The following is a 57,671-nucleotide window of genomic DNA, read 5'->3' as shown; positions in this document are numbered from 1 at the left end:
CTCGCTCAGCACCCGGTCGCCGACCGGATGGCCGAGCAGGTCGTTCACTTCCTTGAACCGGTCAAGGTCGACCCAGATCAGCGCCAGACGGCTGTCTTCATCGACCCCCATCATGGTTTCGACCATGGCGTGGTTGAGGCCTGCGCGATTGGCGAGGCCGGTTACAACGTCAGTGCGCGCAAGCACCTGCATCTTGTCCGCCAGCCTCGCGCTGGTTTCCGCCGAGGCGATGGAGTCGCGCAAGACGGTGAAAATATTGCCCGCAATCGAGATCATCGCCGGGATCAGAAGAATGATCGTAATGCCCAGCACGATAAAGCCCGCGCCGCCCGCCCAGAACGCCGCGAGTGCAATCGGAAGACAGGTCAGCGCCAACTGGCCGATGGCGATCGTCGGTCGCCCGGCATTTCGCGCAGACACACCGATCCCGTAACCCAGCGCATTGGCTACCATCAGCACTTCGACTTGCGTCTGGGTGCCGATCAGAATGGTGAAGGCTGCGGTGCAGCCCAGCGCCAGCGCATAGCTGAACGCGCCGACTTCATAGACCAGTTCGAGCACCGCGGTGGAGGTGTTCTCGCTGTCAGGCGACAGGCCCAACGCGGCGACAACGCGCGCGACACCGATAATCGTCAGGATGACCGCGGCGACATAGAGTTCGGGAAGTTCGGCAATCCATGCCGATACCGAAGCCGCCGCAACCGTGCAGAGCGCGCCGATAGCGAGGCTGGAGGGCTGTGCGTAAAGCGTCGTGACCAGAATACGCCGGACCCGCTCGGACAGCTGGTCCGCGCGTTCACGCTTCGCCGCGCCCGGCGGCGAGCCGGGCTCCGGGCCAGCACCGGAATTCGGCGAAGCGCTCTGCGTAGAGCCTCCGCGAATCCGCGTGCGAAGCGGTTTGAGTAGGTTGATCACTCCCATGGTCAGCCTGCACTAGCTGAAAGTGGTCAATCTGAGGTTAACGGCATACTTACCGCTAATGCTCGGGAGAATTGCGTAGGTTACGGACGGGCGCGCGGGCTTCGCTAACGTGTGGCCCATGGAGCTTTACCTAGGGGTTGAAGCCTAGGCCGAGCGCCCGCGTTAACCATGTGATTCGCAGCCTAAAGGCGGTCTAATCGGGCCGCTCAATCAGGCCCTTCAATCAGGCCCCGCGATCAGGCCCTTAAATCAGGCGGGCGAAGTGCCGTTGGCATTATCGGGTAAAAGCTGGGCTGCCTGAGCCGCCATACGCCGGTCGAGTGTGCGGGTGATGCCCAGCCACCAATTATAGGCCTGCCGGTCGCCGGTGAAGAATGCATTTTCCGCCTGCGCCCGTGCCTCGCGTGCCGCGCCAAGGCCGTGCTCGGCAAAGTGGCGCAGGGCCGCGCGCAGCATCTGGTCATTGGCTACGCTGTCGCGGGTGAACTCTGCATTGTCATTGGCCGCTTTTTCAGCCGCGCGCGATGCCAGCGCTTTGGCAATCGGCGCGCAGACGGGGTTGCCGGTGAAGAAGCCGCCCCGGTAGGCGGGAACACCATTGGAGTGTGCCCGAGTATCAGCGGCGCCATCAGTGGGTGCAGAATGCTGCGGCATAAAGATGTGCATTTCCGTTCTTGCTGCGCAGCTTTGCGGGAGGTTTGGGCCGGGCGGGTTTGCCGGCTTTCCCGTCAAGGTTTGCGCATGTTCAGCGATTGGGATGCGCTGTTAGAACGGTGCTCGCTAAGGCTTGGTGTGAAGCTAAGGTTTAGAGCGCGTTAACCTGTGCGATTTTGCGCGAAGAACTCAGGGCTGAGGAGCGGGTGGCGGCGGTGCGGGTGCGGCTTGCGCGCGCTCTTCAGCCATGGCGCGCTCTTCGGCTTCCATTGCTGCGCGCGCTTCATCGCTGCGCCATTGTCCGGCGCGGGCATAGTCTTCGCGCACTTGTCCTGCTCCGGTCAGAGCCGGGTCGGCGAGAACGGGCGCGGGGACCGGATTTGCCGAGGGTGCAGCGCTCCGATTGGCATTGCCGCCGCGCTGGCCAAACGGTGCCGCGCGGGCTGGTGCGGATTGCGCATCGGGCAGAGCCGGCATGGTGAAATCCGACACGCTATCAATCGGGGCAGCGGTGCTGCGTCCGCTCACACCGGGCTCGAAACCGGCATAGGAACGGCCAAAGGCGCTGGCATCACCCGCCGCGCCGCGCGTGCGGTAGAAACGGTGCGCGCCGATGGTCCCGACATGGTCGAGGCTCGAAGCCCAATACGGGTTTACCCAGAGCGTGTGGTAGTGGGTCGCATGGCCGATCGGCTGGTAGACGCTGCCTGCCAAAGCCTCGCTCGCAATCCGCTGAGCGCGCGCCCATGTCGCGCCGCCCGCGCGCCGCGCAAGGCTGCCATCGCAGGTGAAGCTGAACTGGCAGCCGGTCGAGCGGTTCGAGCCTTGATAGACCACCCCGCACACGCTGCCCGGCCAGCTCGAATGCGACACGCGGTTGAGCACGACTTGCGCAACCGCGCGCTGGCCCGCTTCGCTTTCGCTCGCCGCCTCGTACCAGATCGCCTGCGCCAGACAGTCCTGCGCGCGGGTGTGATTGATACCGGTCCCGCTGAAGAAGGGACGCGCGGCAGGGCCTGCGTCGATCAGTTGACCCAGCTCGCGTCCGGACTCCGCACCAGTATCCGTGGCGTCAAAGGTCGGCAGTGCGACCAGCGCCTCGTCAGATGGCGGATCGGCGAGGAAGAAGAAGGCGGAACCGGGAAAGCTCATCCCCGGCCGTTCAAACGGCATGGCCGGATTCTCGGCAAGCTGCTGCGCCAGTCTGGCGCTGACCAGTTCAGCCTCGGTCGGAGCGCTGCCGGGTAGCGCGCCGAAATCGCCGGGAGCCGCCATCGCAGGCACAGCGATGGCCGCGAGCAGCACCGCGATCCGTTTGCGCATCGTGCGCTTGCCGATTGGCGCGGGTTTGGCCTCGTCCCAGCGGCCATTGCCCCAACGCGCTTCCTGCGCAGGCGCATTGGCGTCGGGCAGGTGGATCACCTGCGGCGGCTCACGCCTGCCAATTGCCGTGCCATTTGCCATTGCGGCGAAGAGAGATTTGATCGGGTTCATAATCGCGCTCCAGCGCGTAGCTTCAGGAAGGCGGTCGGGCGAGGGCGTCGATGCCCCGTGTCCCGAAAACAAACAGGCTGCGCAAATTCGTTAACAGCGCCTCCTTCGCACCGCAGCGCTTGCCCGATTGTGCGCGCAAAGCTACGCGCTTTGGCGGATATGGGCAGAGCTTCGAACAGTGCGGTTGTGATGGGCCTGGCGGCAATGCTTGCTTCATGCGGCACGCCTGATGCCGAGGCACCTGCGGGCGATGCGCCGACCTTTGTCAGCCTCAACCCCTGCCTCGACGCGATCATCGCCGAAGTTGCCGCGCCCGAACTGGTGCTAGCACTGTCGCATTACAGCCGCGATCCGGCGGCCTCTTCGATGGATGTGGAGCTAGCCGCGCGCTTTGGCGTGACCGGCGGCACGGCCGAAGAAGTGATCGCGCTCCAGCCCGACATAGTGCTCGCGGGGAGCTTCATCGCGCCCGCCACCCGCGCCGCTCTTGAAGCGGCAGGACTGCGGGTTGAGACTTTCGGCAGTCCCAACAATGCCGCCGAGAGCATCGAACAGATCGAGCGTCTTGCTGCACTTACCGGCGAGCCGCAGCGCGCCACGCATCTTATCGCGATGATCGCGCAAGACCCGCCGCAGTCCGAGCACGCGTTTGCGGCGCTCCTGTGGCAGCCGGGCGAGATCGTCGCAGGCGCAAACTCGCTGGTCCATGAACATATGCAGTGGGCCGGATTGTCGAGCCAGTCGGAGGCGCTGGGGCTGGGGCAAGCGGACCGCGTGTCTATCGAGCGGATCCTCAGCAATCCACCCGAAATCCTGCTGATCGCAGGCGACGGGCCGGGACAGCGTCATCCCGCTTTGCAGGAGCTGGAGGGGACCTATGTAGCGAGCTTCGAGCCTTCGCTGTTCTATTGCGCGGGGCCGTCAATTCCGGCGGCGCGCGCGCGGTTGACCTCGATAGTTGAGGAAGCCGCGCGGGAGCTTGGGCAATGATCCGCGCCAGCCTGTTCTTCGCTGCCATTCTGGCGGTTCTCTTGCCGCTGTCGCTGCTCGCCGGGCGCGTGTGGATCGATCCTGCGACCACACCCAACGCCGCGCTGATCCTGATGGAGCTGCGCCTGCCGCGCGCCGTGCTGGCGATTGTCATCGGCGCAGGGCTGGGGGCAGCGGGTGCGGCGATGCAGGGCTATCTGCGCAACCCGCTTGCCGACCCCGGCCTGTTCGGCATCGCGCCGATGGCGGCGCTTGGAGCAGTGGCGAGTTTCTGGGTTGGCGCAGCTGCGTGGGGAGTATGGGGCGTCCCCGTCTTCGCGCTTGCCGGAGCGGCTTTGGGCATGACGCTCCTCGCCTTGATCGCCGGTCGCACGCCGTCAGGCGCGGGCGGAGGGATCGCGCTGTTCACGCTCGCCGGTCTGATGATCGCCAGCCTTGCCGGCGCGCTCACCGCCCTTGCGATCACCATGGCCCCCAGCGCCTTTGCGATGAGCCAGATTGTGATGTGGCTCAATGGCGCGCTGACCGACCGCAGCTGGACCGAAGTGTGGATCGCCGCGCCGCTGACGATAGCAGGCATCGCGGTGCTGGCCTTGGCCGCACGCAGCCTCGACGCGTTGACGCTCGGAGAGGACGCCGCGCGCTCGCTTGGCATCAATCCGTCGCGGCTCTTGTGGCTGCTGGTGGTCGGCGTTGGGCTGACCGTGGGATCGGGCGTCGCGGTGGCGGGGATCATCGGCTTTGTCGGGCTGATCGTCCCGCATCTGGTGCGCCCGCTGACCAACCGCCTGCCAAGCTCGCTGCTGCTGCCCAGCGCGCTTGCGGGAGCCTGCCTCGTACTCGCCGCAGACAGTGCGGTGCGCGTGCTGCCCTTTGTCACCGAACTGCGCCTCGGCATTGCGCTGTCGCTGATCGGCGCGCCGTTCTTCCTGCATTTGCTGCTCAGGATGCGGGGAGGACGGTTATGAGCCTTGCTTGCACCGACCTTTCGATCACACGCGGCAGCAGGCTCGCGCTGGAGAGCGTTTCGACTTCGCTCGAAGCGGGCCAGATCACCGCGATTGTCGGCCCCAATGGCGCGGGCAAAAGCACGCTGCTGATGGGCCTTGCGGGATTGCTCGCACCGGCTGCGGGCAGTGTTTCGCTGGGGGGTGAGAGCCTTGCTGCGATCGCTCCGCGTGAGCGCGCAATGCAAATCGGCTACCTCCCGCAAGCGGCAGAGGTGGCATGGGATGTCGCAGTGGAAAATCTCGTCGCGCTGGGCCGGATGCCGCATCGTGATCGGGGAACCGAGCCGGTCGAAGCGGCCATCGACATCATGGATCTGGGCAATTTGCGCAAGCGCCCCGCCAGCCGCTTGTCCGGCGGCGAGAAGTCGCGCGCTCTGCTCGCCAGAGTGCTGGCCGGAGAGCCCGACTGGATACTCGCCGACGAGCCGCTTGCCGCGCTCGATCTGGGCCATCAGATCACTTTGATCGACCACCTCAAATCCTGCGCCGCGGCGGGGACCGGCGTGGTCATCGTGCTCCACGATCTTGCCATGGCGATGAACCATGCAGACCGAGTTCTGGTGCTGAGAGAAGGGCGGCTGGTCGCCGATGCACCGCCAGCCACTGCGCTGTCACATGAGGTGATAGCGAATGGCTGGGGCGTCGATGCAGTCTGGCTTGGGGAACCGGGTCGGCAGGCGCTTGTCGCAAACGGTCGCGATTGACAGGTGCATTGCCCACCGTGCCCCCGCACAACCCGCTCCCACCGACCCGACGCGACGGGTTAGGGTGCGCCGCGCATCTCCTCGAGACATCGGGTCGAGTCCCAAGGTGCGACCCGAAGGGAACAAAGCCGAAGACTTGCAAAGAGAAGCTTCGTCTCGCCGATTTTGCGTAGTTCTACGACTTCATATTTTCTGTAGGGCGGTTGATTGAGGTATTAATGTCAAAAATCAATAGGTTAGAGTGGTTGACGCGCGCTAGGTTAGCCGCGTTTTGCTGACAAGGGCGATGGTTTTAATGGCGAAATGGGCGCGGAATGAGGGTGAATTGGCCTCCGAGCCAATGCGGATAGCGCGATCCGAGAGGGCTTGCGCTGGTCGAACGGGGCGGGGATAGTCTGGGTTATGGCAGTTGAGATTACATCCGCAAATGACCTTGAGGAGTGGCTTCAAGACAAGCCCACTGAATGGGCACAGGTTTTAGCGGCGCGATGTGCCTTACGGGTATTACCAATCGCTACTGACCCACTTCAATGGGTGGACGAACTACCCGATCAAGGATTGACGAAAAATATCTTTAGGGCAATCGCTCTATCAGCAGGTGCCTTCAATGTTGCCCCCCATTTCTCGGTTGCGGACGCAGCCTACTCTGCTGATTATTATGTCTCCGCATCTACCGCCTACCCTCTTTACCCGGCTTACCCGGGGCATGCCGCCGATGCTGCTTTTGCCTCAGTTGCTTCTGCTGCGTCTGCCATTAAACAGCATTCTGATGTTGCCTTTGACGCCACTGATGCAGCTCACAACGCAGCCGAATCTGCCTTCACCTCAGCTTATACTGCCAACGCTGCCGCCGCCTCCGTTTCCGCCTACGCTACCGCTTCTAGCTACTCTTGGTCGGTGGTATCCAAGGAGTGTGAACTCTTAGAAAAGGGCAAGCCTGCGCAGAGCCTTCTGGGTGAGCCACTTTGGCCTCAGCGGCCCGATTGGTTCAATAGACGTTGGCCAAAAGCTGCCGCTTGGCTCTCTCGAACAGAGCACGGTTTCGAGATTTGGCGTGAATGGTACTACGGGCGCCTTGAAGGCCTACCTCACGCCTTCAAGGGTTTCACCGATAAGGCGGACGTCGCTTTCTACCAATGGCTGATCGAACGCGACAACGAGTGGTGGGGCCGCGAAGACATAGCCGCGATCAACGCCGAAATCGCCGCCAAGGTCGATGAGCTGCGCGAACTCCCCGAGCAGACTGATCCCAAGGTCGATTTCTTCATCAGCTATGCCAGCGAAGACGAAGCGGCGGCGCGCGAAGTGGCCGACGTGCTCGACGATCTCGGCAAGTCCTACATCGTCCAGTATCGCGATTTTCCGCAGCAGAACTGGGTCAATGCGATGGATGATGCAATGGCGCGCTCGGACCGGTTGATCCCGCTCTATTCGCGCCACTACATTTCCTCCGATCATTGCAAGACCGAGTGGAACCACTTCTACAAGATGGACCCATCTGCGGCGCAGAGGCGGATCGTCGCTTTCCGGCTGGATGGCGCCGATCTGATGCCGATCATGGATCAGGTGGTTTACAAAGACATGGTGGCGATCCCGCGCGCTGAACGCGCCAGGGTGATCCGCGACTGGATCGGATGGGAACCGCCCGCGCTGACGCAAGAGAATGTCGCCAAGACCGTCACCACCCATCTCGACCCCGGCGTGGTGGAAGGCGGCGATGGCAAGCTCGACATCACTCCCGACCCGGTCATCAACGACCCCGAAGTGCCAGCCGAACTGGCGCGGGCGATGGATGAGGTGCGCATGATGCTCGATCTGGTGCGCCGCTCGCAGCGCAACCTGTCGAGCATGATGCAGGGCACGCTCATTCTCTATGACGACCATTTTACCGAGCGCGGCAAGGATTCAAGCTGGGGCGGGCTGGACCGCTATATGGCGATCATCATCGACGGCTTGCCCGCCATGTCGAGCGCCGAATTGGGCGACGAGAAAGCCGCGCTCGGGCAGCTGATTGCCGCGCACAAGGCGTGCATGGCGGCGCTCCGGAATGTCGATGAGCAGATGCGCGAGCTGGCCAATGTGCCGCTCCCCCATGCCGACCAGACGGCGATTGCCGACCTTGTCGAGAAGCTCAAGAACATGGCGGCGCTGGCCAAAGATCTGGAAGTGACGAGCGGGCAGTACGATGCTGCGGCTCAGGAGCTGGTTGATCTTGGGCGCGATTTCGCATTTGAAGCGGGCGCGCCGGATGCTGATGAAAAACCGTCCACCGCCCGGCATCGCTTTCTGCGTTATGTCGGCGGGTTCGGCATTGCGACGCTCACAGTGCTCGGGTCGATCGCCTCGATCAGGATGGCACCCGAAGCGCAGCCTTTGCTGTTGGCGGGCCGGGAGCTGGTTGAAGCGTTCTTCCGCATGGTCGGCGTCTAGGCGCGCAGGTAAATCCACCTTTACCCATTGCAATTGCCCCACCGCGCCAACCATATCGTGGACATACAGCGCCGCGCCCATCTGCGCCCCTTGACCAACCCGAACATTTCCGGAACAAACCCGCTCCTATGTTGACCAAAATCTCAGTTCGTGGTGCGCGTGAGCACAATCTCAAGGGCATCGACATTGATCTGCCGCGCGATGCTTTGATTGTCGTTACGGGGCTGTCGGGGAGCGGCAAGTCGAGCCTTGCCTTCGACACCATTTATGCCGAGGGGCAGCGGCGTTATGTCGAGAGCCTGAGCGCCTATGCGCGCCAGTTCCTCGAGATGATGCAGAAGCCCGATGTCGAGCATATTGACGGGCTCTCGCCTGCTATCTCGATCGAGCAGAAGACCACCAGCCGCAATCCGCGCTCGACCGTGGCGACCGTCACCGAGATTTACGACTATATGCGCCTGCTCTGGGCGAGGGTGGGCGTGCCGTACTCGCCTGCCACCGGAGAGCCGATCACCGCGCAGAGCGTCAGCCAGATGGTCGACCGCGTGATGGAACTGCCCGAGGGGACGCGCGCCTATCTGCTCGCTCCCGTAGTGCGCGGCCGGAAGGGTGAATACCGCAAGGAGCTGGCTGAGTGGCAGAAGGCCGGCTTCACCCGCGTGCGGATCGACGGCGAGCTTTACGGCATCGAAGACGCGCCCGCACTCGACAAGAAGTACAAGCACGACATCGAAGTGGTGGTGGACCGGCTCGCGGTGAAGACAGGGTTGGAGACGCGGCTTGCGGACTCGTTCGAGACGGCGCTGAAGCTCGCAGACGGCCTCGCCTATGTCGATCTCGCCGATGGCGTGGTCCCCGGGCGTGAAGACGAGGCTGAGGGCGGCGGCGCGATGAAAGGCGCAGGCCTGCCCGCCAACCGCATCGTCTTCTCCGAGAAGTTCGCCTGCCCCGTCAGCGGCTTCACCATCGAGGAAATCGAACCGCGGCTCTTCTCCTTCAACTCACCCCAAGGCGCGTGTCCGACCTGCGACGGGATTGGCGAAAAGCAGCTCTTTGACGAGCAGCTGGTGGTGCCCAATGAAGCGCTCACTCTCAAACAGGGTGCCATCGCGCCATGGGCCAAGTCCAACCCTCCTTCGCCCTATTACATGCAGGTTCTGACCAGCCTCGCGCGGGCCTATGATTTCGACATCACCACGCCGTGGAAGGATCTGGAGCCGGATCAGCGCATGATCATCCTGCACGGCACAGGCGGGATGCCGGTGCAGCTGACCTTCAAGGACGGGCGCAAGGAATACACGGTCAATAAGCCGTTCGAGGGCGTGATCGGGAACCTCAACCGCCGCATGATGCAGACCGAAAGCGCGTGGATGCAGGAGGAGCTGGGCAAGTTCCAGACCGCGCAGCCGTGCGAGACCTGCGGGGGCAAGCGCCTCAATGAAAAGTCGCTCGCGGTGAAGGTCGCGGGGACCGACATTGCCGTGCCGGTGACGATGAGCGTGTCGGATGCGAAGGAGTGGTTCCTGGCGCTCGACGACAAGCTGACCGACCAGCAATCGCAGATCGCCCGCGCGATCCTGAAAGAGATCAATGAGCGGCTGGGCTTCCTCGACAATGTCGGGCTGGACTACCTCAATCTGGATCGGACTTCGGGCACGTTGAGCGGAGGCGAGAGCCAGCGCATCCGGCTCGCCTCGCAGATCGGGAGCGGCCTTTCGGGCGTGCTCTATGTGCTCGACGAGCCCAGCATCGGCCTGCACCAGCGCGATAATGACCGGCTGCTGGAGACGCTCAAGCGGCTGCGAGATCTCGGCAATACGGTGATCGTGGTCGAGCATGACGAGGACGCGATCCGGCAGGCCGACCATATCGTCGATCTCGGCCCCGGCGCAGGTGTGCGCGGGGGCGAAGTGGTCGCGCAGGGCACGCTAAAGCAGATCATGAAGGCGAAGAGGTCGCTCACCGCCGACTACCTAACCGGGCGGCGCGAGATCGCTGTCCCGGCAGAGCGGCGCAAGGGCAACGGGCACCAGCTCACCGTCCACGGAGCGCAGGCGAACAATCTGCGCGATGTGACCGCGAGCATCCCCTTGGGCACCTTCACCTGCATCACCGGCGTCAGCGGGTCGGGCAAGTCGAGCTTCACCATCGACACGCTCTACGCCGCCGCCGCACGCACGCTCAACGGAGCGCGGGTGATCGCGGGCAAGCACGACAAGGTCACCGGCCTCGAATTCTGCGACAAGGTGATCGAGATCGACCAGTCGCCCATCGGCCGCACGCCGCGCTCCAACCCCGCGACCTATACCGGCGCCTTCACCAATATCCGCGACTGGTTCGCGGGCCTCCCCGAAAGCCAGGCGCGCGGATACAAGCCGGGCCGCTTCTCCTTCAACGTCAAAGGCGGGCGCTGCGAGCAATGCACCGGCGACGGCCTGATCAAGATCGAGATGCACTTCCTCCCCGACGTCTATGTCACCTGCGAGGAATGCGGCGGCAAACGCTACAACCGTGAGACGCTGGAGGTGAAGTTCAAGGGGCTGTCGATCGCTGACGTGCTCGACATGACGATCGAGGATGCGGAGGGCTTCTTCAAAGCGGTCCCCCCGATCCGCGACAAGATGCGAATGCTGAACGAAGTGGGGCTGGGCTACGTCAAGGTCGGCCAGCAGGCGACGACCCTGTCAGGCGGCGAAGCGCAGCGGGTAAAGCTGGCGAAGGAGCTGTCCAAACGCTCGACCGGCCAGACGCTCTACATCCTCGACGAGCCGACAACCGGCCTGCATTTCGAGGATGTGCGCAAGCTCTTGGAGGTGCTCCACCGCCTGGTCGAGCAAGGCAATTCGGTGGTGGTGATCGAGCACAATCTCGACGTGATCAAAACCGCCGACTGGATCCTGGACCTCGGGCCCGAAGGCGGCGTGCGCGGGGGCGAGGTCGTCGCGGCAGGCACGCCGGAGGATGTTGCGCAGGAACCGCGCTCATTCACGGGGCACTATCTGGAGCCTATGCTCAAGCGCCGGCAGGACGCTGCAGAATGAGGCGAGCGCAACGCTAAGCGCGGCTCTGCGCGGGAGGCAGGGAACAACGGCCACCGCGCAGAGCGCTATCCTTCTAGGCTGGCAGGATCACCGTCGAGGCGTAGGATTTCAGCAGATCGGTCACATTGCACATATGCCGGCCCACGCGCGACTTTGTGATATAGCCCGCAACGCCGAAATCATAGGCGCGGCTCAGATCTTCCTCAGCCTCTGAGGTGGAGAAGATAAACACGACATTCCGGCGCAATTCCGGGTCCTCGCGCATCTCTTCGAGAAATTCGAACCCGTTCATTCGCGGCATGTTGAGATCGAGAAAGATCATCAGCGGCTTGGTGCATGGTTGAGGGCCTCTTCCGCGCAGAACTTCGAGGCCCGCCATGCCGTCTTCGGCGGCTAGAACCTGCAAATCGGGCAAGTCCTTGCGCAGCGCGCGCGCAACCATTTCGGCTGAGATATCATCATCGTCGATGATCAGGATCTTGGGGCTGGGTTCATGCATCGAGATTTGTCCTTGTGAAACGAGGCCATGAAACACGGAAACAGGCGCCTCTTTCGGCGCTGTGGGGTACGAGTTCGAGGTGCCCGCCGTGCCCGGTCGCCAGGCGCTGTGCGACCGCCAGACCGAGGCCCTCTCCCTTGCGCTCGGAAGATTTGAGTGTCTGGAACAACCTGAAGACGCGCTCTCTGGCATTGTCGGGAATGCCCGGCCCGTCATCGCTCACCTCGATCAGGCAGGTATTGCCCGAATAGCTGGCATTGACGCTGATCGTCCCGACCTCCTTGTCATGATGTTTGACCGCGTTTGAAATGAGGTTGCGAATGACCGTGGTGAGTGGGGTGCGCGCGCCTACAAAGCTTTCGTCAGGCACCTCGAAATTAACGGAAAAACCCACCGGAAGGTCTTCAAGACTGACGATTTCGGAAATCAGATCCTTGAGGTTGATCTCCTCGACCTCCACCGCGCGGCGGCCTGCGCGCGCATAGGTCAGCAGGTCGTCGATCATCCGCTCGACCGCGTGCACCCGCTTGTCCATCCGGTCGAGGTTCTTTTGCATCGCATCGTGCTGCCCCTCGGCCATATCCTCGCGCACAAATTCGATCAGGTTCGATATGCCGCGGATCGGCGAGCGCAGATCGTGGCTGGCGACATAGGTGAATTCTTCGAGCTGCGAATTGGCCTCGCGCAGGCGCAGTTCAAAGCGCTGGCGTTCAGTGATGTCGATAATCGCCGCGCAGGTCATCTGGCCGTGGCTTGTCTCGACCCGGCTCAGCCCGATCTCCAGCGGAAACTCGACCCCGTCGCGGCGCAATCCGGTGAGATCGCGTCCGCGGCCCATCGCGCGGGCCGAAGGATCACTCGCATAGCCTTCGCGCTTTTGCACATGGTCGGTGCGGTAACGGGCGGGCAGAAGCTTTTCGATTTTCTCGCCGATGAGTTCTTCGCGTGGATAGCCGAACAACGATGAAAGGTGGTCGTTCGCCGCCGCAATCACCCCCTGATCATCGACCATCAGCATGCCATAGGGCGCATTTTCAAACACTGAGTGGAATGCATCCTCGCCAGCGGCGGATTGCATGATCCCGGCCGGTTTTCCTGCTGCCGGAGTGATAGGTGACTGCTTCATATCCGCCCTGCTTCCCGCCATTGGAGAAGAACAGGCCCTGCGCCTGTCCGCAGCCAAACATTTGACCGGCGACAACCAATTTGTCTGAAAGACGACCCTAGGGATTACTACTTTCACCCGTGGTTTCTGGCGCAAAGCCGCGTGACCACCAGCCCCCCTAGGCAGCCTCTTCCTCACCGCAACCCAGCAACTCCACAAACTTCTCCGCGTTGATCGCGACGTCGTCGGGGCCGATCTGGTCGAAGGGGTCTTCGAGGTGGTTCTGGATGTTGTCGAGGCCCGTCAGGATCACCGCGAAGAGCACCGGCATCACATAGGTCAGCACGGGCGCTTCATATTCGATTGCGCAAAAGGCAAAGAACGGCCCGTAGATCAGCGGGAGCAGGATGATGAACACGTCGCTGAACGCGCGCAGAGTGCGCGGGGTTCGGTATTGGTAGATGTGTTTGACGCTCTCGAACGCCACGATCATCTTCGACACATACTGGTTGCAGCGCGAGCATTCCCCGCTCGCCAGACCTTCTGCGCGCATCCGTTTCACAAAGCCGGAAATCTCCGAGAAGGCGGCGTAAACCGCGCGCTCGGTCTGCGGCATTTCGCTGCGGTCGCCCTTGAACATCGCGCGGCAGGCGGCGAGCAGATGTTCGAGCGCGCCCTCAATATGGCGCAGGCGTTGCTCTTTGGCGGCTTTGGCGTCATCATCCTCGCCATCGGGCAGCCAGTCGCGCGCGGCGAAATAGAGCGCGCGGCCATGCGCCTTGATCGTTCCGTAATCGTCCAGCGCAGCCTCGCGGCGTTTATAGGCGTGGCCGATGGAGAACACGATCGGGAAGATCACCGCGGTCGAGATGATCGTCAGCGGATAGTCGGCGATCAGGTTGAGCTTAAGGCTCGCCCAGGTCGAGATAATCGCCAGAATGACGATCAGCAGCGACTTTGTGTTGATGACCAGCCCGATGCGGCTGACGCGTTCCCAGAACATTCCGGTCCCCTGTGTGGTGGTGTTTGGGTGCGGATAGGGGAGGGGGTTTGATTTATGGTTAAGAGGGGGTGTTGTTGGGAGGATTGGTTTGACGGGGAATTGGATTGAAGGAGCCGGACCAAGGTTCCGCGCGGAGTTTTTGTTTTGCGCTCCCACCTCCGTGGGAGCGTCCTCGCTAGACGTCCTCCGCTTCGCTACGCACCCGCTGCGGACGGGCAGTCGCCCTTGCGGCGCTGCGCGCCGTGCTCCGCGACCAAGCCGATAGCTGGCACCAAGTACTAGGCGCGAGTTAGATGGCTTGGAATGGCTCGACGCCGCAGGCGTCGCTAGGCCGACCGGCCGCCCGGAGGGGTGGCCCCGCAGGGGTCGGGCCCCCGGAGGATAGCCAAGTGAGCGGACGCGAACGCCGGCGCTTGAGGCGCAACAAACAACTCCCCCATTTTCCTACACCGCCAGTTTCCTATAACTGACCCGGCTCCAAAGATTTACCCCGGAGCCCCCCATGAACTCACCCGCACACCCTGATCGCTCGGGCCAGAAGCCTGTCCAGTACATTCCCGCCGCCGAGGCTTTGCCGGCGCTGCTCGACCGCTTGCCGCCGGATGAGGCGCATGCGGCGCAGTTTCAGTTCACCCGCGAGCGGCAGCGGGCGTTTCTTGCGCGGCTTTCGGAATGCGGGGAGATGCGCGCGGCGGCCAAGCATTGCGCTGTCTCGCACCAGACCGCCTACCGGCTGCGCCGCGCCTGTCCGGTGTTTCGGCGCGCCTGTGAGGCGGCTCTGGTGGTTGCACGCCAGCACGCCGAGGATGCACTGGCCACCCGCGCGATGCATGGGGTTGAGGAAGAGGTCTATTACCACGGCGAGGTGATCGCAACGCGGCGGAGGTTCGACTCGCGCCTCTTGCTGGCTCATCTGGCGCGGCTCGACCGGCTAGCGGAGCGCGGCGACGTGGCGGCGCTGGCGGAGGATTTCGACGCGCTGCTGGATGCGATGGCCAAGGAGGATGAAGGGGCCGTGCAGGTGCTGACCGACCGGGCGGCTATGCAGGTTGACGGGGCGGCCGAAAGCCAGCCGGAACCGGCGCAGAAAACTTCCTCAGGACCGTGTAACATGCGGTCCATGTCGCCTGCCGAAGACGGTGTGGAAGAGCCGGATCAGAAGGGCGAGGGGGGTGATGGCGAAGCGCTGCCCGAGCTAGAGCGGCGGCTTCAGGCGATGGAGGCCGCGCGGCCTGTCAGTGCGACCCCGCTGAGGGACTTTGCCAGCCCTGACGACGCGGAAATGCTGCAACTCTTCGCCTTCGAGAACGGCGCGGAGCAATGGTGGGAGATCGGCGAGCTTGCCGACCTGCCCGAGGCCCTGATCGAGCGCATTGGGCCGGAGTGGCGCTGAATGGCGCTAGGGGCTCACCACTTCCAGCTCGACGCGGGCATGGCCGCGGCTGATCATGCCGATGGCTTCGGCGGCGCCGCGCGACAGGTCGATCTCGCGGCCACGAATGAAGGGGCCGCGATCGTTGATGCGCACGGTGACAGAGCGGCCATTGCGCGGGTTGGTGACGCGCACCATCGTGCCGAAGGGCAGCGTCTTGTGAGCCGCCGTCATGGCGCGCATGTTGAACCGCTCTCCATTGGCGGTGAGGCGGCCATGGAAGCGGCGGCCGTAGAAGGAGGCGATGCCGGTGCCCATGCTTCGGATCACGCGGGTCTGCTCGACCGGAGGCTCGAACGTAGAGATGTCCACTGCGTCAGGGGGCACTGCCAGATCGATGTCCTGAAGGTCGGGGCCGAGCGGCTCGATCACACCGGCGAAGTGCGCGGCGAAGGGCACGCTGCCCTCACTCTCGTCGTAGTCGGCTGAGCTGTCCTGCGCTTTGGCTTGAGCGTGGGCAAATGAGAGCGGTGTGCAGACCAGAGCCAGTGCCGCCAGGCCAAGCGTGCTGCGTGTCGAGCTGCGGGTGCACCCGCGCGAAGGCTGAGAAGCGTTGCCCATCTTGAGCAGCGGTATAGCGTTGCGGCTCAGCCAAGCGCAAATCGGGTCGGGATAAGCCGGGTTGGAAGGCAGGTGGGACGAGGCACGAGAGGCAGCGCAGTCGAGGTGGCGCAGGCGGGGCGCAGGCAAGGCGCACCCCAAAGCAAATGGGGCCGGCATTGCTGCCGACCCCACTCTCACCAGCGCGTGGTCATTGTCTTTGTTGCATTCGTTCCGGCGAACCTTCCCGTCTGCTTCCAGTGTCAACGCGCTTGGCGCTCGATGTCTAACCCGCGTCCGGTTTCTGGCTTTCCGGCTTGCGCCTTCTTGCAAGTCCCCTTGCTTCGCGGTTCGTCACCGGTGCTCGCGCCGGCATCCGACTGGGCCTCGTGACCGCCTAGCTTACGCTGCGCCGGAACGCTTCGTCCGCAGGCCTGCCCCTTGGCATAGCCGAGACCGTGATACGTTGGTTGACGGTTCAAGCACTCCAGTTCCGGGTTCGAAAACCCTTTCCTACAGCTATCGTCAGCCTGTATTACGGCCGTAACGTTGGCGTCGTTTCACGCTAACCTCAAACGATCGGGTTTGCTTTGGGCCTAAACCTTCGGCTCACCTTTTCTAAGTCAGTGTGTGGACAGTCGCCACCGTATCTTTGTTACATAAATTCCTTGAATTTCAGCGCTTTGCAGCGTTTCGTTCGAAGCCTTTATGTCCCAAAGACAGTTAGAAGCTGCGCCCGAATCGCGCATTTCTCAAGGGCGGAAATCGCGACTTTTCCACTTTCTGCGGACTCGCCTGTGGAGGAGAGTGGATAAGTCCACCATTCGTCGCAAAGTGACTTTGGCGGCGGCGGGGCGTGGCCCGCAAGACCGCCCGCGCGGTTCAAAGCGTGAAGCGGTGCTTGCCGATCATTGCGCGGGATTGAAACGCGGTTCAATGCGGCAAGCCAAGGCCGCTCCGAGTCGCCGGTTCGAGTCGCTTCAGCGATCCCTTTGGGCGAGCAAACGCAGCCGCAGGGCGTTCAGTTTGATGAAGCCCCCGGCATCCTGCTGGTCATAGGCACCGGCATCATCCTCGAAGGTCACATGCGCCTCCGAGTACAGCGAATGAGGAGACTTGCGACCGACCACATCGGCATTGCCCTTATAGAGCTTGAGCCGGACGGTGCCCGTCACCTTCTCCTGGCTCAGGTCAATCGCGGCTTGCAGCATCTCGCGCTCGGGTGCGAACCAGAAGCCGTTGTATATGAGCTCGGCATATTTGGGCATCAGCTCGTCTTTGAGATGCGCCGCGCCGCGATCCAGCGTGATCTGCTCGATTCCGCGATGCGCGCGGGCGTAGATCTCGCCTCCGGGCGTCTCGTACATGCCGCGTGACTTCATACCGACAAAGCGGTTCTCGACCAGATCAAGCCGCCCGATCCCATGCTTGCGGCCCAGATCGTTGAGAGCGGTGAGCAAAGTGGCAGGGCTCATCGCCTCGCCATTGAGCGAAACACCGTCGCCGCGCTCAAAGCCGATCTCGATATACTCAGGCGTATCGGGCGCGTTCTCAGGGTGATCGGTGCGCGAATAGACGTAGTCCGGCGTCTCTTCCCACGGATCCTCAAGCACCTTGCCTTCGGACGAGGTGTGCAGGAGGTTCGCATCGGTGGAGAAGGGCGCTTCGCCGCGCTTGTCCTTGGGCACGGCGATCTGGTGCGCCTCGGCCCATTCGATCAGCGCGGTGCGGCTGGTGAGGTCCCATTCGCGCCACGGAGCGATGACGTGGATGCTGGGGTCGAGCGCATAGGCGCTGAGTTCGAAGCGGACTTGGTCATTGCCCTTGCCGGTGGCGCCGTGGGCGATGGCATCGGCGCCGGTCTCATGTGCGATCTCGACCAAGCGCTTGGAGATCAGCGGGCGGGCGATCGAGGTGCCGAGCAGGTAGTCGCCTTCATAGCGGGCATTGGCGCGCATCATGGGGAAGACGAAGTCGCGCACGAACTCCTCGCGCAGGTCTTCGATGAAGATGTGCTCGTCGGGAATGCCCATCGCGCGGGCCTTGTCGCGGGCCGGTTCGATCTCTTCGCCTTGGCCAAGGTCAGCGGTGAAGGTGACAACCTCCAACCCGCGCTCAGTGCTGAGCCATTTGGCGATGACGGAGGTGTCGAGGCCTCCGGAATAGGCGAGGACGACACGTTTGATGTCGGACATGGAAGGAACCTCTTGGAACAGGAGAGGCGCGGCTAGCAAAGCGGGGGGCATGCGGCAACGGCTTTGAGGGGGCGGGGAGGGCGAAAGCGATGCATTTGCTTGCAAACCGGGGCCTTGCGCCCAACATTGGCGGGAACGCGGATACGGGAGAGACGCGAAATATGGGTATGTGGAGCAAAGCGCGCGAGCTGGCCGAAATGGCCCCGCCGGAGCGCAATCGCTGGGTGGACTTCCTGCGCGCAATCTCGATCCTCGCCGTGGTGTTCGGCCACTGGCTGATGGCTGGGCTCTATGTCGACGAGGCTGGCGCATTGCAGCGCGGCGACCTGCTCGACACGGCGGACTGGACCCACTGGCTGACTTGGGCTTTCCAAGTGATGCCGGTCTTCTTCCTGGTTGGAGGCTACTCCAACGGCGTGAGCTGGGATGCGACGTTACGCAAGGCGGAGCCCGGACAGACCGGCGTCTACCGCGACTGGCTGGCAAGCCGCGTGCAGCGCCTGATCGGGCCGACCTTCCCGCTGCTGCTCGTCTGGGCGGTGCTGGCGGTTGTGATGACGCAGGTCGGGATCGACCGCGGCGAGATCCGGGCTGCGACCGAGGCGGCGCTGATCCCGGTCTGGTTCCTCGCGGTCTATCTGCTGGTCACGGCCTGCACGCCGCTCGCCTACAAAGCTTGGAAGCGCTTTGGGTGGCTGAGCTTCGCAATCTACATCCCGCTGGCGATGGGGGTCGATTACCTGCGGTTCGCGCACGACGTGCCTTACATCAGCTTCACCAACTTCCTGTGGGTGTTCCTCGGCATCCATCAGCTTGGCTTTGCGTGGAGGGATGGCAAGTTCGACAACCGGCTGTTCGCCGCACTGTGGTTCGCGGTGGGCTTAGCGGTGCTGGTGTCGATCACGGTCTATGGCTTCTACCCCGTCTCGATGGTGAGCGCGCCGGGCGGCTTCTCCAACTCACTGCCGCCGACGCTTGCGCTGTTCGCACTGGGCGTGGTGCAGGTGGGGCTGGTGCTCGCGCTGGAGCCTCTGGGGCGCAAGATGCTGGACAACATTGGCATCTGGACCGCGACGGTGCTGATGAACGGCATGATCATGACCGTCTATCTGTGGCACCTCACCGCTTTTGTGCTGGTGATGACCGCCGTGTGGCTCGGCCTAGGCGGGATGGGCCTCGGTCCGGTTCCGGGCACAGGCGAGTGGTGGGCAACGCGTCCGCTCTGGCTCGGCATCTACATCCTCGCGCTGCTGCCGATGATCGCGATCTTCGCCAAGAACGAGCGCGTCTTCGGCCCGATCAGAGGCGGCCGCACCGTGCCCAAGGCGCGGGTGGTGGCAGGCGTCCTGCTGATCTGCGTCGGCCTCGCTGCAACAGCAGGCGTGACTATCGCCAGCCCTGATGGCGTGACGGGATTGCGCATATGGGTGGTAGCCGCGCCGTTCGTGGGCGCTGCGCTGCTGGGCTTTGGTCCGATCTATCGGCCTTCGAACCGGAAGGAGGTGCAGGAGTAGCGCCTACTCCGCCGCTTCCTTCATCCCCGGATCAAATCGCCAGCTCGGGATCTCGCCTCGCTCGCGCAGGCGGGCGCTTTCGTGGTGGATGTATTCGCGGGTCATCGGGATCGCGTCGCGGCTCTTCACATATTGGAGCTGCCAGTTGACCATGCCGCCATTGCGGAAGCTCTGCTCCGCGCCGGCGAGGTAGAAGAGCCACATGCGGTAGAACACCTCGTCATACATCTCGGTGATCTCTGCCTGGTGCATGACGGTGCGATTGTACCACTCCTCCAGCGTGTGCGAGTAGTGGTAGCGCATCGCCTCGACATCCATGACCTGCCAGCCGTTCTTCTCGCTCTCTGTGACAAGTTCGGACAGGGCCGGGATGTAGCCGCCGGGGAAGATGTATTTGCGGGTCCATGCGTCGGTGTAGCCCGGAGGACCCGCGCGGCCGCAGCAATGCGAGATCATCACGCCGTTGGGCTTGAGCAAGCGGTTGGTGTGCTCGAAGAACTGCGGATAGTGGATCGTGCCGACATGTTCGAGCAGACCGACGCTGGAGATACGGTCGAACGCGCCTCCCTCTTCGCTGGGCACATCGCGGTAGTCGAGCAGTTTGAACTTCACCTTGTCGGCGACGCCCAGCTCTTCGGCGCGTTCGTTGGAGAACTTGATCTGGTCGGGTGCGAGCGCCACGCCGAGCACTTCGCAATCGTACATCTTGTTGAGATAGAGCGCGAAGCCGCCCCAGCCGCAGCCAATGTCGAGCACCTTCATCGGCACGCCGCCATTGTCCTCGGGCCGCTTCAGGTGGAGCTTGGCGGCAAGATGCGCCTTCTTGTCCATCTGCGCCTGCTCGAGGCTGGTCTGGGTCGGATCATCCTCGCGGTAATAGGCCATCGTGTACTGGCGATCCTCGTCGAGGAATCGTTCATACAGCTCGCGGGTGAGGTTGTAGGTGTGCTCGGCATTGGCGCGCGCCGAGCTGCGCAGGTTGATGCCATCGACGGCGGCCTTGATCTTCTGCACCGCTTTGCGAACCGGGCCCTTGGCCTTGAGCGAGGCATCGCCCAGCCGCTTGGCGTTCATCGTGACCATCAGGATCATGTCGCGGATGTCGTGCGGTTCCTCGACCACCAGCCAGCCCCACATAAACGCCTCGCCCGCACCCATTTGCGGATAGCGCACGATGTGATTTGCGGCCTTCTTGTTGGTTAAACGGATGCGGATAGGGCCTGCTCGGCCTCCGACCAGCGGATCATACTCACCGCCCGGACCATAGGTATGCTCGGTACCGTCGTGATCTGTAACGATCAGCTGACCGTGCTTGATTGCTTTGGCGAGAAACTTGTCGAGTAGCCACATATGCTGAGCAGTCCCCTTGCTGCGAATTTGCGAGCAGGTTTGGCGCGGCATGTGTTAGGCTGTCAATCGCCTTGTGGTGGAAGTGTGGGGAGGACGCGCGATGGCTGGCAAGAAATCCGAAGCAAAAACAAAGCCGACTGCGGTGTCGGTTGCAGAGTTTATCGAAGCCGTCGAACCCGCCTCAAAGCGCGAGGACGCCAAAGTGCTCGACGCATTGTTCCGCAAGGTCACTGGTGAAGCGCCGCAAATGTGGGGCCCGACGATCATCGGCTATGGCAGCTACCACTACAAATATGAAAGCGGACGCGAGGGGGACTGGATGCGCTCCGGCTTTAGCCCGCGCAAGGCCAAGCATTCGCTTTATCTGATGGGCCGCTATTGCGACGAAGCGACGGGCAAGAAAGTCGACGCACTGCTCGAGAAGATGGGCAAGCACACGACCGGCGCGAGCTGTGTCTATGTCAACAAGTTGGCCGATATCGATCTGGATGTGCTGGAGGAGATTATCGGTGTGTGCTGGGGCGCGATGAACCGGGTCTATCCTGATTAGCAGCCCGCCCCGAGTCCCAGCGAAGGCTGGGATCGTTTTCGATCTCACTCATTGCGGAAGGCGGTCCCAGCCTTCGCTGGGAATCAAGCTAAGTCATATCCCCGCATACCACTGGTAATCGCCCAGATCCTCCCAAAAGCCGCCTTTGCCGCCGTAGAGGTCATCAAAGCTCGCCACCGCTTCGATGCCGGTGAGGTATTTGGCGTGTTTGTAGCCCAGCTGCCGCTCGATCCGCATGCGCAAGGGAGCGCCGTTCTTTTCGGGTAGCGGCTCGCCATTGAGTTTGTGGGCGATGATCGTTTGCGGGTGGTAGGCATCGACCATGTCGACGCTCTCGTAATAGTCGCGGTCATAGAGCCGGTCAGCACAGCGAAAGACGATGAAGTTGGCCTCTTCGCGCACTTTGGCCGCATCGAGCAGGGCGGAAAGCTGCGGGCCGCTCCATTCGGCAATCGCGCTCCACCCTTCGACGCAGTCATGGCGGGTGATCTGGGTGCGCTGGGGGAGGGCCTTGAGGTCGGCAAGGCTGAGGCTGAGCGGGTTGTCGACCAGCCCGCCTACTTCAAGCCGCCAATCGGCAAAGCCGTTCGCCGCTCGCGCGCGGTACTCGTCCGTGTCGACCGTCAGCGAACCATTGCCGCGAATGTCAGGGGAGCGATCCTCGGGAGCGTATTCGGGAGCGAGCGCCTGCCGCCTTGCAAGGGCACGGTGCGCGGTGCGGTGCCAGCCTTCGGCCACATCGAACAGGTCGCCTGCTGGGCCAGTCTCGGCAAGTTCGCTGCAAGCGGCAGCGGGAAGGGCGGCCATGCCCGCGAGCAAGGTGCGGCGTTTCATCTCAGGCCCTTTCTTCGGCACTTTGTCAGGCATTGTCGGCCTCCTGCCGCGAACCGCCGGTTATCATGTCGGAAATCTGCGTCGCCGCACCCGAAATAAACACCATCACCACATGCAGCACTACAAAACCGAACAAGGCCCATGCGACGATGAAATGCAGACTGCGCGCGCTCTGGCGCCCACCCAGAATTTCGACCAGCCACGGCGCTGCGGGTTCAAAACCAGGGCTGATTGCAAGGCCGGTAAAGATCATCATCGGCAGCAGCACGCCGAGCACGATGCCGTAGCTGATCTTTTGCAGGACATTGTAGCCGCCATCCTCGCCCGCGTGCTCGCCGTCCAGATGCCGCTTCGCATCCGCGATCAGCGCACGCGGCGACCAGTCGGCAAAGCGCGTGGCGATATCACGCCAGAAATGCCGGTTGATAAGGCTCGCCGCCCACATCATCAGCAGGCTCACCGCGAACAGCCATGCAAAGCCCGAATGCCAGTCGCGCGCCTCGGCCAGGTCGTATCGCTGCGGGATCGTCGCCCACGCGGGGAAACGCACGACGCTGAGCCACGCATCCGCCGGATCGAAGCCGTAATTGCCCCAATAGAGGTAACGATGCGCGTTCGAGATATTCAGCCCCGACATAAACAGCACGATAAAAGCCAGCGCGTTGAGCCAGTGCCAGATGCGGGTGGGGAGGGCGTGGCGTTTCAATTGCGTGCTCAATTCCCGGCCGCTTTCTCGCGCGCCAGATAGATCACGTCGCGCGGCTGGGAGAGCAGGTGCTGTCCGCTATCGATGAAGAGTGTGGAGCCGCTCCTGAGCGTTCCACTTGCGAGGAATAGCGCAGCTTCGACGATTTCTTGCGGTGCAGTCTTACGCTCCAACAGATTGAGCCGGTGCGAGATTTCCGTCTCTTCCTCGCTCTGATCGTGGCTGGCCAGAATCGCACCCGGCGCAATGCCGTAAACCCGCGCATTCTCAGGGGCGCTCATCGCCATCATCGGGATGGTCGAAGCCGCCGCATTCTTGGACATTGTGTAGCTGAAGAAATCGGGATTGGGGTTCTCCAGCTTCATATCAGTGAGCTGGATCACCGTGCGCGGCGCATCTCCGCGAGCGGCACGAAGAAAACCCTGCGCGAGGCGGGCGGGGGAAAGCGCGTTGACCTGCATCGCTTCCCGGTTCGTGGCAGGGTCCAGTTTGGTTGCATCGTCATAACGAAAAACCGAAGCTGAATTGACGAGGCAGCGCCAAGCGGGCAGCCGCGCGGCCAGCGCCTCGATCATCGCATCGACGGCTTCATCATCGGCGAGGTCGCATTGGAATGTCTCGGCACTCGGCAGTTCCTGCGCCAGCGCTTCTGCTGCTGCGCCGGACCTGCGATAGTGGATGACGACGTGCCAACCAGCTCGCGCGAAACCTCTGACAATTTCGGCCCCGATACGGTTCGCGCCGCCGGTTACGACTACCGCGGAAGAATGTGCATTGTCAGCCATTTGACCGCCCTAACAGTGCGCGCGCGCACTGCACAAGAAGAAGGGCAGCAAACTCGTGCGAAGCCTCAGCGGCAGCGCAATTCCCCGCGGTCGATTTCCTGCCCCAGCAATCCGCCTGCAATCGCGCCAAGCAAGGTGCCGGCCGTGCGGTCGCCTTCGGTGTCGATAGCGCGGCCCGCAAGAGCTCCTAGGCCCGCTCCGATCACAAGCCCGGTCGTGCCATTGCCGCGTTCGCAATAATAATTGCCGTCGCGGCCACGCCAAATCCGGTCCCGGCGGCCAAGACGGCGCGGATCGCGATACCGCCCGCGATCATCATAGATGCTCTGCCGGTCGCGGTCGCGGCGGCCATGGGCGGGCGCCTGGCGAGGCGGATCAGCGGCAAGCGCGGAGTGAAGGCCGGGCATTTGCAAGGGTGCAAATTGTGCCGGGCCGATGTCGCTGGATGCAGCGGCGGGGCTGGCGGCGAGTGCCGCAGCGCCGAGCGCGGCCAGAAATGCGATTTGTGAATTCATATCGAAGTCCTCTCCAAGTTCACGCGGTATAGCACACAAAGCTGTGCCAGTGGGTAGAACCTGAAGTAACTGAGGCAGCAGGAAGGGATAGAATGGGCGCTGCTTGAGGTCAGATGTTGCCGCAAACGGCTTCTAACCCAGCTTGGCCTTCGCCTTTTCTCGCAATTTCGGGGACAAAGCATCCAGATTCGCCAATTCGCGCAGTTCTTCGCGGCTGCCTTTGCCCGCCATCAGAACAGCGAATGCACGCGCGACGCTCCAGTCTTGGTGGCCGATCTCGACCCTTTCGATGGCATCGCCTGCTCGCGCCTCGCCGAATTCGAGCACGCGGAAGTACCAGCCCGAGCGGCCCGTTGAGACGATCTTTGTAACCATCCCCTTGGCCTCGCAAAACGCGCCGAAGCGGTGCTCAATTTTCCAGCACGGCTGGCGCGGCTGCGAGATTTGCAGCAGCGCCCCGGTTGCCGAAGGGCCGACCCGGAATGTGTCGCCGATATGCACCTGATCCTCGGTCATCCCGCGCACAGCGAGGTTCGATCCGAATGCGCCGGGCTGGTCGAGCAAATCGGGCGCACCCAGCTCATCCCGCCAGTATTCGTGATGGTCGAGTGGATAGAGGTGCACCGCCATCTCCGGCCCGCCATGGACGCGCTTGTCGGCCTGTTCGTCAGGCGCAAGCCCGTCTTCAAGAAACTGCACAATCCCCTCGCGCGGATGCTTCGCAATTGCGCTTGCTTCCGCGCCGTTAAAGGGGCGGGCGGTTCCGGTGCAGATGGCTTCTAGCGTGTGTTTCATGGCTTGCGCACTAGCACGGGAACCCACTTGCGCATCGCCCTATATGCGGCTTTCCCTCCCATGGCTGGCTTTCTAGCGATTCCAATCCTGCTGCCTTCTTAGAAAGTCTCAATAGCAACAGAATCAATCGCAAAGCCGCGTTCGATCATTCGCGCCGCATCACGCCCGATGACGCAGCCCAGTTCAAGCACCCGCGCGCATTTTGGCAAGCGATCGAGAAACGCATCGAGACGGCGCTAAAGCGACCGACCGAAGGCATAATAGGAGACGTTGGCTTCGTAATGCGCAAGCGTTGGCTAATCGCCGCTCATTCCCGCACGCTATGAGCCTAGGCCGAAGTTCTCCGTGGTGCCTGGAATATCTACACCATCATCAATATGGAGCATATCAATGATCCAATCCATCATTTCCTGATTGTTCGGATCGAATCCATCAGCAGATTGCCAGTCCTCGAGCGAAGCTGTCTGGGTCACGTTCTGATACCTGGGAGAGTCCTCAGTTTGGCAAAGAAGGTGATATGTCGTGACCTCCTCATTCTGGTTGGTATCGTAATTGAAGCGGATTTCGATATTCGTAGTGATAACGCAATTGTTATTGGCGTTATTATCATTGCCACTATTATCATTGCCGCCTGAAACAAACACAACTTCTTCCGGCGTTAGGACTCGGAAACCGGGTTCTTGGTGGTCTTTATGCAACATTTGAAACCCCTTTATGACTGCGTCTAGTAGATTACATCGCTACGAAATTAGTGCAGAACCGATTCTAGATATCGAAATTGACCTGAGAAGTATTAGAATGTCAACGTGCAAGTGTAGTATTCGGATCTGAAAATACGATGCGCGACGACTGGTTAGGTCAAAGTCTAGCCCAACGCCCAAAATCAAATCGGATCTATTGCGATGGATTCACTAAGCACTGTTAGTGACGCAGCCTCTTGACGTTGTATTCGAGCAATTCCTCCTGAGTGAGGCAATAACGTGTGCTCGGATTATCCTCGGTCCCGCGCGCCTGTTGCTGATACATGATGTCTGTCAGCAGTTTGCGGCTGACGCCCATTCTTATCAGGAAGTCGTTGTCCTCTGTGGCGAGCAGCGCGGAACTCTGTTCGATGCTCACAATCAATTCCGTTGTGGCTTCGCTCCCGTCGATCACCGCGTCGTCGATGATCCAGCGGTCGCGGGTGTGCGTGAACATGTGAACCATGAATGTGCCACCTTCGTCGACCTGTCGCTCGAACCCGCCCATGAAAATAAAATTGCAGGCTGAAAAGCACACCCAGTCTTCGGGGATACGTGTGTTCAAGCCGTAGCGCTGGATTAACCGGCCCGCTTCATTGCCAGCGCGGGCATTGCCACCTCGCGAGCGCAGCCAGACCTCGCCAATAAGCGGGTCGGCATCGAGCGCAGCCGTGAGACGCTCGGGCAGGCCCGCATCGATCCGCCCCTCAGCTAGCAGGACCTTGAACTCGCCTTGCGGGATTGCGGTAAGCGTCATCGCGTCGGCGCTTCCCCAATTCGGTTCAGCCGGGCAGGTCGGATTGTTCGGGTCGCGGGGACCGGCGCCGGTCAGTATCGCCAGGGCAAACAGCGCACCCGTTGCTTTCAAGGCTGTGGCAGATTTCATGCGCGGATTGTGTAACGCGGCGATCCGGCGAGCCGGCACATGCGCTTTTCTGCCCGCGTTTCCTCGCCTTCGACGATGATGACATCGGTGACAGTGATACAGTCGTCGCCACCTGAAGACGCCTCGCGCGCGGTCACGGTTGAAGTGCCGCTAACCCCGTCGCGTGTGCCTGATGTCCATTCGGCGCTGCGGCCCACTTCGGGAGGGGCCTGGTTGCCCTCTTCATCGACCTTGGTGGTGGCTGCGATGGTCGCATCTGCGGCTTGCTTCTGCTCCTGCTCGTCCAACTGGCAGGCGATTTCGGCGGAGATCGTGTTTGTAAACTCGGCGACCGGCACAAACGAGCCGAGGCCCATCCGATTGGCCGTGCGCCCGGCTGCACCGCCGAGGATGCCGCCAATCACGCCGCGTGCAGTGTTTCCGCTGGAGCCTTTCTCGCACCCTTCCGCTGCCTGAGCGCCGCTCTGCGCATCGCGGGTTACATCGCGCAGCAATCCGCGAAACTGGGCGTGGGCGGGGATTGCGACGGCCACCATGGCGAGCGCCCCGAGTGCGAGCGGGAATATCCGAAATCTGCCTGACATTTTTCGTCCTCCTGGCGCATCTATATATGGCAAGAGCCGATTTCGCCATTGCCTTGTCTTCGTGATCTTATCGAAATGGCGACACTCCGACTTTTACTGACTGATCTTGCTAAACTTTTTCAATTGAGCGCTGTCCCAACGTCGAACACCAATCAGTTCCAGCTTTGAATAAAATTTCACCAACACAATAGTCGATGGAGGAAAAATAAAACCTCGAAAAGGCTATTGGTGATGGGAAAAGGATTTGTAGGAAGCGGAAAGTCTCCGAAAAACAAATTCATTCAGCCTGTTAAAAGCGTGATTGGTAAGAAGAATCACAAGCAAGCGAATAAGTTGAAGCTTGCGAAGAATCATCTTTCGACTTCGCTTTTGCTCAGATTGGCTGACACACCGACAGGTCGGCGGCGTTATGCTTTGGGGCAGCATGGAGGCAAAAAAAGCGAGCAAAAACGATTGAAAGGTGAGCATGGAATCAGCGTGACGGGAGACACACATGAATCCGAACACACGGTCGGCTTTGAACCGTTAAATCAAACCTCTGGCGACAAACGGGGAGCGACCCCTCGCGCAACCTCTCTGGAAAAGAATGCACCTGCCTATCAGGAGGTCAAGCATTTGCACCGGAATCATATTGGAACGGGGTCCTCAAACGAGGCCGATGGCTCAGGAATGAATTCGTCGGGTTACCGCACAGCTCAACGCAACGCGATTGAAGCTAGCGACGTCAGTTCGGCAGTTCAACTCAACCAACTTGCTTATGCATTCGATCCCAATTTCAAAACCACGATGCAATCCGAAGAAGGCCAAGCTGCGTCGAATTCATACGGACAGATGGTGGCGAGCATGAATGATCTAACTTACGCCAAATTTGACCAAAACGTTACGGTGCCGGTAGACGCTAAGCAGCGCGCCGAAATGGTATTGGCCAGGCACGCCGCTATATCGGGTCAATTCCCCAATCTGGAATTGGAAAACGAGGTGCGCAGGCATTTTGGAGTGCCAGAATATGATCCAGATGCGATGGATACGTCCGACTAGTTTGGCTTCGGAAGCAGTGCGGTAGCCTAGTTTTTTCGGGCAGCCTCGCGGTCGCGGGCTTCCCTATCTCTTTCCGCCCGGCTTTTCTTGATCGCGGCGGTTTTAAGCTGACCGCAAGCTGCATCAATGTCGCGTCCTCGCGGCGTGCGCACAGGGGCGCTAATCCCGCCTTCAAAGACGATATTGCTGAACGCTTTGATCCGCTCGGGGCTAGAGCATTCGTAATTCGCGCCCTCCCACGGATTGAAGGGGATCAGATTGACCTTGGCCGGCAAGTTGTAATGCTTGAGCAGGCGGACAAGCTCATGCGCATCTTCGTCGCTGTCATTCTTGTCCTTCAGCATCACATATTCAAACGTGATCCGGCGCGAATTGGAGGCTTTGGGATAGTCGGCGCAGGCCTGAAGCAGCTCTTCGATCCCGTATTTCTTGTTGAGCGGCACGATCTCGTCACGCACATCCTTGCGCACGGCATGCAGGCTGACTGCCAGATTGACGCCGATCTCCGCGCTGCATCGTTCCATCATCGGGATGACGCCGCTGGTCGATAGCGTAATCCGCCGCCTGGAAAGCGCCAGTCCTTCGCCGTCCATCACCAGGTTGAGCGCGTCGCGGACGTGGTCGAAATTGTAGAGCGGCTCGCCCATGCCCATCATCACGATATTGGTGAGCAGACGGCCATCCGAGCTGTAATGTCCGGCGTCCTCGGCATCGTCGAGACCGTCCATCACGCCCTTGGGCCACTCACCCAGTGCGTCGCGCGCGAGCATCACCTGCCCGACAATCTCACCCGGAGTGAGATTGCGCACCAGACGCATCGTGCCAGTGTGGCAGAAGGTGCAATTGAGCGTGCAGCCAACCTGCGAAGAAACGCATAAAGTCCCGCGATCCGCGTCCGGGATGAAGACCATCTCGAAATCGTGGCCGTCATCGGTCTGGAGCAGCCATTTGCGCGTGCCGTCAGTGCTGTGTTGGGCTTCGACCACATTGGGACGGCCAATCACGAAGCGCTCGGTCAACCACGGGCGCATCGTCTTGGAGATGTCGGTCATCGACGCAAAGTCGGTGACGCCGCGGTGGTAGAGCCAGTGGAACACCTGTTTCGAGCGCAATTTCGCCTGCCGTGCGTCCAGCCCCGCTTCCTCGAACAATTCGCGGATGCGCGGGCGGGGGAGGCCGATCAGGTCGATACGCCCGTCTTCGCGCGGCGTGATGTCACGCGCGACGGGGACCGGGTCAACCTGCCCGGGAATGGTCATGAGATTTGTGTCTGCCATGGGTGTTGGCGGCGCATATAGGCGCGGGCGCGGCGTTTGACCAGTCAGCGCCCGATCAGGAGCGACTCGCGCAGGCAACCACGGCTGCATCCATCGCCGTGGCTGCGCCGGTGAGGTCGTATCTGTCGGTGAAGCGCCTACCCGAACTGTCACGCGAAGACACGCTCATCCGGCTGGCAGAACGCATGGCTGCGACTACGCCAGCGTCCATCGCAGTGTCTGCCGCCCAGGCATTGCGGCCATTGGCTGCCAGCTCGAAGCGCCGGTCTCCGATTGTGAGGGTGACATCTGCATCCTCACCGATACTGCGCGAGAGCCGGATATGGACCTGCCCGCGCACATTCTGCGCCGGCCAGTTGGCGATGCTGGCAAAGGGGCCGGTGTCGGCACCGCGCTCAGGCTTTGCAATCGCATAGCAGCGCGCGGGGCTATCATCGCGAAAGGCGGCCCAGTTGGAATACACGCCAAGGCTGTCCTTGGCTGCGAGCGGTGCGGCGAGAGTTGCGGAGGCAGCACAGACAAGTGTGATAATACGGTACATATTGCGCATGAGATTGCCTGTCTTGTTGAATTTTGCAACTGCGCCGAAATGCCGAATGAATTGAAGAACCATTCAAAGTCGCTGTCTTACTGGCTACGCCATGAACCGCAAAAGGCCGGTATTAATCTCGACCAACAGGGGTGGGCGCCCACTGATGCGATATTAGAGGCCCTCGGCAAACGCGGCCTTGCCACTGATCTCGACTTACTGCGGCGGGTTGTCACGGAAAATGACAAGCAACGCTTCGAGTTCAATGACGATGAAACACAGATCCGTGCACGCCAAGGGCATTCGGTGGGAGTCGAAGGGGCCTGGAAAAAGGCCAACCCGCCTGCGAAACTCTATCATGGCACTGTCGAGAAGTTTTTGCCTGCCATTGAGCAAGAAGGACTGACCAAACAGAAGCGTCACCACGTGCATCTTTCGCCTGATATAGAGACAGCCTCAAAGGTTGGTCAGAGGCGCGGGAAGCCTGTCATTTTGGTGATCGATGCCGCTAAGATGGCTGAGACCGGGATTGAGTTTGCGTTATCTGCAAACGGCGTATGGTTGGTTGAACAGGTTCCCCCGCAATTCCTTAGGCGTTTGACACTTTAGTCATAACCAATCGCCATCACTTCCCATTCCTTTGTCCCCGCTGGCAAGCGCACGCTGCGCACATCGCCTAGGGACGCACCGCGCAGAGCTTTGGCGATGGGTGAGTTCCAGCCCACGCGGCCCGCGCCAGCATCCTGCTCGTCATCGCCGACGATGGTCACAGTCTGGCGCGCATCTTCCTCATCGGCAAGCTCGACCTTTGCGCCGAAGAACACGCGGGCCTTATCGGGCTGGTTCGCCGGATCGACCACGCGCAAGGCCTTCATCCGTTTGGAGAGGTAGGCAAGCTCGCGGTCGATCTCGCGCATACGCTTGCGGCCGTACAGATAATCGCCATTCTCGCTGCGATCGCCATTGCCTGCCGCCCAGCTGACGATCTCGACAATCTCAGGCCGTTCCTTGCCGAGCAAATGGTCATAGCGCGCCTTTAGGGCGGCCATGCCGTGCGGGGTAATCGGCGGTCCCGGTTTGGAAGCCATCTCGCTTAAGGAAGGAACTGATCGACCGTGCGCGGCAGGCCTGCCTCACCCGGATACATATGCGAATAGGTCACCGCATTGCCGATCACGCGCATGACGTAATAGCGGGTCTCGAAATTGGCGGGAATCTTCTCGATCCACTCAACCCAATCGATATCGCCGCGGCGCGGATCGCCATTGAGCGCGATCCACTGCCGCACGCGGCCCGGACCTGCATTGTAGGATGCAATCGCAAGCGGGTAGGCGCCGCCATAGAGGTCCATCCGGCGCGCGAAATGCGCATCGCCAAGGGTGATATTGTAGAGCGGGTCGCGGGTCAGATCGGCGCTAAGATACTGGATGCCCAGAATGCCGGCCTCTTCGCGCGCGGTGCTGCGCAGCAGCTGCATCATACCGATCGCGTTGGCGTGGCTGCGGCGGGTGCGGTCAAATTCGCTTTCCTGCCGCGCGATGGCGTGGACCATGGTCCAGTCATTGACGCGCGGGGTGGGTACAGTCGGGAAGCCGATGCGTTCGAACCCTTTGATCCCGTTCGCGCCCGCTTCCATCCCGACGACCACGGCCAGTTCGGGCAAGCTGGTCTGCGCGGCGAGCTGGCTCACCATGGTCAGTTCTTCCGCCGTCTGCGCGCTTGCGCCGATCGCTTGGAAGAAGCGCCGTTCGGTCCGCCAGTCCCGGCGGTTGCCCGCCATATCGCGGATGGCGCGGGTGAGGGCGCTTTGCTCAAATTCCGCGCGCGCCTCGGTGGAGATCTGAGGGTTGGGCAATTCGGCGAAGGTGGGCATCGGGCGGCCCAAAGCATCCAGCGCGAGTTGGCCGTAATAGTAATGCGGATACTCAGCGGCCATCTCAAAATAGCGGGTCGCATCCTCGTTCAGGCCCGCTTGACGCGCGGCACGGCCTGCCCAGAAAAAGCCCTTCGAGCGGGTCAGCGGCGTCCTTGCGGCCTTGCCATAACGCTCAAACAGAGGCGCGGCTGCACGGCCATCGCCCAGACGCCATAGAGCGTTGGTCCCGCCCTTCCACATCAGGTCGGTGTAGCGGTCACGCAGTGTGAAGGATCCTTGCGAAATATCTGTTCCAGCAGGGAAAAGATCAACAATCTTACTGGCGATCCGCACGGTGTTGGTCGCGCTTGCGGCCTCGGCAACGCCCAGCATGTCGCCCACCAATTCCTCGGCCGCAAAGGCTGGCGCGTCGAAAGTAGGGCGGTTGGCAAGCAAGCTGATCGCGGCATCGCTCTGGCGGCGTGCGCGGTAGTAATTGACGAGGTTGAAGACATAGCCTGCATCACGCTGAGCCGATGCCGGAACCGAAATCCCCTCTGCCTGCGGCGTCGAGCCGTTGATCAACGCAAGCCGCGCCAACGCCATTTCTCGCTCTGCAGGCGTCACATTGAGCATCTGACGTGTCGCGGCTTCGACCTCGCCCTGCCACAGCAGAGCGTCCATGCGCGCGCTGTGATCCTCGGCTGTAAAGCGAGAGCCGAACAGCCCAGCCATATAGGCCTCAGCCGGTCCGCTCATTTCTCCGCCCCGCCACGCAGCGCGCGCGACGTCGATAGCCTCTGAACGCTGCGCCGCTGCGAGCGAGAGAGCATAGCGCGCACGGCCGACATTGGTCAGCGGGGGGTGACGGTCGAAGAAATTCAGGACCTGCGCTTGCGTCGGTGCTTCTTCGTTCAGGCGGTTTTCGGCACGGATGCGGATAATCTCGGTTCGTGGAAATTCGGGATAGGCCAGTGCAAAGCCTGCATAATCGGCAAAGGAGTACTCGCCGTTTCCGTGCAAAGCCTCCCACCGGCTGATCGCTGCGCCAATCTGGCTGGGCTGCTGCGCCACCATATTGCCGCGCAAATCCTGCCCGCTCATTTGGGCCGAAGAAGGCACTGCGAGCGCCCCCAAAGCGGCGGCTATACAAGCAACAAACGAAACACAATTGGAAAGCAAATTTCTGGCCATGCTGGACATAGTGCCGATTGGCTCCTTATCAGGCGCTTAACAGATGTCTTGGCGAAGTGATTTACGCCCCGACGCTCATCTATTTGTCTGATATGGGAACAAAGCAATGTTCAGCGGTTCGATACCCGCTCTAGCGACTCCTTTTTGCGACGGATCGTTTGACGAGAGCGCTTTTCGCAAACTGGTCGATTGGCAGATCGAAAATGGCAGCTCCGCGCTGGTGCCTTGCGGGACCACAGGGGAGGCCTCAACGCTGTCCAATGCGGAACATCACCGCGTGATCGAAGTGTGCATCGAGCAGGCTGCGGGCCGCGTTCCGGTGATTGCGGGATGCGGCAGCAATGATACGCGCAATGCTGCCCTGCACATGACCTTTGCCAAGAAGGCTGGCGCCGCCGCCGGCCTGTGCGTCGCCCCCTATTACAACCGTCCTAGTCAGGCAGGCCTGATCGCGCATTTCAGCTATCTTGCAGAGAATTGCGAGCTTCCCATCGTGCTCTACAACGTGCCGAGCCGCACGGTGACCGATATCGAGGATGAGACGGTGGTCGAGCTGGTACGCAAATATCCCGAACGGATTATCGCGATCAAAGACGCAAGCGGCGATTTGAGCCGTGTGGCCGATCACCGCATGGGGATAGGCCGCGAGTTTTGCCAGCTATCAGGCAATGACGAGCTGTGGCTACCGCATTCGGCAGCAGGGGGCAGGGGAGCGATCTCGGTCACGGCCAATGTCGCGCCTGCGCTGTGTTCCGAATTCCACGCAGCGATTGCCGCGAATGAGCTTAAGAAAGCGCGCGAGCTCAACGACCGGCTCTTTCCGCTGCATTACGCGATGTTCTCGGACGCGAGCCCTGCGCCGGTCAAATATGCGCTCAGCCGCGTGCATGACTGGTTCTCGCCCAGCGTTCGGCTGCCGATTGTCGAGGCCAGCGAAGCCTCGCGCAAGGCGGTGGACGAAGCGCTGGAGCATGCGGGGTTGGTCTAGCGCTTCTTAGCCCAGCACGCGCCCTTCAAAGGCCGTTGCGGCAATCGGCAGTTCCTTCATTGCAGCGGTTTCGATCTCGAACGGGTCGCTGTCGAGCGCGATGAAGTCGGCCTTCTTGCCCGCTGCAAGTGAACCCACTTCGCTGTCCATCCCGATGACACGCGCGGCTTCGATAGTTATCGCCCGCAAAGCCTTGGCTCTGCTCAACCGTTCGTCAGCTGCGCGTTCGACGCCGTCAAGACCTTCGCGGGTTTGCGCGATCCAGGCGAGATAGAACGGGTCAATCGGGGCCATGTTGAAATCGCTGTGCAGGCCCAGCGGAACTCCGCCGCGTTCGAGCGAGCCGAGCCGATTCATAAGAGCCGCACGGTCAGGGCCAAAGCCACGCCGCCCATAGGCTTCGCCCAGTACGCGGATATAGTTGGGCTGAGCAGAAACCATCAGACCCATCTCCGCGATCCGGCGGGTCTGCGCCTCGGTGCAATAGCCGAGATGTTCGAGGACAATGTCCTGACCACGGCGCGGGGTAAGCGCTGCGAGACCGTTCAGCGTCTCTTCGGTTCCTTCATCGCCATTGGTGTGGATATGGAGTGCAAATCCGGCCTCCCAATAGCGCTTCATCTGGGCGTGCAGCTGGTCGGGCTCGGTTAGCCATTTGCCAAGGTGTCCATCGGTGTAGCCCGGCGCGCCCATGCGCATGTTCTGCGCGAAGAATGCGCCATCGGCGAACAGTTTGACCCGCCGCTTGAGCGTCACCTGATCGTTGGTGAAACGCGCACGGCGATCGCGCAGCCACGCATCGAGGTCTTCGTGATGATCGGCTTCGGCGCCGATGGGCATCAGATTGACACGCGCGCTTGGCTGACCGGCGGAAAATGCCTGCGCGATCAGGCCTGCTTCGGTGTCGAACCGCGCGAAAATGCCGGTGGCGAGGTCGCAAGTGGTGGTCACACCGCGCGCCGCCATCATCTGGCGCAGACCGGCCATGCCTGCCCCAAGAGTTTCTGGCGCGAGCAGCACAGGCTGAAGCTTTGCGATCGCAACGCCGAGACCGGTTTCGGAGAAAACTCCGCGCTCGAAACTCGAATGCGCGGCATCGGCTCCGACCGCTTCTATAGCAGCGTTGAATGCGTCCTCGCGGTCAAGTTCCATCCAGCGCATCGCGGCCGAATTTGCATAGATATCGTGAAAACTGCGCTGCCAGACGAAGAGCGGGCGATCAGGCTCAATCTCGTCCATCACGATCCGGTCAAGCGGGCCGTGGAACAGCTCGTGATGACCCCAAATGACCAGTGGCTCACCCGGCGTTTCAGCGACAATCTGTTTGAGCCTTGAGCGATAGGCATCCTGTCCGCTCACGCCCGGCCATCTGCCGGAGGGAAGCACCCAGTCGTCTGGCGCGAGGAATGGCACGCCCAGCATGATTGCAGCCTGCATCGGGTGGATATGCGGATCGATAAGCCCGGGGAACAGCACCTTGCCCGCAAAGTCGCGGTTTACTGTGACTTCGCGTCCATCGGTCCACGGGACAAGCGCCTCAAGGCTTTGCGCTAGGCCCAGCACCATCCCGTCGCGCACCGCCATGAAGCGGGCATGGGGATAGCCCGCCTCCATGGTGACGATCTTGCCAGCTTCGAACACTGTGACCGGCGTGTCGCTCGCCAATTGCGCAGCCACCGGTGTAGCTGCTGCGCTGATAAGAAAGCCCCGACGATCCAGTTTCATGCTCGTTCCCCTGATTTTCGAGCATTAGTGCAGGCTGCGCAGCCAAGGGGCAAGGCCATCGGGCTTAAAGCACTTCGTCTTCATCAAGCAGCGCCTCGGCAAATCCTGCGGGCTCGCCGGAATAAATCGCGTCCGACATACTCTCGATCCGTGCACCGATGCGTTCGGGATTGTCGATCTTGGCGATATGGAACAGCGCGTCACCCTGATGCACGACGGGTAGGGTGGCATGGCCAATGATGATGCCGTCGACTGGGCTCAGGAGCTCTTGCGGCTCTTCTCCGAAAAGGCCTGCGACAACAGCCAGAAGGTCGCCCTCCCGAACCGCGTCACCAGACTTACGGGCTCTGTGTGTTACTCCGCCACGCGGCGATCGAACCCATTGCGATCTATTGGCCCGCGCCGAAGCGCTTGCCGCAGCGAAGGCATCGTCTGTTTCAATCATGCCAAGATGGGCGAGGACGCGCTGTACGCCCGCGACACCTGTTTCGATAGAGAAACGGTCGAAACGCAGCGCCTCGCCGGTTTCCATCAGGAGCATTTCTACGCCTTGTTCATGCGCCAGTGACCGAAGTGAGCCATCGCGAAGAGGGCTTTCGATCACAACCGGCGCGGCAAAGGTCATAGCCAGTTCGACTAGCCTCTTGTTACCCGCCGCGATGCGGATTTGCGGAAGATTGTAACGGTGAACTGCGGCAGAGTGGATATCGATCCCGAGCGAGGCGCGGCTGACGACTTCATTGAAGAATACATGCGCAACCTGTCCCGCGAGCGAGCCATTGGCATTGCCGGGAAAGCTGCGATTGAGGTCGCGCCTGTCAGGCAGATAGCGCGTGTGGTTGAGAAATCCGAAGATATTGGTCACCGGAACCAGCATCAATGTGCCCGACAGCATGTCAGGCGAGATCAGGTTGGCGATCCGCTGGATAATCGCTGTCCCGACAATCTCGTCGCCATGGATCGCGCCGCTGACGAAAATCGTCGGCCCGGGCTTTGCGCCGTGCAGCACGCGCACCGCCAATTGCGAGCTGTAGCCGGTGGCCATTGTTGTGATCGGCAGCCCGATATCGGCCTGTTCTCCGCGCGCAATGTATGTGCCGCCAATCTCGAAATCGTCTGACATTGTCTGGTCGCCCCTTCTTGGGGGTGACTTGAGGTGCAAAGGACTGAAAAGGCAAGCGGGATGTTGGCAGCGCCTGCATCGCCCCCTTTCACTTTGCCGCGCACACGCCTATCTGCCGCTCCATCATGGCACGTCCCAAACCCGAAACCTTCGACAAGCAAAAGACCGTGGCGGAAAACCGCCGCGCGCGTTTCGACTATCATATCGATGATAAGTTTGAGGCGGGGCTTGCGCTGCAGGGGACCGAAGTGAAAGCCTTGCGCGCAGGTGAAGCGACAATAGCCGAGAGCTATGCCGAGATCCGCGATGGCGAGGTCTGGCTGATTAACGCGAACATTCCCGAATACAGCCATGGCAACCGACTCAACCACGAACCGCGCCGGCCGCGAAAGCTGCTGCTCAACTTGCGCGAGATCAACAAGCTGTTCGGAGCAGTCGAGCGCAAGGGCATGACGCTGGTCCCGCTGTCGGTTTACTTCAACAAGACGGGCCGCGCGAAGGTCGAGCTGGCGCTGGCCAAGGGTAAGCAAGCGCATGACAAGCGCGCGAGCGTGAAAGACCGCGACTGGAAACGCGACAAAGCCCGTCTGATGCGCGATCGCGGTTGAACTGCTTGGAGAGCCCCTGCGCGAATTTTCGCAGAGGGCTGTAGATTCACCCACTGGTCAGGCAGCAATTGTTACCCATATGCCGATTATGGCAGCCACACATACATTCACCGACGCGCGCTTGTGTTTGCAAGTCTGTCGGCGCATGGGCGCAAACTAAGATGGCAAGCCAACGTTCCCCAAAGGCCGGTGTGTCAAAGACCTGGGCCGCGGATATGCTCCGCAAATATATGCCGCGCCGTGAAGAGATGGCGCGGAACAAATATCTGCGCCCGATTGCGCACAGGTTCCTCTCGCCCGAATTGTGGCGTTTTACCCGGCGCTCTGTCCCGCGTGGGGTCGCTTTGGGGCTGTTCAGTGCCTTTATCATACCCGTCGGTCAGATTTTTCTCGCAGCGTTTCTTGCCTTCCCCTCGCGCGCCAATGTGCCGCTTGCAGCGGCCGTCACATTCGTAACCAACCCTTTTACCATCGCTTTTTGGGCAGTGGTTGCCAATCAGGTCGGGCGCTTCATTCTGCGCATCGACGCCGCGACAGCCGGGGTGGCGACCGAGCAGTTGGAAAGCGGCGCTTGGCAATGGGTGATCGACGCGTTCGAGGTTGCAGGCGTTACCGTGGTTGGTTTCTTTGTCCTCGCGGTCATCACATCCGCGGTCGGCTATCTGGTCTCCAGCGCGATTTGGCGCGTCATGGTTGCACGCAGGCGGGCAAAACGGCTGAAACGGATGGAAGAGCGTCTCGACGAAAGGTTGAGCGCGAACTAGGCAAGAGGCTGGAGCATTTGGGCTCCGTCTCTTCAGGTTATGGCAGGCGTGAGCAACGAGATCGCACAGATCGGTGACAGCAAATCTGGCAAGTTGATGCTTGTCGGCGTTGGCGGCGCGCTCGCATTGAGCGCGCTCGTGCTGTTTCTTGCCACGTCGAGCTGGGTGCTTGCCGGTGTCTATGCCGCCGGGATCAGCGTCCTGCTGCTGGGCGTAGTGGCGGCCGAGCGCTTGGCCGCCGAACCCGCTGCCGCCGAACTTGCCGCGCCGGACTGGTCGGTAACGGTCGCAGCCATAGAACATCACGGCGAGGCCGTGGCCATCACCGACCGTGCCAACCGGCTGGTCTGTGCCAATGGGAATTTTGTCGACGCATTCGGAACCGAAAGCGCTCCCCCATCGATGCCTTTCGAGCGTCCGCAATTGGAGGCGATGAGCCGCCTCGCGCGCGAGGCTTGGCGTGATGGCATGGGTGCGCTCGGCTCGCTTGATATGAGCGAAAACGACTGGGCGATTGCGGTCACGAGGGCGGGGAGGGGTGATGACCACCTCATCTGGCGTTTCACTCGCAATATCACGCAGGTGCGCGACGTGTTTGCCGATCTCGACCTATCGGGGCCATTCGGGGCGATGCTTTCACGCGCGGGGATCGAAGCTGCGATCACACGCAGCGATGGTGCTATCCGCAGCGTTAGCGCGGGCTTTGCTGAACGGGCATCGGGCGATGAGGCGGCGACGCTGGCGGGTCAGGACTTTGTTTCTTTCCTGCGCGCCGATGACCGTGACCGTATCTTCTTCGCGCGCGAAGGACGAGCGGGCACGCCGCAGACATTGATCGATGTGCCACTCAGCGAACCGCAGCAAGCGGGGCTTCCGCCGGGGGCTGATGATGGCAGTTCGCTGATGCTGCTGATCGATAGCGGCGTGGGCATCGGCAGCGGCTGGGACGGGTCTTCTCAAGCAGGCGTTGCCCAGCTTGAGGCTTTGCTCGCGCAATTGCCGCTGGGCCTCGCGATGACCGATCGCGACGGACGTTTCCTGTTCGGCAATGACGCATTCCTGCGCTCGGTGGATCGCGAAGGCAGAGGGTTACCCGCATTCCCTACTGATCTTGTTACGCGCGAAGACAAGGCAGCCCTTTCCGATGCTGTTCGGCGCCATGGGCGCGGGCCAGCAACCAGCGGTGATATGGCAGTGCGCCTGACTTCGGAGCCTGAAGAGCCGGTTTCGATGGGTCTGGCCGGTGTCCGCGGGCTGGGCGAGGCTGCAGTGCTGCTCAGCCTTGCCGATTCGTCCGAAGAGAACCAGCTGAAACGGCAAGTCGCGCAAGCCACCAAGATGCAGGCTGTCGGGCAGCTCGCAGGCGGCGTTGCGCATGATTTCAACAATGTGCTGACCGCGATTATCGGCACCTGCGATCTGATGCTGCTTCGCCATACGCCGGGCGATAGCGACTATGACGATATCCAGCAGATCCGCGCCAATTCGAACCGCGCGGCCTCGCTCACGCGCCAGCTGCTCGCGTTCTCGCGCCAGCAGACGTTGCGTCCCGAAATCCTCCAGCTGCCTGACGTTGTGAGTGAAGTCGGCCCGCTGATTAAACGCCTGCTGGGCGAGAGAATTGACTATTACGTCCAGCATGACCGCAACCTCGGCGCGGTGCGCGCCGATCCGCAGCAACTTGAGCAGGTCATCATGAACCTGGCCGTCAACGCGCGCGATGCGATCAATGACAAGGGTCCGCATGGCGGGAAGGCGGGGCAGGCGGCTCAGGGGCGGATATCGCTGCTCACCCGCAGTCTCGATTCAAGCGAAGTGGTGAAGCTCGGTTCCGAAGTCCTGCCATCTGCCGATTACACCGTTTTGATCGTCCAAGATAATGGCGGCGGAATTCCGACCGAAGTGCTGCCCAAACTGTTCGAACCGTTCTTCACGACCAAGGAGCAAGGCAAGGGCACCGGCCTTGGCCTTTCGACCGCTTACGGTATCGTCAAGCAATCGGGCGGTTTCATCTTTGCCGACAATGTCACCGATTCCGGCGGTCGTACAACTGGTGCGCGCTTCACGATCTATTTCCCCGTCCATCACGGCGAAGCGCCGCGCAAACGCGAAAAGGCCGTAACCGAAGAATCCTCCGAATGGTCGGTTGGCGGGCGGCTATTGCTAGTCGAAGACGAGGACATGGTGCGCGTCGTTGCCGAGCGGGCTCTGGCGCGCGCAGGCTATGAAGTCACAGCATGTCCCGGCGGTGAAGAGGGACTGGCCGCAATCTCGTCTGGCGCAGAATTCGATCTGGTTGTCAGCGATGTGGTGATGCCGGGAATGGACGGTCCCGCAATGGTCCGCGCGATCCGCCAGCTGCGCCCGCATATTCCGGTGCTTTTCATGTCCGGCTATGCCGAGGAGAATTTGCGCAGCGAAATCGACATCCCCGACATGCACTTCATTGCCAAACCATTCAGCGTTGCGGCCATCAGCGACAAGGTTGGTGCTGTCATGCGCGAGGCCAAGGCGAGTTCCTCCGCCGCAAATTGACTCACCCGGCAGAGGCTAGCGCTTCCGTTCAGAACCGGTAAAGTTGCAACGCCGATGATCGGATCGGCTTAAATCGGGGAGGGTCGCATGAAAGCAGTCAAACTCGCATTGGTATTGGGGGTGGGCACGACGCTTGCCGCCACAGCATCATCACAATCGCTCCCGGCGCCCGATGAAACGTCGCAAGGCGATGTCTCGGTGACGATCTACAACAGCAATCTCGCGCTCGTTCAGGACGTTCGCCAGATTGACATTGAGCGCGGGCGAACGCGGCTGGAACTGCCCGATGTCTCAGCCAGCATCAGCCCGCAAACGCTGAGTTTTGCCGCTGCCGACACAACAATCATTGAACAGAATTTCGATTTCGACCTGCTCACGCCTGCAAAGCTGATGGACAAGGCGATCGGCGAGACCGTAACCTTGCTGCGGACCAATCCCGCGACAGGGCGCGAGACGCGCGAGCGAGCGACCGTTCTGTCGACCGCAGGCGGTGTGGTCGTCCAGATCGGTGACCGCATCGAAGTCTTGCGCGATGACGGCCTGCCAGTGCGGGTGATCTTTGACGAGGTGCCTCCCAATTTGCGCGCCCGTCCGACGCTTTCGGTCAATCTCGACAGCACAAGCAGCGGCACACGGCCAGTGTCGATCCGCTATCTGTCGACCGGGCTGGGATGGAGCGCCGATTATGTCGCGCTGTTCAACGAACAGACCAGCTCGATCGATATGCAGGGCTGGGTCACGCTGACCAACAATACCGGCACGACCTTCCACCGTGCCAACACTCTCCTCGTCGCAGGCAACCCGTCACGCGGCGGGCGAGGGGGCTCGGCCAATTTCTCGATGTTGAGCCCCGGCGCGGAGGCAGCGGATCGCGAGCGTCTGGGTGACTTCTACCTCTACCCAATCACCGAACGCACCACGATTGCGAACGCGCAGACCAAGCAGGTGAGCTTTCTGGATGTGCAGTCCGTCCCCGGGCGCAAAGTCTATGCCCGCTCTGTCGGCTGGCTCAACAATGATAACCGCCCGGTCAATGTGACCAGCGGCATATCCTTTTCGACTTCACGCGATCAGGGGCTGGGCGACGCTCTGCCTGCGGGCACAGTCCGTTTCTACCAGCGCGACAGCCAGGGCACACCGCAATTCATCGGCGAGAACGGGATCGGCCACACGCCGATGGGTTCCGAGCTGTTGCTGCGCACAGGCGATGCGTTCGATATTTTCGTGCAGGCGGAGGTCGAGGTTCGCGAGCGGATAACTTCCGATGAATGGCGCCGGACGGCGAGATTCCGCGTCATCGAGGATGGCGAAATCGTCCGTCAGGTGGAGGTCGAGCGTCCGCAGGAATTCTATCGTACGACCATGCGCTACACGATCACCAACGCTAAGGATCAGCCGGTTGAGGTCGATCTCACCCAGTCCGGGCTGATGCGGTATTGGTGGAGCGATGATTACCGCGTGATCAGCGAGTCCATCGAAGGCACCCAGCTCAATTACGACCGGCGCAAATGGGTCGTGCCGGTGCCCGCCGAGGGCGAGACCGTGCTGCGCGTCGTTTACGAAACGCGTTACTGAGCCGGCGCCGGACAATGCGTTTCGTCGCATTCCTGTTCGTTGGGCTGAGCGTGCTGGTCGCGAAGCCTCTTGAGGCGCGCGAGATCGTTTACGCCGCTGAATCGCATGACACTTCGGTCACGATTTACCGCGACCCTGATCGCGGCGAGCGTGAAGAAATGGATGCTGACGACCCGCGCGGCTTTGCGATGATCAGCGAGACGCGGCGGGTGACCTTGCCAGCTGGCGAATCGACCATTCGCTTTATCGGCGTCGCAGAAGGCATGATCGGGGTCAGCGCGATTGTGACCGGCCTTCCGGGCGGCACCATCGAAATGAACCGCAATGCCGAATTGCTGTCACCCGCCGCTCTGGTGAACGGCACGCTCGGCAACCGCGTCACGATCACGCGCACAAACCCGGCAACCGGCGAAGCAGTGTCGCAGCCCGCCATCGTCCGCACCCGCGCCGATGGCGGGCTGGTGCTGCAAATCGGCTCTGGCTTCGAGGCTGTGAGATGCGCGGGCCTGCCCGAATCTCTCCGCTTTTCCCGAGTGCCAGAGGGGCTGTCTGCCAAACCCGTCTTCTCCATCGACACGCGAGACGAAAGCGGCGGCTCATATGAAGTCACGCTGACCTATCTTGCATGGGGCTTTGACTGGCAGGCCAACTACGTCGCGATGATGGAAGAGGGCGGGCGCAGCGAGGAATTCGGTCTGGATATGCTCAGCTGGCTCACTGTACTCAACGATAACGGCCAGTCGTTCGACAATGCCAATCTGCTGGTGGTCGCGGGGCGTTTGAACATCGACAGCGATTACGAGCGCATGGCTCGATCACCCACAGGAGAACCGCTGCGTCTGACATGCTATCCATTTGGTAGCACGGCAGCCGGTTCGCCCATCGTTAATCCTGCGTCGCCGATGTCTCTGTACGCCATCGCTCCGGCGCCGGCCCCAACCGATGCCATCGTTGTTACCGCGACGCGGAGAGAGAGCCGGTTGCAAGATTCGCCCATGGCGGTGACCGCAATGAGCTCCGAAGTCATGGAAGCAAGCGAGGAGGAACTGGGAGATCTCAAGCTTTACCGCGTGCCCGAACGGGTCAATGTCGCGGCGCAAAGCACCAAGCAGATAGCCTTCCTCAATCGTGAAGAGGTGGAAGCGGGCTTTGTCTATAGCCTCGGCTGCTCCCCGCGCTTTCGCAACCGTAACGAGGGAGCGCCTGGTGTGCGCAACGCCAATATCCTTCTCGTAACCCGAAACGATGAGGAGCGAGGGCTGGGCGTTGCTTTGCCCCAGGGCGCCTTGAACCTGTTCGAGCCCAGTCGGGTAGGACCGATGCTGGTCAGCTCAAACTTCCTGCGCGATTACGCCGTCGGACAAGAAATAGAGCTGCGTGTCGGCACCAGCGGCAAAGTCTCGGCAACCTGCGAGCCGCTCGTGCGCATACCCGAAAACGGCGATCCACCCCGCCGGCGCGCCATGCAGTCCAGCGTGTCAAACGACAACGATCACCCGGTTCTGGTGCGGGTTGTTTTCGGCCGCTCCGGGGTTTGGAACATCAACTGGCGAGGCGGCGAGACACGGATAAAGGACGGCATGATTATCGGTGAGATCACCGTTCCAGCCGATTCCGAAGTCACGCTGAACTGGTCCGCTACAAGCACTGGTTGAGTGGTCGGAGAAAAAAATTTCGTTCCACTCTTGTTCTTTTGGAACAAACCGAATACAAGCATTCCAACAGGGGGCGACAAAGGGGTCTCTCCATAGCGCCGGTTAAAACTCGATAACCGGCCCTAGGCAAGCGAAGGAGTGCGTGCGATGGCTACCAATCTCAAGCTGGTAGAAAAGGAAAAAGACGTGGACCGTCAAAAGGCTCTCGACGCTGCGCTTGCTCAGATTGATCGAGCATTCGGCAAGGGTTCGGCGATGAAGCTGGGCTCGAAAGAAGCGATGGAGGTTGAAGCGATTTCAACCGGCTCGCTCGGGCTTGATATTGCCCTTGGTATTGGCGGCCTGCCCAAAGGACGCGTCGTCGAGGTTTATGGCCCTGAAAGCTCGGGTAAGACCACGCTTGCGCTCCATGTTATCGCAGAGGCGCAGAAAGCGGGCGGCACGGCAGCGTTTGTCGATGCCGAGCACGCGCTTGATCCGGTCTATGCGAAGAAGCTGGGCGTCGACATTGACGAACTGATCATCTCGCAGCCCGACACTGGCGAGCAGGCGCTCGAAATCACGGACACGCTGGTGCGCTCCAATGCGATTGACGTTCTCGTGGTCGATTCGGTCGCGGCTCTGGTGCCGCGCGCCGAGATCGAAGGTGAGATGGGCGATTCGCATGTTGGCCTTCAGGCGCGTCTGATGTCGCAGTCGCTGCGCAAGCTTACCGGCTCGATCAACCGTTCGAAATGCATGGTGATCTTCATCAACCAGCTGCGCATGAAAATCGGTGTGATGTACGGCAATCCCGAGACGACTACTGGCGGCAACGCGCTCAAGTTTTATGCCTCGGTCCGCCTCGACATTCGCCGTACCGGCCAGATCAAGGACCGCGACGAGGTGGTCGGTAACTCGACACGCGTCAAAGTGGTCAAGAACAAGGTGGCTCCTCCGTTCAAGCAGGTCGAGTTCGACATCATGTACGGGCAGGGCATTTCGAAGAGAGGCGAGATCCTCGACCTTGGTGTGAAGGCCGGTCTGGTCGAGAAATCGGGCAGCTGGTATTCCTATGACAGCGTTCGCATTGGCCAGGGCCGTGAGAATTCGAAGATTTATCTCGCCGAAAATCCAGAAGTTTGCGACCGGTTGGAAGCCGCCATTCGCGGTAAAACCGACGAGGTCGCCGAGGAGATGATGACGGGGCCGGACGCGGACTCCGAAGACTGATCCTCAAGCGGGCTTAGGCTGATCCTTATGGGGTCGCTGGTCCGGACAAACGGAATACCGGCGCGGGTCTGTCTCTTCCCCGAGGGACACACTTCGCGCCGGTTTTTCGTGCGTGATTGCGGATTCCGGTAGACCGGACAGACCGTGCTGCAACAAAGCTGACGAGATCGAGCTTCCGGCTGCTGCTTTCGCTTGTCGGTTAAGGCCTCATTGCCTAACTGCAAATCCATGACTTCGACCAACGATATTCGCCGATCTTTCCTCGACTTCTTTGGCGGGAGAGAACACGCGCAAATCCAGAGTGCGCCTTTGGTGCCGTATAATGATCCGACACTGATGTTCGTCAATGCGGGCATGGTGCCGTTCAAGAACGTCTTTACCGGCCTAGAGACCCCGCCGGCTCCTCGAGCCGCGTCCTCCCAGAAATGCGTGCGCGCTGGCGGCAAGCACAATGACCTCGACAATGTGGGCTATACCGCACGCCACCACACATTCTTCGAAATGCTCGGCAACTTCTCGTTCGGCGACTATTTCAAGGAGCAGGCAATCGAGAATGCCTGGACCTTGCTAACCCGCGAATGGGGACTGTCACCGGAAAAGCTGACGGCCACCGTCTATCACACCGATGACGAAGCGTTTGACCTTTGGCGCAGAATAGCGGGCCTGCCCGACGAGCGGATCATCCGCATCGCCACCAATGACAATTTCTGGTCGATGGGTGACACCGGCCCCTGCGGTCCATGCTCGGAAATTTTCTACGATCACGGAGATCATATTGCCGGTGGTCCTCCGGGTAGCCCGGACGAAGATGGCGACCGCTTTATCGAGATATGGAATCTCGTCTTTATGCAGTTCGAGCAGGGTGCGGACGGCGAACGGCGCGATCTGCCAAGTCCTTCGATCGACACCGGCATGGGGCTCGAGCGCATTGCCGCTGTCATGCAGGGCGTTCACGACAATTATGACACCGACACTTTCAAGGCGTTGATTTCGGCTTCTGAAGGACTGACCGGTGTCGCCGCACAGAGCGATAGCACCGCCTCTCACCGGGTGATTGCCGATCACCTGCGTTCGACTTCGTTCCTGATGGCGGACGGGGTTCTGCCCTCTAACGAGGGCCGCGGTTATGTGCTGCGCCGGATCATGCGTCGCGCTATGCGGCATGCGCACCTTCTGGGTGCCAGCGAGCCGTTGATGCATCGTCTCGTCCCATCGCTCGTGACAGAAATGGGGCAGGCCTTTCCCGAACTTCAGCGCGGTCAGGCTCTGATCGAAGAAGTTCTGCTGCGCGAGGAAACCCAGTTCCGCAAAACACTCGACAAGGGCCTCAAGCTACTTGACGAGGCCACTGGCACCATGACTGAAGGCGGCGAGCTCGACGGCGAAACTGCGTTCAAGCTCTACGACACCTATGGATTCCCGTACGACTTAACCGAAGATGCATTGCGTGACCGCGGGATCAGCGTTGATCGCGCAGGCTTTGATGGCGCAATGGAACGGCAGAAAGCCGCTGCCCGCGCAGCCTGGAAAGGTTCGGGTGAAGCCGCATCGGACGAGATTTGGTACGACATCGCCGAACGCGAAGGTGCAAGTGAGTTCACCGGTTACTCGGCGACTTCGGGCGAGGGCACTGTTGTTGCGCTTGTGAAAGATGGAGCGGAGGTTGATCGCGCTGGGAGCGGCGATACGGTTGTTGTGCTCACCAACCAGACGCCCTTCTACGGTGAGAGCGGCGGACAGACCGGCGATACAGGCGCGATCGCTACGCCGACTGGCCTTTCCGCTAGAGTGTCCGACACCAGCAAACCGCTCGGGCGACTCCACGCGCACCATGCAACAATTGAGGCCGGCGAGATTGCGGTTGGCGATAGCGTCCAGCTCGAAGTCGACACAGCGCGGCGCAGCCAGATACGTGCCAACCATTCGGCGACGCATCTCGTCCATGCGGCACTGCGCAATCAGCTCGGCGATCATGTGACACAAAAGGGATCGCTGGTCGCCGAAGATCGTTTTCGCTTCGACTTCTCGCATCCCAAGGCGCTCGATAACGCCGATATCGCGGCAGTCGAGGCCGAAGTGAACGCGGAAATTTTCGCCAACGAGCCCGTCGCAACCCGCCTCATGAGTCCCGACGACGCCGTCGAAGCGGGCGCTCTCGCACTGTTCGGCGAAAAGTATGGTGACGAAGTGCGCGTGCTCTCAATGGGGCGCACCGTTGACGAAGGGCGCAACTATTCAGTCGAACTGTGCGGCGGAACACACGTCAAGGCGACCGGCGATATCGGCATCTTCCGTATCATTTCTGAGGCGGCGGTTTCTTCCGGAGTGCGCCGTATTGAGGCACTTACCGGCGATGCTGCACGCAACTGGCTGGTTACACGTGAGGAAGCGCTCAAGTCCGCAGCCAGTGCGATCCGGGCGACTCCGGAAGAGGTGCCAGCGCGCATTGCCGCTTTGCTCGATGAACGCAAACGCCTCGAAAAGGAGCTTGCCGAAGCGAAGAAGGCGCTCGCGCTCGGCGGCGGATCGGGTGGCGGTGATGCCGCTGGTCCCGCAGATGAAGACATCGGCGGTGTGGCGTTCAGTGGGCAGGTACTCGAAGGGCTCAACCCCAAGGAATTGCGCCCACTGCTCGACGAAACCAAGGCGCGGCTTGGATCTGGCGTTGCCGCTATTGTGGCAGTGAATGACGGCAAAGCGAGCATCGCCGCGGCTGTGACCGAAGATCTGACCGGGCGTTTCAGCGCTGTTGATTTGGTGCGCGCAGGGGTAGAGGCACTGGGCGGGAAGGGCGGCGGTGGTCGTCCGGACATGGCACAGGGCGGCGGACCGGATGGCGACAAAGCTGATGCCGCAATTGCCGCGGTCAAACAGGTGCTGGCGGGTTAAGCTTCACTCACCGAAGTGCGTAGTTTTGGCTTCGCACTGAGTTCGCCCTCGACTTCGAGGCGTTCCCGATATTCGTCACGCTTTTCGTGGATCGAAGCGATCACCGGACCCATTGCTACGCCTATATCGACCAGCACCGCTTCGGAGAGTTGAAGCGAGCTTTCGAGATTTTCGGGCACCGCATGGCTTGCTCCGGCTCGGTAAAGTGCGGCGGCGTGATCAGTGTCGCGCGCGCGTGCAACGATGAGCAGTTCGGGATGTTCTTTGCGCAGCTTGTTCACCAAGCGTTGAGCCAGAACCGGCTCGTCCATCGTCAGAACCAGTGCTGGAGCCTGATCTAGGCCCAAACGCGAAAGAGCATCTCCGCGCACGGCGTCGCCAAAGGTCGCGCGGTATCCTTGCCGCTTCGCACTGTCGATTATGTCGGGGTTGGAATCGAGAATGACATAGGCCTGGTCGTGTGTAACCAACATATCGGCGATCAGGCGTCCAACACGTCCGCCACCAATGATAATCGTCCGCGGATCGCCTTCGTCCTCTTCGGGCAGTTCGGGCACACCTTCGATGCGGCGGGCAATAACTCTGCCAAGGCGCGCGAGTAGAGGTGTGATGGTGAGGCCGATTGCGGTGACAGTTTGCCAGAACTGCGCGACCTCCGCGTCAATGACCAGCGCGCTCGTTGCTGCCGCAAGCACGATCAGGGTTGTCTCGCTGGGGCTGGCCATCAAAACGCCGGTTTCTGTCGCAGTGCTGCTGCGCGCGCCCATCATCCGCAGTAGGCTGCCGGTGATGATTGCCTTGAAAACCAGCACACCGACAACGGCGGCCATGATTGTGCCGAGGTCGGACCAGATTTCGGTCAGGTTGATGCTCATCCCGATCGTAATCAGGAAGACTCCTAGTGCGAGACCCTTGAACGGCTCCATGATCGATTCGACCTCGCCGTGATATTCGGTTTCGGCGATCAGCAGTCCTGCGATCAACGCGCCCACAATCGGGGAGAGGCCGGTGGCTGCGGTTGCAAGGCTTGCCCCGATCACCACTAGCAGCGATGCAGCAAGGAAGAGTTCGGGGCTTTTGGTGCGCGCAGCCTGGCTGAACAGACGGGGGAGGGCAAAGCGCCCTACGACCAGCAGAACAAGAATGACCAAGCCGCCTTGTACCAGCGTGTTGGTCAAGTTCTCGACCCCGTCTCCTGCAGCGCTGGGTGCTAACGCGCCGAGGATGAAGATGATCGGCACGATCATAATATCCTCGAACAACAGCATCGATAGGGCGGCGCGGCCCACCGGGGTCTTGGTGCCCGATATCGGCAACACGATGGCGGTGGATGAGAAGGCGAGGGCGAAGCCGAGCGCGAGCGCGGCGGTACTTCCCATGCCGCTGTAATAGCCAAAGAACGCCGCCGAGACGCTGCCGATGATAAGCAGTTCGAGCGAGCCAAGGCCGAAGACCAGTTTTCGCAGTTGCCACAGCCGGTTGAATGACAGTTCAAGCCCGATGGCAAACAGCAGCAGGATGATCCCGAAATCGGCGAAAGGCGTTAATCGCTCCGGTTCCGAGATCGTCACATATCGCAGCCAGTCCGCTCTATCGACCAGCGAGCCGAGGCCGAATGGGCCGACGAGTATGCCGATCAGGATGAACCCGATGATCGGCGTAATACGGAAGCGGGCGAACACCGGAATGACGATGCCTGCCGATCCTAAGATCACTAGCGCATCCTGCATTACCGGGGAAAGGGTGAGTTCGCCTGCCATGGCTAGTCGTTAGCCCGCCCTGCGAAGCTTGTCATCCACCGCCATGTCCCGGGATCTGCGGCAGTGTCTCGACCCTTTCGCCTAGAGGATCGGAAATGTTGCCGACCCTCTTGTCCCACTCGATCCGGTAAAGGTCGAAGCGGCGGTCGGCGAGGTTCTGCACCGTGCCTTCTGCGCGTGCCCATTGCAGGTCGGAGAGGTTGACGTCGCTGATCGTCAGCGTCTCGACATTCTCGCTCGCCTCCGCCGCGATGCCGTCGCGGGCAAAGGGAAAGTCGCACGGCGTAAGGATGCAGCTTTGCGCGTATTGGATGTCCATATTGGCGACATTGGGCAGGTTCCCGACATTGCCGCTCATCACCACATAGCACTGGTTTTCAATTGCGCGGGCCTGTGCACAGTAGCGAACGCGCATGTAGCCTTGGCGGCTATCAGTGCAGAACGGCACGAAGATTATCCGTGCGCCTTCATCGACTAACCTGCGCGCAAGCTCGGGAAACTCGCTGTCGTAGCAAATCAGCACCCCGATCGGCCCGCAATCGGTTGGGATGGCATCGATGCTGTCGCCGCCCTTGATGTTCCACCAATAGGCTTCATTGGGAGTGGGGTGGATCTTCTCTTGTGCGTAGATCGAGCCGTCGCGCAAGCACACATAGGCGACATTGTGGATGTCACCGTCAGGCATACGGGTCGGGTGCGATCCGCCGATGATGTTGATGTTGTAGGACAGCGCCATCTCGGACAGGCGTTGGCGAATGCGCGGCGTGTATTCGGACAGCGCTTCGATGGCTTCGATGGCGCTCAGCTCGTCTTCCTCGGCCGAAAGCAGCATCAGCGTGAAGAGCTCGGGAAAGACGATGAAGTCGCTTTCATAGTCCGCCGCAACGTCGATGAAGTACTCTACCTGCTTCATGAACTCGTCAAAGTCCTTCACCGCGCGCGCCTGCAACTGGCAGGTTGCGATGCGCACCCCTTCCACGTCGCGGGGTAGTCGGTGCTTCTTGGGACTATCGCCGTCGACATAGGGATTGCGCCAGACCATGCGCACCGCGTTGCCGCGCGATGCCTTGTCCTCGGGCAGGTATTTGGGAAGGATGCCGGCCGGTTCGAACCCGTTGGCAAGCTGGAAACGCAGGACCGGATCGTGGACCTTCCCTTCGAGGATAAGGTCCAGATATTCCTGCGGATTGTCAGCACGGTTGCTTTTGCGACGCTTTGCGCGAGCGTAACCCGGCATACGTCCGCCGAACACGATACCGGTCAGGTCGAGCCGTTCGGCAAGCGCGCGGCGCTCTTCGTAAAGCCTCCGCCCTAGGCGCGTGCCGCGCACCTTGGGATCGATGCACAGCTCGTAGCCGTAGAGCCAGTCGCCGGTTGGATCGTGACGCGAGCCAAAGCCGTTGCCGGTCACCTCGTCCCATGTGTGATCCGACAGCGCGACCTTCTCGTCGAGCCGCATCGAAGCGCAATAGCCGACAATTCTGCCGTCAAGCTGCGCGACGAAGCAGCCATCGGGGTAGTTGTTGATCTGCCCGCGTATCTCGCCTTGCGTATAGGCGGGCAGATCATCATAGGCGCGGCGGACGAGATCGCCGATGGCGCGCACGTCCTTCAGCTTGGCCTGCCGGACTTCGAGCCGGGCTTTGGAGCCGCTCGGCGCTTTGTCGCTCATACGCGGCCAGCCTTCGCGATCGAGATCACGACCAGTTCTGCATTTCCTTCTCGAGGTTCTGCACAATCGCTTCGAAGAACTGTTCGGTGGTGAGCCAGTTCTGCGACGGGCCGATCAGCAGCGCGAGATCCTTGGTCATCTGGCCGTTTTCGACCGTCTGGATGCAGACGCGCTCAAGCGTTTCGGCAAATTTCACCACATCGGGCGTCTCGTCGAACTTGCCGCGATACATAAGGCCGCGCGTCCATGCGAAGATGGATGCGATCGGGTTGGTCGAGGTTGCCTTGCCCTGTTCGTGCTGACGGAAATGGCGGGTGACGGTGCCGTGTGCGGCCTCTGCTTCGATGGTCTTGCCATCGGGCGTCATCAGAACCGACGTCATCAGGCCGAGCGAGCCAAAGCCCTGCGCGACCGTGTCGGACTGAACGTCGCCATCGTAGTTCTTACAGGCCCAGACGAACTTGCCCGACCATTTGAGCGCGGCGGCGACCATGTCGTCAATCAGGCGGTGTTCGTAGGTGATACCGGCTTCGGCGAACTTGTCCTTGAATTCGTTCTCGAACACTTCTTCGAACAGGTCCTTGAAGCGGCCATCATAGGCTTTCAGGATCGTGTTCTTGGTCGACAGGTAGACCGGCCATTTGCGGTCGAGGCCGTAATTCATCGAAGCGCGCGCGAAGGCACGGATCGAATCGTCGAGGTTGTACATCGCCATCGCGATGCCCGAGCTTTCAAACTCGAACACTTCGAGGTCGAGATTGGTGCCGTCTTCGCCTTCATAGACAAGGCGCAGCTTGCCCGGACCCGGGATCAGCGTGTCGGTGGCGCGATACTGGTCACCGAATGCGTGACGGCCGACCACGATGGGATCGGTCCAGCCCGGGACCAGGCGCGGCACATTGTCGATTACAATAGGCTCACGGAACACAACACCGCCGAGGATGTTGCGGATCGTGCCGTTGGGTGACCGCCACATCTTCTTGAGGTCGAATTCTTCAACACGCGCTTCATCAGGAGTGATGGTCGCGCATTTTACGCCGACGCCGTGTTCGGCAATCGCGTTTGCAGCGTCGATGGTGATCTGGTCGTCGGTTTCGTCGCGCTTTTCGATCGAGAGATCGTAGTATTTCAGGTCAACATCCAGATAGGGCAGGATCAATCTTTCGCGGATCCACTGCCAGATGATTTTCGTCATCTCGTCGCCGTCTAGCTCGACGACCGGGTTTTTGACCTGAATTTTCTGCATGGCTGACGCCTCATCCCTTACATTCGAATTTCATGTGATGTGAGCGAATGTGATCCGCCCTTGCGAGGCGCTCTAGCAGAGGTGGAGGAGGGTGCAAGTAGCTCTCAAGAAAGGGGGCAGCGTCCGATGGCCGGATGCTGCCACCTTCTAGTCAACCGAACTCGGCTTTTCCTATTCTTCCAACCTGCGGGTTTCGAGAATGTACTCACTATCAACCAGGCTCTGCAGGTCGCTGCGATTGATTGGGATTTCCTCGCTTTCGTCCCAGACGATTGCGGCGAGGTCACCGCGCAACTCGTTGACGGTTTCCGATGGAACCGGCCATGCAGCGTTTTCGGTGATAACAACGACGCGATCTTCACTGACGCTGATGACCTTCATCAGGCCGTATGCGTCAGCTCCCTGTTCGGTACCCATACCGAAATCGGCGTTGGAAAATTCATCGAGCTTTGCAGCCCAAAGATCCCCTGCGACCGGATCAGCCAAAATCGGGTCAGCAAGAACCGCCGAGTATTCGTCGCCAGACCCTGCCGCGCCACCTGTCGGTGCTGCATCGCAAGCTGAAAGCAGCACTGCACCAAGAGCAGCCACTGCGCCTGCCGAAAGCCTGTTGAATCTAGAAAATTTCATCGAATCTCGTCCCTCTAAGATCAGCGAGGGAGACTCGATCCCGCGCTTTCGCCTTTGGCGTAGCGGCGTAGGAGAACGATAGAAAGAAGTTATCGCCCAAACCGTTGCGTTTCAATCGAACTTCACGGGCCAGGCGGGTGAGGTTCACAAACCGGTGCCCGAAACGACCATTGGTCCGAGCTTTATCAGAAATTATATTTGAGAAAGAGGTTAATGGTGGGCGTAGAGAGAGTTGAACTCCCGACCCCTGCGATGTCAACACAGTGCTCTACCACTGAGCTATACGCCCACACACTAACAAACTCGAAGGCCAAGCCAGCGGCTCTCGTTCGAGAAGCGGCGCACTAGCGAAGCTCGCACAGCAGTGCAAGCGTTTCGCGCGCTACAATTTCAAAAAGTCCCAGCCCAGAGACAGGGTTACAGACTGGCCTGCTGTTGGTCTTCGAAGGCACGTTCAACTTCCAGCACCAGATCGCGCAGGTGGAACGGCTTTGACAGCACCTTGGCATGCGGCTGTTCGCGGCTTGCTCGCAGGCTGACGGCGGCGAATCCGGTGATGAACATCACCTTGGTCCGCGGCGACACCTCAGCACAGCGCTGGGCGAGCTCGATTCCGTCCATTTCGGGCATAACAATGTCCGACAGAAGCAGATCGAAATGCTCGTTTTCCAGCATCGGCACGGCTTCGGTTCCGCGATCGACGCTGCTGACCTCATAGCCAGCATTGGTCAGCGCACGCTCAATATAAGTGCGCATGGAATTATCATCTTCGGCAAGAAGGATTCGCGGGGCTGTGATTGAAGTCATGACCATGTCTCTACAGGTTTTCACTTAAGAAATCCCTCAAGAAACCCTGTGCGTTCAGATATGAGACTACGTAGGCATAATCGTTAAGCGCTGGAGTTAACGCGGACGGATTGCAAAGCGTACTGTTGATCTGCTTTTGACTCCGAGGGGCAAAGCGGGCAGCTAACCTGCTATGACCGAGCAAGGCCCTTCAACCGGTTCGCATAGCGCAAATCCTGCGCGGGTTCACGCGACCGGATCGGCATTTGATCGGGGCGATCTGGTTACCTCTCGCGGAGGGGCCGTTGCGCCGGAGCGACCCGGCCTGCGCGCGCGCGAAAATGCTGCCTTTATCCATGTTGCTCCTCGCAGCCTGCCTTTGCCCGTTCTGGTCGCTGTCCCACATGCAGGGCGCGCCTATTGCGGTGAAGTGTTGGCCGAGATGCGCGATCCGCACCAATCGCAATTGCGGCTTGAGGATCGCCATGTCGATGCCGTCGGAGTCGAGATTGCGCGCGAAACGGGCACCGGTTTGCTAGTCGCCCATGCGCCGCGCGCTATGCTCGACCTCAACCGTTCCGATGAGGATGTCGATTGGGAGATGATCGAAGGCAGCGGCCCGGTAAAAATGCGGACACGCCGCCAGATAACCGGAACCAATGCACGCGCACGCAGCGGGCTTGGACTGGTGCCGCGTCGGTTGCCCGGTTTTGGCGAGATCTGGCGCAGCCGCCTGCCGCGCGCCGAACTTGAGCGCCGGATCGACCGTATTCACCGCCCCTATCACAGCTTCCTCGCCGCCGAGCTGGAGCGCATCCGTGATGCATGGGGAGCGGCGCTGTTGATTGACCTGCATTCGATGCCGCCGCTTCGTAAGGCCAGTCACGGGACGAATGCAGAAGAAAGCTCGCCGAGGATCGTGCTGGGCGACCGTTTCGGCGCTTCCTGCCACGGCACGCTGATTAGCAGCGCGTTCCGATATCTGGAGGCGCAGGGCTGTGTGGCGGCGCATAATCGCCCGTACTCCGGTGGCTATGTGCTTGACCGGCACGCGGCCCCTTCAAAAGGCATCTATGCGATGCAGATAGAGATTTGCCGCTCGACCTATCTTGATGCGGCTTTGGCGGAACCGACCGAGGCACTTAAACCATTGGCGAGCATGCTGGCTGGATTTGTGCGCGAGTTAGGCGCGCAGACCGCAGGATTGGGCGCAGGCGGGCAGATGGCGCAGGCAGCCGAATAGGCCAGGCGCTTTGGCGCTATAACTTCCCGAAACCCACATAAAAAAACCACCTCGTGCAAAACAGGGGGATGCACGAGGTGGCCAGGTTCAGGGAGGAACACGCCCGAAGGCGCTATCCGTGGGCGGCGTATGAGGGGGATGCCACCCACATCCGTTTAAATAGGAAACGGGCGGGCCACGATCAAGTCGTGACCCGCCCGAAATGTGTCGCATTTGGCGGTTTCAACGGCGCTAATCCCGAGCTCCGTGAAACCCCTAATACTGGTCCCGAGACCGGCTTAGGCAGTGCCGTTGGGCGCCGCTGGGGTGCCGGTCGCCTGCATCGGCACCTTGCCCTGTGCGCTCTGGCGTTCGAACAGCATGCGCATCAGATTCATCGAGAACAACTGGGCGTGGATCAACATGCCCATGCCGTTCTTGTTGAGAGCTTCGACCTTTTCAGCCGAAAGTTCGCGCAGCTTGTTTTCGTCGACCATCTGGAAGCCGCGATAGACAAAAGGCGTGTCGGGCATGTCGTTGCGGGTGATCGCAATTTCGCCGTCCATCAGGATATCGAGCTTCTTGAGCTCTTCTACGAAAGCCTTGGTGCGCTGGCCCGATTCTTCGAACCGGCGGCAAAATTCGAGTACGCCGTTAGTGTATTCGGTCGGCTTGTCGTCGGCGAACAGGGCCTGACCGTCATCGCTCTTGCCCAGCACGCCTGCTTGCGGGTCAAAACACAGCGACATGTCATCGCTGTCCTTGTTCAGCTTGGCGAGGATGAAGGGGTAGCGGCGGATATAGGCGGGGACATAGACGCCCGCTTCCAGCTTGCCTTCGGCGTCCATGAAAGCGTTGACGCCCTCGTTGAGGCCCATCAGCGCGATTGGCAGTGGGTTTTCGCCAGCGGTAAAAACGATCGGATAATTGCGCTGTGCATCAACAAACTCGTCGACGGTCAGCGGGATGGCGTGGGTGTTCTCAAGGAAGCTTGCGTCGGCGAAGCTGTTGACTTTCCAGTCGCCGTGATCGCGGCTGTTGAGCGGAAGCAGGTCTTTGTAGAACAGCGGAAGTTGCGGCTGCGGCGCGGTCGCCATGGGAATCTCTCCGAGAATTAAAATGGAAATCTATTCGCGGCAGACCTGAGCGGATCGCTCTGCACAGGGGCCGTGATCGCGGGCGCTTTAGGCGTTCCTTCGCTCGGGTGCAAGCGTGCGGGTCGAGCGAGGGCCTCTCAGGTGGATTGCGTCGGCACAAGCTTGCCCGGATTGAGCAGGCCGTGCGGGTCGAGCGCGAGTTTGACGCTGCGCATCATGGCGAGGGCGACGGGGTCTCCAAGACGGCCTAGTTCGGCGACTTTCATCTGGCCGATTCCATGCTCCGCGCTGATCGATCCGCCCCATTCAGTCACCAGATCATAGATGCGCGCGCTGATCGCCTTGCCTTCGCTGTCTTCCCATTTACCCGGCGTCGCGTCTTTGGGCGCGAGGATGTGGAAGTGGACATTGCCGTCCCCCAAATGTCCAAACGCAACCGCGCTGGTGCCTGGGAAGGCCGTTTCGATGGCGGGTGCTGCGGCGAGAATGAACTCGGGCATCCGCTCCACCGGAACCGAAATATCGTGCTGCATCGCGGGCCCAAGCGCACGCTCTGCGGCGGAGATAGAGTCGCGCAAGGTCCAGAAAACCTCCGCCTGACGGGTGTTTGAGGCGATCACCCCGTCTTCGAGCAGTCCAGCCTCTATCGCCTCGGCAAGAGCGGTTTCGAGCCGTTCACGCAGGTGCTGATCATCGCCATCGGTCGCCACGCATTCAATCAGCGCGTTCCATTCATGGCGCTTGGCAAGAGGATTGCGCGCATCGGGTAGGTGATCGAGCACGCTGTCAAGGCAATGCGCAGGAACGACTTCGAACCCTTCGAGCGTGTCAGCCAGTGCGCGGTCTACATGCTGCAGTAGCCTGCGCGCGTCGGTGATTGTGGACAGTCCCACCCACGCAGTCGCGCGGGCACGCGGAGCCGGAAGCAGGCGCAATGTTGCCGCTGTGACGATCCCGAGCGTGCCTTCCGACCCGATCAGCAATTGCTTGAGGTCAAACCCGCGATTGTCCTTT

Annotated in this window: 49 protein-coding genes and 1 tRNA gene (2 of these 50 cut by a window edge); 19 read left to right on the top strand and 31 right to left on the bottom strand. The window is 60.9% G+C overall.

From position 1 onward, the window contains the following. The 3 genes from Q0887_RS06015 to Q0887_RS06005 form a co-directional block, all read right to left on the bottom strand. Positions 1–921 carry the 5' end (the start) of an EAL domain-containing protein gene (locus tag Q0887_RS06015; RefSeq protein WP_299193169.1) on the bottom strand. Its footprint begins 1,113 nt before the window's first position, so 921 of the gene's 2,034 nt are visible here — the first part of the coding sequence; its start codon is at positions 919–921; its stop codon lies beyond the left edge, outside the window. Positions 922–1,170: 249 nt separating this feature from the next. After that, positions 1,171–1,575, bottom strand: a complete 405-nt coding sequence (locus tag Q0887_RS06010; protein ID WP_299193168.1) for a hypothetical protein — start codon at positions 1,573–1,575, stop codon at positions 1,171–1,173. 189 nt (positions 1,576–1,764) lie between these two features. Beyond that, positions 1,765–3,069, bottom strand: a complete 1,305-nt coding sequence (locus Q0887_RS06005; RefSeq protein WP_299193166.1) for a cell wall hydrolase — start codon at positions 3,067–3,069, stop codon at positions 1,765–1,767. A 204-nt stretch (positions 3,070–3,273) separates the two neighbouring features. Between Q0887_RS06005 and Q0887_RS06000 the strand changes: the two genes are divergently transcribed. The 5 genes from Q0887_RS06000 to uvrA all read left to right on the top strand — a co-directional run bounded on the left by Q0887_RS06000 (position 3,274) and on the right by uvrA (position 11,244). After that, positions 3,274–4,059, top strand: a complete 786-nt coding sequence (locus Q0887_RS06000) for an ABC transporter substrate-binding protein (RefSeq protein WP_299193164.1) — start codon at positions 3,274–3,276, stop codon at positions 4,057–4,059. Then, positions 4,056–5,027 (top strand): iron ABC transporter permease, encoded by a 972-nt coding sequence (locus Q0887_RS05995; RefSeq protein WP_299193162.1) that lies wholly within the window; start codon positions 4,056–4,058, stop codon positions 5,025–5,027. Before Q0887_RS06000 ends, Q0887_RS05995 begins: the two co-directional genes overlap by 4 nt. Next, on the top strand, positions 5,024–5,773 hold the full coding sequence (locus tag Q0887_RS05990; RefSeq protein WP_299193161.1) for an ABC transporter ATP-binding protein: 750 nt from the start codon (positions 5,024–5,026) through the stop codon (positions 5,771–5,773). Before Q0887_RS05995 ends, Q0887_RS05990 begins: the two co-directional genes overlap by 4 nt. An 897-nt stretch (positions 5,774–6,670) precedes the next feature. Next, entirely contained in the window at positions 6,671–8,203 is a 1,533-nt protein-coding gene (locus Q0887_RS05985; protein ID WP_299193160.1) for a TIR domain-containing protein, read from the top strand. A 128-nt stretch (positions 8,204–8,331) separates the two neighbouring features. Beyond that, a complete protein-coding gene (gene uvrA, locus Q0887_RS05980; protein WP_299193158.1) occupies positions 8,332–11,244 on the top strand; it encodes an excinuclease ABC subunit UvrA in 2,913 nt (970 codons plus the stop codon). Positions 11,245–11,317: 73 nt separating this feature from the next. Here the strand turns inward: uvrA and Q0887_RS05975 are convergent, their stop codons facing one another. The 3 genes from Q0887_RS05975 to Q0887_RS05965 form a co-directional block, all read right to left on the bottom strand. Continuing rightward, the gene (locus tag Q0887_RS05975; protein WP_299193157.1) at positions 11,318–11,743 is read right to left on the bottom strand and encodes a response regulator; all 426 of its coding nucleotides are present in this window, start codon (positions 11,741–11,743) and stop codon (positions 11,318–11,320) included. After that, a complete protein-coding gene (locus Q0887_RS05970; RefSeq protein WP_299193155.1) occupies positions 11,736–12,869 on the bottom strand; it encodes a PAS domain-containing sensor histidine kinase in 1,134 nt (377 codons plus the stop codon). Before Q0887_RS05970 ends, Q0887_RS05975 begins: the two co-directional genes overlap by 8 nt. 157 nt (positions 12,870–13,026) lie before the next feature. Beyond that, entirely contained in the window at positions 13,027–13,851 is an 825-nt protein-coding gene (locus Q0887_RS05965) for a hypothetical protein (protein WP_299193154.1), read from the bottom strand. Between the two features lie 502 nt (positions 13,852–14,353). Here Q0887_RS05965 and Q0887_RS05960 point away from each other — a divergent pair. Further along, a complete protein-coding gene (locus tag Q0887_RS05960; protein WP_299193153.1) occupies positions 14,354–15,244 on the top strand; it encodes a hypothetical protein in 891 nt (296 codons plus the stop codon). A 6-nt stretch (positions 15,245–15,250) separates the two neighbouring features. Here the strand turns inward: Q0887_RS05960 and Q0887_RS05955 are convergent, their stop codons facing one another. Next, positions 15,251–15,844 carry a septal ring lytic transglycosylase RlpA family protein gene (locus Q0887_RS05955; RefSeq protein WP_299193151.1) on the bottom strand — a complete coding sequence of 198 codons (594 nt, stop codon included), beginning with the start codon at positions 15,842–15,844 and terminating at the stop codon, positions 15,251–15,253. 959 nt (positions 15,845–16,803) lie between these two features. After that, positions 16,804–18,018, bottom strand: a complete 1,215-nt coding sequence (locus Q0887_RS05950; RefSeq protein WP_299193150.1) for an argininosuccinate synthase — start codon at positions 18,016–18,018, stop codon at positions 16,804–16,806. 161 nt (positions 18,019–18,179) lie between these two features. On the opposite strand from Q0887_RS05950, the gene Q0887_RS05945 reads away from it, so the two are divergent. Then, positions 18,180–19,532 carry an acyltransferase gene (locus Q0887_RS05945; protein WP_299193148.1) on the top strand — a complete coding sequence of 451 codons (1,353 nt, stop codon included), beginning with the start codon at positions 18,180–18,182 and terminating at the stop codon, positions 19,530–19,532. A 3-nt stretch (positions 19,533–19,535) separates the two neighbouring features. On the opposite strand, the gene Q0887_RS05940 is transcribed toward Q0887_RS05945, so the two are convergent. Then, positions 19,536–20,882, bottom strand: coding sequence for a cyclopropane-fatty-acyl-phospholipid synthase family protein (locus Q0887_RS05940; RefSeq protein WP_299193146.1), 1,347 nt, complete (start codon positions 20,880–20,882; stop codon positions 19,536–19,538). A gap of 100 nt (positions 20,883–20,982) precedes the next feature. Between Q0887_RS05940 and Q0887_RS05935 the strand changes: the two genes are divergently transcribed. Next, positions 20,983–21,432 carry a DUF1801 domain-containing protein gene (locus Q0887_RS05935; RefSeq protein ID WP_299193144.1) on the top strand — a complete coding sequence of 150 codons (450 nt, stop codon included), beginning with the start codon at positions 20,983–20,985 and terminating at the stop codon, positions 21,430–21,432. Positions 21,433–21,525: 93 nt separating this feature from the next. Here the strand turns inward: Q0887_RS05935 and Q0887_RS05930 are convergent, their stop codons facing one another. The 8 genes from Q0887_RS05930 to Q0887_RS05895 form a co-directional block, all read right to left on the bottom strand. Then, a complete protein-coding gene (locus tag Q0887_RS05930) occupies positions 21,526–22,299 on the bottom strand; it encodes a molybdopterin-dependent oxidoreductase (RefSeq protein WP_299193142.1) in 774 nt (257 codons plus the stop codon). Then, entirely contained in the window at positions 22,292–22,984 is a 693-nt protein-coding gene (locus Q0887_RS05925) for a cytochrome b/b6 domain-containing protein (RefSeq protein WP_299193140.1), read from the bottom strand. Before Q0887_RS05925 ends, Q0887_RS05930 begins: the two co-directional genes overlap by 8 nt. Then, on the bottom strand, positions 22,981–23,757 hold the full coding sequence (locus Q0887_RS05920; protein WP_299193139.1) for an SDR family oxidoreductase: 777 nt from the start codon (positions 23,755–23,757) through the stop codon (positions 22,981–22,983). Before Q0887_RS05920 ends, Q0887_RS05925 begins: the two co-directional genes overlap by 4 nt. Positions 23,758–23,822: 65 nt before the next feature. Further along, positions 23,823–24,164, bottom strand: a complete 342-nt coding sequence (locus Q0887_RS05915; RefSeq protein ID WP_299195255.1) for a glycine zipper 2TM domain-containing protein — start codon at positions 24,162–24,164, stop codon at positions 23,823–23,825. A gap of 240 nt (positions 24,165–24,404) precedes the next feature. After that, the gene (locus Q0887_RS05910) at positions 24,405–25,067 is read right to left on the bottom strand and encodes an MOSC domain-containing protein (protein WP_299193137.1); all 663 of its coding nucleotides are present in this window, start codon (positions 25,065–25,067) and stop codon (positions 24,405–24,407) included. 320 nt (positions 25,068–25,387) lie between these two features. After that, complete coding sequence (locus tag Q0887_RS05905) at positions 25,388–25,768, bottom strand: hypothetical protein (protein WP_299193136.1); 381 nt, start codon at positions 25,766–25,768, stop codon at positions 25,388–25,390. Between the two features lie 220 nt (positions 25,769–25,988). Then, positions 25,989–26,693, bottom strand: a complete 705-nt coding sequence (locus Q0887_RS05900) for a hypothetical protein (protein ID WP_299193134.1) — start codon at positions 26,691–26,693, stop codon at positions 25,989–25,991. After that, a complete protein-coding gene (locus Q0887_RS05895) occupies positions 26,690–27,277 on the bottom strand; it encodes a hypothetical protein (RefSeq protein WP_299193133.1) in 588 nt (195 codons plus the stop codon). Before Q0887_RS05895 ends, Q0887_RS05900 begins: the two co-directional genes overlap by 4 nt. A 231-nt stretch (positions 27,278–27,508) precedes the next feature. On the opposite strand from Q0887_RS05895, the gene Q0887_RS05890 reads away from it, so the two are divergent. Next, complete coding sequence (locus tag Q0887_RS05890; protein WP_299193131.1) at positions 27,509–28,315, top strand: hypothetical protein; 807 nt, start codon at positions 27,509–27,511, stop codon at positions 28,313–28,315. 26 nt (positions 28,316–28,341) lie between these two features. On the opposite strand, the gene rlmN is transcribed toward Q0887_RS05890, so the two are convergent. Both rlmN and Q0887_RS05880 read right to left on the bottom strand, forming a co-directional pair. Further along, positions 28,342–29,592: a 23S rRNA (adenine(2503)-C(2))-methyltransferase RlmN gene (rlmN, locus tag Q0887_RS05885; protein ID WP_299193129.1), complete on the bottom strand. Its 1,251-nt coding sequence runs from the start codon at positions 29,590–29,592 to the stop codon at positions 28,342–28,344. A gap of 55 nt (positions 29,593–29,647) precedes the next feature. Continuing rightward, positions 29,648–30,142, bottom strand: coding sequence for an invasion associated locus B family protein (locus Q0887_RS05880; protein ID WP_363317641.1), 495 nt, complete (start codon positions 30,140–30,142; stop codon positions 29,648–29,650). A gap of 39 nt (positions 30,143–30,181) precedes the next feature. Between Q0887_RS05880 and Q0887_RS05875 the strand changes: the two genes are divergently transcribed. Next, entirely contained in the window at positions 30,182–30,730 is a 549-nt protein-coding gene (locus Q0887_RS05875; RefSeq protein ID WP_299193127.1) for an RNA 2'-phosphotransferase, read from the top strand. On the opposite strand, the gene greB is transcribed toward Q0887_RS05875, so the two are convergent. Then, complete coding sequence (greB, locus tag Q0887_RS05870; RefSeq protein WP_299193126.1) at positions 30,727–31,209, bottom strand: transcription elongation factor GreB; 483 nt, start codon at positions 31,207–31,209, stop codon at positions 30,727–30,729. The two genes, Q0887_RS05875 and greB, sit on opposite strands and share 4 nt — an antisense overlap. Before the next feature lie 5 nt (positions 31,210–31,214). After that, positions 31,215–33,098, bottom strand: a complete 1,884-nt coding sequence (locus Q0887_RS05865; protein ID WP_299193124.1) for a lytic transglycosylase domain-containing protein — start codon at positions 33,096–33,098, stop codon at positions 31,215–31,217. Positions 33,099–33,276: 178 nt separating this feature from the next. Between Q0887_RS05865 and dapA the strand changes: the two genes are divergently transcribed. Continuing rightward, complete coding sequence (gene dapA, locus Q0887_RS05860) at positions 33,277–34,158, top strand: 4-hydroxy-tetrahydrodipicolinate synthase (protein WP_299193123.1); 882 nt, start codon at positions 33,277–33,279, stop codon at positions 34,156–34,158. A 6-nt stretch (positions 34,159–34,164) separates the two neighbouring features. On the opposite strand, the gene Q0887_RS05855 is transcribed toward dapA, so the two are convergent. After that, positions 34,165–35,883, bottom strand: a complete 1,719-nt coding sequence (locus Q0887_RS05855) for an amidohydrolase family protein (RefSeq protein ID WP_299193121.1) — start codon at positions 35,881–35,883, stop codon at positions 34,165–34,167. A 64-nt stretch (positions 35,884–35,947) separates the two neighbouring features. Further along, a complete protein-coding gene (locus Q0887_RS05850) occupies positions 35,948–37,006 on the bottom strand; it encodes a succinylglutamate desuccinylase/aspartoacylase family protein (protein WP_299193119.1) in 1,059 nt (352 codons plus the stop codon). A 125-nt stretch (positions 37,007–37,131) separates the two neighbouring features. On the opposite strand from Q0887_RS05850, the gene smpB reads away from it, so the two are divergent. From smpB to alaS, 7 genes are all read left to right on the top strand, one after another. Beyond that, positions 37,132–37,614, top strand: coding sequence for an SsrA-binding protein SmpB (smpB, locus tag Q0887_RS05845; RefSeq protein WP_299193118.1), 483 nt, complete (start codon positions 37,132–37,134; stop codon positions 37,612–37,614). A gap of 215 nt (positions 37,615–37,829) precedes the next feature. Continuing rightward, positions 37,830–38,378, top strand: coding sequence for a DUF2062 domain-containing protein (locus Q0887_RS05840; protein WP_299193116.1), 549 nt, complete (start codon positions 37,830–37,832; stop codon positions 38,376–38,378). Between the two features lie 39 nt (positions 38,379–38,417). Beyond that, entirely contained in the window at positions 38,418–40,913 is a 2,496-nt protein-coding gene (locus Q0887_RS05835) for a response regulator (protein WP_299193114.1), read from the top strand. 87 nt (positions 40,914–41,000) lie between these two features. Continuing rightward, a complete protein-coding gene (locus Q0887_RS05830; RefSeq protein WP_299193112.1) occupies positions 41,001–42,488 on the top strand; it encodes a DUF4139 domain-containing protein in 1,488 nt (495 codons plus the stop codon). A 14-nt stretch (positions 42,489–42,502) separates the two neighbouring features. Next, positions 42,503–44,143, top strand: coding sequence for a hypothetical protein (locus Q0887_RS05825; protein WP_299193111.1), 1,641 nt, complete (start codon positions 42,503–42,505; stop codon positions 44,141–44,143). A gap of 147 nt (positions 44,144–44,290) precedes the next feature. Continuing rightward, complete coding sequence (gene recA / locus Q0887_RS05820; RefSeq protein WP_299193110.1) at positions 44,291–45,355, top strand: recombinase RecA; 1,065 nt, start codon at positions 44,291–44,293, stop codon at positions 45,353–45,355. A 228-nt stretch (positions 45,356–45,583) separates the two neighbouring features. Further along, entirely contained in the window at positions 45,584–48,244 is a 2,661-nt protein-coding gene (alaS, locus tag Q0887_RS05815) for an alanine--tRNA ligase (protein ID WP_299193109.1), read from the top strand. Here the strand turns inward: alaS and Q0887_RS05810 are convergent. From Q0887_RS05810 to cpdR, 6 genes are all read right to left on the bottom strand, one after another. Beyond that, positions 48,241–50,004, bottom strand: a complete 1,764-nt coding sequence (locus Q0887_RS05810) for a cation:proton antiporter (protein ID WP_299193108.1) — start codon at positions 50,002–50,004, stop codon at positions 48,241–48,243. The two genes, alaS and Q0887_RS05810, sit on opposite strands and share 4 nt — an antisense overlap. 31 nt (positions 50,005–50,035) lie before the next feature. After that, positions 50,036–51,676, bottom strand: a complete 1,641-nt coding sequence (locus Q0887_RS05805; protein ID WP_299193106.1) for a bifunctional GNAT family N-acetyltransferase/carbon-nitrogen hydrolase family protein — start codon at positions 51,674–51,676, stop codon at positions 50,036–50,038. Between the two features lie 25 nt (positions 51,677–51,701). After that, positions 51,702–52,922, bottom strand: a complete 1,221-nt coding sequence (locus Q0887_RS05800; protein ID WP_299193105.1) for an NADP-dependent isocitrate dehydrogenase — start codon at positions 52,920–52,922, stop codon at positions 51,702–51,704. Positions 52,923–53,093: 171 nt separating this feature from the next. Next, positions 53,094–53,552, bottom strand: coding sequence for a hypothetical protein (locus Q0887_RS05795; RefSeq protein WP_299193103.1), 459 nt, complete (start codon positions 53,550–53,552; stop codon positions 53,094–53,096). 214 nt (positions 53,553–53,766) lie between these two features. Further along, positions 53,767–53,841: transfer RNA gene (locus tag Q0887_RS05790), tRNA-Val, on the bottom strand. 128 nt (positions 53,842–53,969) lie between these two features. Beyond that, positions 53,970–54,359: a cell cycle two-component system response regulator CpdR gene (cpdR, locus tag Q0887_RS05785; RefSeq protein WP_299193101.1), complete on the bottom strand. Its 390-nt coding sequence runs from the start codon at positions 54,357–54,359 to the stop codon at positions 53,970–53,972. Between the two features lie 172 nt (positions 54,360–54,531). Between cpdR and Q0887_RS05780 the strand changes: the two genes are divergently transcribed. Beyond that, positions 54,532–55,581, top strand: coding sequence for an N-formylglutamate amidohydrolase (locus Q0887_RS05780; RefSeq protein WP_299193099.1), 1,050 nt, complete (start codon positions 54,532–54,534; stop codon positions 55,579–55,581). Between the two features lie 278 nt (positions 55,582–55,859). Here the strand turns inward: Q0887_RS05780 and Q0887_RS05775 are convergent, their stop codons facing one another. Together Q0887_RS05775 and Q0887_RS05770 are read right to left on the bottom strand one after the other, a co-directional pair. Further along, positions 55,860–56,657 (bottom strand): SapC family protein, encoded by a 798-nt coding sequence (locus tag Q0887_RS05775; protein ID WP_299193098.1) that lies wholly within the window; start codon positions 56,655–56,657, stop codon positions 55,860–55,862. A 137-nt stretch (positions 56,658–56,794) separates the two neighbouring features. Beyond that, a protein-coding gene (locus Q0887_RS05770) for an FAD-binding oxidoreductase (protein ID WP_299193096.1) crosses the window boundary here: on the bottom strand, positions 56,795–57,671 show its 3' portion. The gene runs 572 nt beyond the window's last position; the window shows 877 of its 1,449 coding nt (coding positions 573–1,449); its start codon lies off the right edge, out of view; the stop codon is at positions 56,795–56,797.

Origin of the sequence: uncultured Erythrobacter sp., from assembly GCF_947492365.1 — a bacterium.
In the GTDB taxonomy this organism is placed as follows: Bacteria; Pseudomonadota; Alphaproteobacteria; order Sphingomonadales; family Sphingomonadaceae; genus Erythrobacter.
Note: the sequence above shows the minus strand (reverse complement) of the source record. Positions and strands in the feature narration are given on the sequence as shown.

Excerpts from the sequence above, each read along its gene's own strand:
- Q0887_RS05940 (WP_299193146.1), bottom strand. The coding sequence starts at position 20,882 with ATGTGGCTACTCGACAAGTTTCTCGCCAAAGCAATCAAGCACGGTCAG.
- Q0887_RS05800 (WP_299193105.1), bottom strand. The coding sequence starts at position 52,922 with ATGCAGAAAATTCAGGTCAAAAACCCGGTCGTCGAGCTAGACGGCGAC.
- Q0887_RS05835 (WP_299193114.1), top strand. The coding sequence starts at position 38,418 with ATGGCAGGCGTGAGCAACGAGATCGCACAGATCGGTGACAGCAAATCT.
- Q0887_RS05995 (WP_299193162.1), top strand. The coding sequence starts at position 4,056 with ATGATCCGCGCCAGCCTGTTCTTCGCTGCCATTCTGGCGGTTCTCTTG.
- Q0887_RS05805 (WP_299193106.1), bottom strand. The coding sequence starts at position 51,676 with ATGAGCGACAAAGCGCCGAGCGGCTCCAAAGCCCGGCTCGAAGTCCGG.
- Q0887_RS06000 (WP_299193164.1), top strand. The coding sequence starts at position 3,274 with ATGCTTGCTTCATGCGGCACGCCTGATGCCGAGGCACCTGCGGGCGAT.
- dapA (WP_299193123.1), top strand. The coding sequence starts at position 33,277 with ATGTTCAGCGGTTCGATACCCGCTCTAGCGACTCCTTTTTGCGACGGA.
- Q0887_RS05915 (WP_299195255.1), bottom strand. The coding sequence starts at position 24,164 with ATGCCCGGCCTTCACTCCGCGCTTGCCGCTGATCCGCCTCGCCAGGCG.
- Q0887_RS05850 (WP_299193119.1), bottom strand. The coding sequence starts at position 37,006 with ATGTCAGACGATTTCGAGATTGGCGGCACATACATTGCGCGCGGAGAA.
- Q0887_RS05810 (WP_299193108.1), bottom strand. The coding sequence starts at position 50,004 with ATGGCAGGCGAACTCACCCTTTCCCCGGTAATGCAGGATGCGCTAGTG.
- Q0887_RS05945 (WP_299193148.1), top strand. The coding sequence starts at position 18,180 with ATGGGTATGTGGAGCAAAGCGCGCGAGCTGGCCGAAATGGCCCCGCCG.
- Q0887_RS05775 (WP_299193098.1), bottom strand. The coding sequence starts at position 56,657 with ATGGCGACCGCGCCGCAGCCGCAACTTCCGCTGTTCTACAAAGACCTG.
- Q0887_RS05920 (WP_299193139.1), bottom strand. The coding sequence starts at position 23,757 with ATGGCTGACAATGCACATTCTTCCGCGGTAGTCGTAACCGGCGGCGCG.
- Q0887_RS05780 (WP_299193099.1), top strand. The coding sequence starts at position 54,532 with ATGACCGAGCAAGGCCCTTCAACCGGTTCGCATAGCGCAAATCCTGCG.
- Q0887_RS06010 (WP_299193168.1), bottom strand. The coding sequence starts at position 1,575 with ATGCCGCAGCATTCTGCACCCACTGATGGCGCCGCTGATACTCGGGCA.
- Q0887_RS05930 (WP_299193142.1), bottom strand. The coding sequence starts at position 22,299 with ATGCCTGACAAAGTGCCGAAGAAAGGGCCTGAGATGAAACGCCGCACC.
- Q0887_RS05960 (WP_299193153.1), top strand. The coding sequence starts at position 14,354 with ATGAACTCACCCGCACACCCTGATCGCTCGGGCCAGAAGCCTGTCCAG.
- Q0887_RS05825 (WP_299193111.1), top strand. The coding sequence starts at position 42,503 with ATGCGTTTCGTCGCATTCCTGTTCGTTGGGCTGAGCGTGCTGGTCGCG.
- Q0887_RS05990 (WP_299193161.1), top strand. The coding sequence starts at position 5,024 with ATGAGCCTTGCTTGCACCGACCTTTCGATCACACGCGGCAGCAGGCTC.
- rlmN (WP_299193129.1), bottom strand. The coding sequence starts at position 29,592 with ATGGCAGACACAAATCTCATGACCATTCCCGGGCAGGTTGACCCGGTC.
- uvrA (WP_299193158.1), top strand. The coding sequence starts at position 8,332 with ATGTTGACCAAAATCTCAGTTCGTGGTGCGCGTGAGCACAATCTCAAG.
- recA (WP_299193110.1), top strand. The coding sequence starts at position 44,291 with ATGGCTACCAATCTCAAGCTGGTAGAAAAGGAAAAAGACGTGGACCGT.
- Q0887_RS05935 (WP_299193144.1), top strand. The coding sequence starts at position 20,983 with ATGGCTGGCAAGAAATCCGAAGCAAAAACAAAGCCGACTGCGGTGTCG.
- Q0887_RS05910 (WP_299193137.1), bottom strand. The coding sequence starts at position 25,067 with ATGAAACACACGCTAGAAGCCATCTGCACCGGAACCGCCCGCCCCTTT.
- Q0887_RS05880 (WP_363317641.1), bottom strand. The coding sequence starts at position 30,142 with ATGCGCAATATGTACCGTATTATCACACTTGTCTGTGCTGCCTCCGCA.
- Q0887_RS05830 (WP_299193112.1), top strand. The coding sequence starts at position 41,001 with ATGAAAGCAGTCAAACTCGCATTGGTATTGGGGGTGGGCACGACGCTT.
- Q0887_RS05840 (WP_299193116.1), top strand. The coding sequence starts at position 37,830 with ATGCTCCGCAAATATATGCCGCGCCGTGAAGAGATGGCGCGGAACAAA.
- Q0887_RS05955 (WP_299193151.1), bottom strand. The coding sequence starts at position 15,844 with ATGGGCAACGCTTCTCAGCCTTCGCGCGGGTGCACCCGCAGCTCGACA.
- Q0887_RS05950 (WP_299193150.1), bottom strand. The coding sequence starts at position 18,018 with ATGTCCGACATCAAACGTGTCGTCCTCGCCTATTCCGGAGGCCTCGAC.
- Q0887_RS05975 (WP_299193157.1), bottom strand. The coding sequence starts at position 11,743 with ATGCATGAACCCAGCCCCAAGATCCTGATCATCGACGATGATGATATC.
- Q0887_RS05875 (WP_299193127.1), top strand. The coding sequence starts at position 30,182 with ATGCCGAATGAATTGAAGAACCATTCAAAGTCGCTGTCTTACTGGCTA.
- Q0887_RS05905 (WP_299193136.1), bottom strand. The coding sequence starts at position 25,768 with ATGTTGCATAAAGACCACCAAGAACCCGGTTTCCGAGTCCTAACGCCG.
- Q0887_RS05970 (WP_299193155.1), bottom strand. The coding sequence starts at position 12,869 with ATGAAGCAGTCACCTATCACTCCGGCAGCAGGAAAACCGGCCGGGATC.
- Q0887_RS05895 (WP_299193133.1), bottom strand. The coding sequence starts at position 27,277 with ATGTCAGGCAGATTTCGGATATTCCCGCTCGCACTCGGGGCGCTCGCC.
- Q0887_RS05965 (WP_299193154.1), bottom strand. The coding sequence starts at position 13,851 with ATGTTCTGGGAACGCGTCAGCCGCATCGGGCTGGTCATCAACACAAAG.
- Q0887_RS05890 (WP_299193131.1), top strand. The coding sequence starts at position 27,509 with ATGGGAAAAGGATTTGTAGGAAGCGGAAAGTCTCCGAAAAACAAATTC.
- cpdR (WP_299193101.1), bottom strand. The coding sequence starts at position 54,359 with ATGACTTCAATCACAGCCCCGCGAATCCTTCTTGCCGAAGATGATAAT.
- greB (WP_299193126.1), bottom strand. The coding sequence starts at position 31,209 with ATGGCTTCCAAACCGGGACCGCCGATTACCCCGCACGGCATGGCCGCC.
- alaS (WP_299193109.1), top strand. The coding sequence starts at position 45,584 with ATGACTTCGACCAACGATATTCGCCGATCTTTCCTCGACTTCTTTGGC.
- Q0887_RS05855 (WP_299193121.1), bottom strand. The coding sequence starts at position 35,883 with ATGAAACTGGATCGTCGGGGCTTTCTTATCAGCGCAGCAGCTACACCG.
- Q0887_RS05795 (WP_299193103.1), bottom strand. The coding sequence starts at position 53,552 with ATGAAATTTTCTAGATTCAACAGGCTTTCGGCAGGCGCAGTGGCTGCT.
- Q0887_RS05900 (WP_299193134.1), bottom strand. The coding sequence starts at position 26,693 with ATGAAATCTGCCACAGCCTTGAAAGCAACGGGTGCGCTGTTTGCCCTG.
- smpB (WP_299193118.1), top strand. The coding sequence starts at position 37,132 with ATGGCACGTCCCAAACCCGAAACCTTCGACAAGCAAAAGACCGTGGCG.
- Q0887_RS06005 (WP_299193166.1), bottom strand. The coding sequence starts at position 3,069 with ATGAACCCGATCAAATCTCTCTTCGCCGCAATGGCAAATGGCACGGCA.